Genomic DNA, 55,449 nt, shown 5'->3' with positions numbered 1-55,449 from the left:
ATCGGTGCCGACGAGACCTGGACGCCGTCGCGCTTCGAGTTCCGCGAAAAAGTGCGCTCGGCCAAGGGCCTCTCGGTCAATGGCGAGGTGCTGGTCGCCCTCGGTGCCATCGGCGAAGTCATCAAGGTGATCCGCGATGCACCGGGTGGCGTTGCTTACCACATCCACTTCGACAGCCTGCCGGGCCGCGTGCTGCAAATCCCGGAAGATGCACTGGACCCGACCGAACAAAAGGAATGACGCGATGTTGCACGGCTACCTCGAACTGAAACTCTCCTGGCAACTTTTCCAGAAGGCACCGGAAACGCTTTCCGAGCCGGAACGCAACCGACTGGTCGAAGTCGCCGAAAAACAGGACAGCATCGAGCAGCGCATCCTCGGCAGTTCGCCGGCGGCCAATGTCGTCATTCCCGCCGCGACGCTGACCACCCGGATCGCCGAGATCCGCAAGCGCTACGCTTCGGACGACGAGTTCGCCCAGGATCTGGAACGCAACGGCCTCAACGAGACGACGCTGGCTGCAGCGGTCGAGCGCGACGTTCGGGTCGAAAGCGTCCTCGAAAAAGTCGCCTCGGCCACCCCGGCGGTCAGCCTGATCGATGCCGAAATCTATTACCGGCTGCACCCGGAAGCCTTCGACCGCCCCGAAGCGCGCCGCCTCAGCCACATCCTGATCACCTTCGACAACCCCGGCGAACGCGCCAAAGCCGCAGCGCAACTCGCAACGCTGCGCTCGACACTGAAAACCGCCGAGCAATTCGGCCAGGCCGCCCATCAATACTCGCAGTGCCCGACCGCGATGGAAGGCGGCAAGCTCGGCATCGTCAAGCGCCAGCAGCTCTATGCCGAACTGGAGCCTGCGGCCTTTGCGCTGACCGAAGGCGACATCAGCGCCGTGCTGGAATCGCCGATCGGCCTGCACATCCTGCGCTGCGACGAAATTTTCCCGAGCGGCATGCTGCCCTTTGCCGAAGTCAGCCAACACATCGTCGAACGGCTGACCGACAAGCGCCGCCGCCAGGCCCAAAAAGACTGGATCAAGGCGCTGACCGCGCCGCGGACACAAGGCTCCGCAATGAAACCGTCGCGGTGACCGGGCACCAGGAATGGAACCCGCAGGCCAACGACAACGAGCTTTGGCGGCAATGCTGGCGCGATAGCGAAACCGCGGATTTTCATCAGCTGGCGGTCAATGCCAACCTGATCAAATTCTGGCCGGGTCTTGGGCTGTCGGCTAGCGACCGGGTTTTCGTCCCGCTCTGCGGCAAGAGTCTCGATCTGCTCTGGCTGGCCGGCCAGGGCCATCCGGTGGTCGGCGTCGAACTCAGCCCGATCGCCGTCGGCGCCTTCTTCGCGGAAAGCCGGCTGGCGGCGACCCGCCAGCCGGATGGCAAATTCACCCGCTGGCAAAGCGGCCGGATCGACATCCTGTGTGGCGATTTCTTCGACCTGACGGCGGCCGATCTCGGCGACATCACCGTCGTTTTCGACCGCGCTTCGCTGACCGCGCTGCCGGAAGAACTCCGCCACGCCTACCTGGCGCATCTGCGCAAGATCCTGCCCGAGCAGTGCCGGATGTTCCTGCTCACAACCGAGGAACCGGACGATGGCGAGACACCGGACCAGGACTTTGCCATCGCCGATGAAATCACCAGCCTGTACACGCTGGCCTTCGACATCCAGCTGCGCCACGTCGAAAGCATTTTCGAATCCGCGCCGGAGCAGTCCGACGAGCGGCCGGTTCGCGTCGAACACAAGGTCTATCTGCTGACCCCCAAAGCGGAAATCCTGCTCTGAAGGTTTCCCTCGCTGGTGGAACGAACCGTTTGCCGCGCCACTTGCCGAGCCCGGCTCCGCTTTAGGGCGCCGCGTGCGGGAATCCCTATATCGATTGTCATCGCAGCCGACAACGATCGTCTTAGCGCCCGACGTCGCTCCGCCTTGAACAATGGGAATATGCAGGCGTACAGCCAAACGCCGCGAAGCGGGGCGAGCTGCCTTTGGCGACGGTTTACAGGGGCACGCTGCCTCGATGTCGATTAGCCAATGGATTGAATCTGTCATAGCCATATGTTGGCTATCAAACAGACCGGGCAGCGGATCGCCATTAACTTGTCTAAACGAGGGCAAGCTTATCTTGGCAACAGGCCGACAAGAGCAACCGGAACACTGGGTTGAGGAACAAGATGAAAAACACGAGCATGGCCCAGGGCCCATTTGCCGAGCAAGCACAAACAGACGGGGCAGCCGACGAAGCCGACCCGCAAAGGCTGCTCCATGAGTTGCGGGTACATCAGATCGAGCTCGAATCGCAGAACGACGAACTGCACTGCGCGCAGGACGAACTGGAAGCCTCGCGGCAGCTCTATTTGGACCTCTACGAACTGGCCCCGGTCGGTTACTGCACGCTCAGCGATTCAGGGCTGATCCTGCAGGCCAACCTGACTGCCGCCACGCTGCTTGGCGTGGCGCGCGACGATCTGGTCAAGCAGCAGATCCGCCGCTTCATTCCCCCGAATGAACACGACACCTTCCTCCGCCATAGCCAGCAGCTGTTTGCCACCGGCGAACAGCATAGCTGCGATCTGCGCATGGTGAAAAAGGATGGTACGACCTTCTGGGCTCACCTGCTCTCACTCGGCATCCAGGGCACCGACGGCAAGCGCGTCTGCCGCATGGCGCTTACCGACATCAGCGAGCGCAAGCTGGCGGAAGAGGCATTGCGCGAGCAGAAGGAATTCTTTCATCTGATCGCCGACAATCTTTCCGACTTCATTGCCGTACTCGACCTCGATGGGCGGCGACTCTACAACAGCCCGTCGTACCAGCAGATTTTCGGCACAAAGAATCTGCACGACACCGATTCCTTCGCCGAAATCCACCCGGACGACCGCGAGCGCGTCCAACAGGCTTTCCGCAAAACCGTGCAGACCGGCGTCGGTAGCCAGATCGAATTTCGCTTCCTGATGACCGATGGCAGCATCCGCGACATGGAATCGCGCGGCAGCGTGATCCGCGACCGGCAGGGGAATGTCATCCGCGTGGTCGTCGTCTCGCAGGACATTACCGAGCGCAAGCAGTTGCAGGAACAGGTACGGCAAATGGCCTTCCATGACCTGCTCACCCGCCTGCCCAACCGGCGCTTGTTCAACGATCGCTTGAGCCAGGCGATGGCGGCCAGCGCGCGCAGTTTCTGCCACGGCGCGCTGATGTTTATCGATCTGGACAATTTCAAGCCGCTCAACGACGCCCACGGGCACGACGTCGGCGACCTGCTGTTGATCGAAGCCGCCGACCGGCTGAAACATAACGTCCGCGAAATGGACACCGTGGCCCGCTTCGGTGGCGACGAATTTGTCGTGATGCTCGGCCAGATGGACCAGGACAAGGCCGAGTCGATCGCCCAAGCTGGGGTCATTGCCGAAAAGTTGCGGGCCGCCATGGCCGAACCCTATCGCCTGACGATCTGCCACGAGGGAGAAGCCGAACGAACCATCTACCACGGCTGTGCCGCCAGCATCGGCGTGACCCTGTTCAACCAGCACGACGCCAGCCTGGGCAGCATCCTGAAGCGCGCCGATGCGGCAATGTATCGGGCCAAGCAGGCCGGCGGCAATCAGATCCGCTTTTCCGCCGCCCCGGCATGACCGATGGCCAACGCCGGTGATCCGGAGAGTCAAACCAGCGGCGCCGGCATCCTCGGCCCGCTTCCCAGCAAGCGGGAGAAATCCCCGGCCGGCAGCGGGTAGCTGAATAAGAACCCCTGCCCCTCGTCACACAGCTGACTTTGCAGAAAGGCCAGTTGCTCGGCGGTTTCGATGCCTTCGGCGACCACCCGCTGCTTGAGATTTTTGCCCATACCGATGACCGCGCTGACAATCGCGGCATCGTCGGCATTGCCCGGGACATCGCGGACGAAGGACTGGTCGATCTTCAGCGTATCGATGGGAAAACGATTGAGATAACTCAGGCTCGAATAGCCGGTTCCGAAGTCGTCGATCGCCAGTTGCACGCCCATCGCCTTGAGTTGCTCAAGAACCGAGGCCGAAGCCTCCGCCTCATGCATCAGGATACTTTCGGTCAGCTCCAGTTCGAGATAGCGCGGCGCCAGGCCGGTCTCATCAAGGATCAGGGCCAGCTCTTCGATGAAATCGACGTGCCTGAACTCGATCGCCGAAATATTGACGGCTACCGGCACGGCGCGTAGTCCGCCATCGAGCCAGGCCTGCACCTGACGGCAGGCTTCGCGCAGCACCCAGCGGCCGATCGGCACAATCAGGCCGCACTCTTCGGCGATCCGCACGAACTGTCCCGGATAGACAATGCCGAGTTCCGGATCCTGCCAGCGAATCAGCGCTTCGGCACCGGTGATCTGGCCGGAAGCGATATTGATCTTCGGCTGGTAATGCAGTTCAAACTCGCCCTGGAGCAAAGCCCGACGCAGACTGCTTTCGACGAAAAGGCGCTGGACAGCGCGGGTATTCATGTCGGCGGTGAAGAACTGGAAATTGTTGCGGCCTTTGGCCTTGGCGAAATACATCGCCGTATCGGCGTTCTGCATCACCGCGTCGGCCCCGATCCCGTCATCGGGAAAGATGCTGATGCCGATGCTCAAGGTGATATGGAGTTGATGCTCGTCGATGCTGTGCGGCACAACCAGCGCGGCCAGCAGCTTTTCCGCGACCTGGGCGGCATCCTGCTGGTTCTCGATTTCCGCCAGCAGGATCACGAACTCGTCACCGCCCTGGCGACAGACCGTATCGGTCGTCCGCACGCAGTCGACCAGGCGCTCGGCTATCGATTTAAGCAGGCGGTCGCCGATCTCGTGGCCCAGCGAATCGTTGATATTCTTGAAGTAATCGAGGTCGAGATAGAGCAGCGCGACCTGCTTGTGGTGGCGCTGGGCCCGGGCAATGGCCTGGCGAAAGCGCTCGGTGAGCAGCAGACGATTGGGCAGGCCGGTGAGGAAGTCATGCTGGGCCAGATGCGACATCTTCAAGGCCATGGCGCGCGATTCGCTGACATCGTGAAAGACAATGACGGCACCGCTGACCCGGCCGTCCCGGTTGTGGATCGGTGCTGAAGAGTCCTCGATCGGTGACTCGTAACCGTCGCGCCGGATCAATACGCTGTTCATCTCCAGTCCGACGATCCGGTTTTCGGCGATGGCCAGTTGTGCCGGATTGGCCATCGTTTCGCGGGTCGCCCCGTCGATGATCCGGAATACTTCGGCCAGCGGCTTGCCCTGCGCATCGTCGGCCGACCAGCCGGTCATCGCCTCGGCGATGCGGTTGAGGTAAGTCACATTGCCCGCCAGATTGGTCGACAGCACCGCGTCGCCGATCGAGTTGAGCGTCACCTGGGCCCGTTCCTTTTCCTCGAACAGGGCTTCGGTTGCCTGTTGCAATTCCTGTTCGGTCGCCTTGCGCTCAGTAATGTCTTCAACTATCTGTACCCGACCGCGCAAGGTCGAGCCATCGTGCATGGGCGCCGCATTCAGACGTGTCCAGACGATACTCCCGTCGCCCCGCATGAAGCGCACTTCGGTCTGATACGGCTCCTGGCCACGCACCGCATCGCGCCACTCGGCGACGATGCGCTGCCGGTCGGCCGCGTGAATCGCCGTGCTCCATTTGGTGCCGAGGGCCTGCTCGAAGTCCAACCCGGATATCTTGTGATACGCCGCATTGGTGTAGACGCAATCGCCCTGCGCATCGGAAACGAAAATGCCGAGCGGCGAGGCGTCGCTCATGGCGCGAAAACGCTCCTCGCTATCGAGCAAGGCATCGCGGCTCGCCTTGCGTTCCATGATGTAGCGCAGCGCATGCGGCAGCCAGTGGGCGTCGACATGGCCCTTGGTGAAATAGTCGTGAGCCCCGAGCTGAACCGCCTGGTGCGCCAGTTCTTCGTCGCTGGCGCCACTCAGCACCAGAATCAGGGCGCGCGGTGCCGCCTTGAAGACCTGATCGAAGACCGCGATGCCCTGGCCATCCGGCAAGGTCAGGTCAAGCAGGACAACGTCGATTGTCCCCTGGCCGAGCCGAGCGAGTGCGGCGGAAAGCAGCGTCACGCATTCGACCTGATAGCTACGGCCAACCGAACCGGCCAGTGCCTCCCTGATCAGTCTGGCATCGTCCGGATCGTCCTCGACCAGCAGAACGCTGGTCGGCGGAATGCTCACGGCCGGACTAGTCATGAAGAGACGGGATCGGGTTTGTCGGTAATCGGTTTGTCGCTAAACAGAAACGTCCTGAATTGCCGGGAAAACGTCGGGTCCTGGCGCTGGATCCACGCCAGCAACATCGCTGCGTGTTCCTTTTCCTCGTCCCGATTGTGTTCGAGGATGGCCTTCAATTCCGCATCGTCGCAGGCATCGCAGCGCTGGTTGTACCAATCGACGGCTTCCAGTTCCTCCATCAGGGAGACGATTGCCCGATGCATGTCGCGCGTTTTAGCGGAGAGCCTGTTTTCCGGCTCGTGATAACCAATACTGGCCATTCTTTACTCCTTCAGGGGGTGTCCTTTCGCAGCAGCCGGCCTCGACCTGTCGGCGGGCTGGGTGCGCTGTGCCGCACCCAGCGTGCTCTGATCAGGCAGGACTAGGGGCGAAAATCCTTGTTGGCATCTTCAAAGCTCTTGATCTGCTTTTCGGCTTCGTCCTTGGTGATGCCGTAGCTTTCCTGCAGCTTGCCGGCCAGTTGGTCGCGCTTGCCGGCAATCACGTCGAGATGGTCATCGGTGAGCTTGCCCCACTGCGTTTTGACCTTGCCCTTGAACTGTTTCCAGTTCCCTTCAACGATATCCCAATTCATGTCCAACTCCTTTTACCTGGGCTCCGACGGGCCGGATGGCCGATCGAGCACCCCTTGTCACATGTGAAGTAAACACAGGATGCAGCAGCTAGGTTATGTGGATCCCCGGGCTTGCTCTGTGCGCTCTCGTACATAGGACAAGCATTCAGCGCCGGCTGACCAGGGCACCGATGACGATCCCGGCAGCGGCGGCAATGCCGAGCACTGTCCACGGATTCTCCCGGACATAGCGATCGGTAGCATCGACCGTACATCTGGCGCTCTCGCTGACCGCCGTGCGCGCATCCAGCAAGCGGGATTTCGCCTGGTCCAGCCGGGCTTCGAGTTTGCTGCGGGCGAGCGTGAATTCGTCGGCGGTCGCCCCGGCAACATTGTTGAGCAAGTCTTCGGCATCGCCGACGACGCGTTTGAGGTCATTGACGAGGGCTTGTTTGCTGCCTTCGATAGTCCCTTGCGGGGTGATGGTTTCGATGGTCATGGGTATCTCCTGTGCGTTTCCGGGTGGCAATTGCCGTAGGTACCAAGGCATTCGGCATGCGGCCTTGCCCTGCTCCGCATCCTCGACCTCACCCCGGCGCATGTCTGTGTGCTGGCGAACAGACGCAGCCGCCAGGCTGCGTAGCCTTGTTTACAAGCGAGAAACGCTGTCGGCCGCAAGGTCGGCATACAACCCGGAACAAGGAGAGAGCAAATGTCATTAGGAACAATTCTGCTGATCGTGGTGGTTCTGCTGCTGGTCGGCGCCATTCCCAGCTGGCCGCACAGTCGCGGCTGGGGTTACGGCCCGAGCGGCGGGCTTGGGCTGGTCCTGGTCATCCTGCTGGTCCTGGTTCTGCTCGGCCGGATCTAACCCGGCAGATCGCCAGCCAGTCTGGTGGCGGTCTGCCGCCCCCCCTGAACCAGCAACACAGGGGCGATTACCAAAGGAAATGCCATGTTGCGTTACGCCGTCATATTCTTCATCGTTGCGCTGATCGCCGCGCTGTTCGGCTTTACCGGCATTGCCGCCGGGGCCGTCGAAATCGCCAAGATCCTGTTCTTCATTTTCATCCTGCTCTTTATCGTCTCGCTGGTCATGGGGCTGACGCGGGGCAAGTGACGCCGCTCGCGCTAGACGCTGCCGAGAATCTTCGCGTAGGCCTCGGCGAAGCACTGTATGGCGTCATGCTGCAAGGTTTCGCCGACCTCGTTGAGGTCGATGCCCTGAACCGACAGCGCGACAATGTGGTAGTGCGCCTTTTCGATGCCATCGGCCAGCAGGTCGAGGGCATCGCCGCGCAGCCGGAAAGCCGACAGCGTTGGCTCCGGCAGCGCATTGATGGTTTCCGGACCGATCAGCGCCTCGACGTAAAGCAACTCGTCGTATTCCGGATTCTGGTTGCCGGTACTGGCCCAGAGCAGCGTTTGCGGCCGCACGCCGGCCTCGCCAAGGGCAACGAAATCCGGGCCGTGAAACAGCTCGAGATAGCGGTGATAGCAGCGCTTGGCCAGGGAAATCCCGGTCCATCCCCGGAGCACACGGGCAAGCGGTGTCGCGATGATCTCCAGACGCTGATCGACCAGCGTATCGAGGTCGCTCAAAAAGACGCTCGCCACCGAGCGCAACTGCCCGCCATTCCCGCCATCGGCCAGCCAGCGCTGCGCCCCGCGCACATAGGCTTGCGCCACCGCTTCGTAGTGGGCGAACGAAAAGATCAGGCTGACGTTCACCCGGATGCCGGCGGCGGTCAACCGTTCAAAAGCACGGATTCCCGCCGCGCTGGCCGGCACCTTGATAAGCAGGTTGTCGCGGGCGACCGCCCGGTGCAGGCGCAACGCCGCCGCCTCGATTGCCGCCGCGTCGTGTGCCAGCGCCGGCGACACGTCCAGGCTGAGATAACCGGTCTCGCCGGAACTGGCGATGTAGGCGGGCCGGAGCAAGTCGCAGGCCGCCTGGATGTCGGGCATGACCAGCGATTCGTAGCGCTCTTCTGGATCGAGAGCGGAGGCGCGCAGCCGTTGCAGGTCGTCGGCATGCTGCGGACTGCCGGCCACGGCGTTGTGCCAGGTCGCGGGGATGGTGGTCACCCCGTCGATACCGTCCGCGTCGATCAGCCGCTGCAAGCTGCCGTCCCGGAGCTGGACCGGAGCCAGATCGTCGAGCCAGATGTGCTGACCGAGCGCCTTGAGCGCCCGCAGTGGATTTTTCTTCATGCTCAGAGGATGGCCGGCGTTTGGCCCGGCGTCGTCCGGTAATAGGCATGAATACCGGCTGCCCAGGTCGGGTCGGCCATATCCGGCCACTTGTTCTTGTCGAAGCCGGGCGCGCTGTCTAGTTGCTCCTTGGTCACGTCGAGGATGAAGCGCTTGTTCTCGGTATCGAGCGTCAGCGCCTGCCACGGCACGGCGAAAAACTTCTCGCCGACGCCCATGAAACCGCCGAACGACAACACGGCATAGCTCACCTGGCCGTTGCCGCGCATATCGAGCATGATCTCCTTGATTTCGCCGAGATCCTCGCCGGCCTTGTTGTATACATCGTTGCCGACGAGCGTGTTGGCGCCCATCAGATACGGCCCGGGGCCATGACTGGTATCCGGCCCGAAAGCATTGTCCGTAGTCGCCCTGTAGATGCCGTACAGATCGCGTTCTTCATAGTTCATCAGTGTCTCCGGTCGAGGTAATCGGGAATCGTTCGGACGGCGTGCCGTGCACGGCTCACCGTTGATCGAGACTAGCCGCCCCTCGTCGGATGGTCTGTTCGACAGGCCACAGAGCCGGGCAAGTGGCGCTCGGCCAAGCGAGCGGCGCCGGCCTGTCGCCGACGGCCGAGCTTCAAGCGGCGAATTGCCGTGCCGCGAAGACCCAGACCATGCGCGAGGCATCCGGCCCCATCCCGTCGCTGTACGGTTGACTGGCGGCGCCGCCGCTCCAGGCATGGCCCAGTCGGCTGACGACGACCAGCGTGGCGACCAATCGGCCCTGGCGCTTGTAGTCGGTCACCACCATCGGGTAGCGCTGACCGCGCTGCACCGTGCGCGCTTCACCGCTCCGCGCGCCAGCCGCGGCGGCCCAAGCGTGCACCGCGGCCAGGCCGTTGTGCGGCGAGACCACCGCATCGGCATCGCCGTGGATGACCAGCAGCGGCGGCCAGGAAATCGCCATGGTCAACGGGGTGGCGGCGAGCGGCCGCGTCGCCCGGTGGCCGTGCATCGCCCCCAGCGCCGACAGCGGCGAATGGGCGGTCCCCGGCGGAATGCCCGAGTGCATGACCACCGCCTTGAAGCGATCGGGATGCCGGGTGACCAGCAAGGCGGCCATGCTGGCCCCCGCCGACAACCCGGCGATTGCGACGCGCGTACTGTCGACCGGATGGAGCAGGCAGACCTGGTCGATGGCCTGCATGATCAGCGCCGCTTCGCCATAGGCCCGACCGGATGTCGTGTCGAACCAGTTCCAGCAGCCCTGGCCGTTGGCCAGACGATCCTGTTCCGGGTAGAGGACGAGAAATCGCTCGCGCCGGGCAAGGCCGTTCATCCGCGTGCTCGTCGCAAAGGCATTGGCATCCTGCCCGCAGCCATGCAGCATGACGATCAGCGGCAACCGCTCGCCAAACTTGACGCCGGGCGGCCGATAGAGGCGGAAACGGCGTGCCCCGCTGGCACCCAGCGCCAGGCCGAGACTCCAGCTGCCATCCCCGGTGGGCGGCTTGCTCTTGGCGACGACGGTATGCTTGAGCGCCTGCTTGAGCACCCGCACACCGGATTTGGTGGCACTACGGGTAGCCGTCGCCAGGCTGCGCTGGAAAATCTTCGCCCACGGCGAAGCGCGCAAGCGTTTTCTCATTGGCCAACGCCCGCCGCTGCCCCGGATTGCGCGGGCTTCAGCCCCCGGCCGTCAGCCGCGAAAGTCCGGGGCGGGCGGCGCGTCAGTGCCGATCCCCGGACCGGGCCGGCGCCTCGCCAGCGGCAACAGGCGTAGCGAGCGGATCGGTGGCGCTGCTGGGGTTGTCCGGTGCTGTATCAATTGCCGGGGGAATGATCGGCCGCCAGCAGCAACAGCCGGCTTCCTGAGCCCCGCGCATGACCGGCTGGCGGCGCGGCGTGGTTTCTTCTTTTGCCATGGATCGTTCCTCCCCGTTAAAGCTCAGTCGGCACGACCGCTTTTGACCAGCGCAGTCAGCGCCAGCAGGAGCTTCTGGATCTGTTTCCGGGTCGGCTCATCGGTCAGCTTGCCATCTTCGGTAAAGCGCCGTTCGGCATTGCCGATCATCACTTCCGGCTGATTGACGGTCGGCATGTTCAGCGCGACGAGGATTTGTCGCAGATGGTATTGCGCCCGCGCCGTTCCCAGACTGCCGATCGAAACGCCCATCACGGCCGCCGGCTTGCCCGCCCAGGCGCTTTCGCCGTAGGGCCGCGACGCCCAGTCGATGGCGTTCTTCAGACACCCGGGCACCGAGTAGTTGTATTCGGGGGTGGCGAACAGGATGGCGTCGGCCGACCGGATGCGCCGGCGGAACTCGACGACGGCCGGCGGCGGCGTCAGTTCGGTGCTCTGGTCATAAATCGGAATGCCATGCAGTTCGACCAAGCCGAGCATGGCGCCCTCCGGCAGCAGCTCATGCGCGGCCTTGAGGGCGAAGCGGTTGTACGAGTTCTTGCGCAGACTGCCGACGATGCCCAGAATTTTTATCTCGCCCATGTTCGCTGGCTCCTTGTTCAATTCAGCCAAGGATGCCTGCCCCCGCGCTCGGCCGCTGTGCGCCAGCGCACATTGAGAAAACGGCGATCTGTGTGCGCCAGCGAACGGAACGGAAATCAAGCGCGGCGCATCGTGGAAATCCGCGCCAAGTACCGGTGCGCTACCCGCCCCACTACCTGGTCACGGGAGATTTCGTTCCATTGCTTTTACCGCCGAGGACATGCCATGAAAAAACTTGCCGTACTACTGATCGCCGTCGCCACGCTGCTCACCGGCTGCGTTGTCTATGATGGCCCCTACCGCGACGGCGAGCGCCGTGGCGACCGGGATGGCCCGTCGCACCGTGGCGATCGGGATCGCGACTACGACCGCGATGGCGTGCCGGATCGTCAGGACCGGCGCCCGAACAACCCCGAGCGCTACTGAAACACCGCCCCCCGGTTTGCCGCGGCCACGCCGTTCCGCAAATTTGGAACCCCGCCGGCCAAGGGGTTTCCAACAGTCCCGGGCGGCGTTTGGGCGCCACCCCGCTCCATTCACCGACGGCGGCTGAACCGGCCACAATCAGCATTCCCGGTTGCAAAGCCGGCCTTCAATGGCGGAGACAGGCATGAGCAGAGCAGATATTGGCGTCATCGGCCTGGGCGTAATGGGTGCAAACCTGGCGCTCAATCTCAGCGATAAGGGCTTCCGGCTCGGCGTTTACAACCGCACGGCGACCGTCACCAGCGAATTCGTCGCCGCCCACGGCACCGGACGGGCGATCGCCGCGGCCGACAGCCCGCAGCAACTGGTCAGCCAACTGGCCAGGCCGCGCATCATCCTGCTGATGGTCACCGCCGGGCCGGCGGTCGAGGCGGTGATCGGACAACTGCAGCCGCTGCTCGAACCGGGCGACATCGTGATCGACGGCGGCAACTCCAATTACCGCGACAGCCAGCGCCGGTGCAGCGAGCTGGCCGGCAAAGGCATTCATTTCGTCGGCCTGGGCGTTTCCGGCGGCGAGGCCGGTGCCCGCCACGGTCCGTCACTGATGCCGGGCGGCGCGGCGGCGGCCTGGCCGACCATCCGCCCGATGCTTCAGGCGATTGCCGCAACGGTCGATGGCGAGCCCTGCTGCCAGTGGCTGGGCGACGGCGGCGCCGGCCATTACGTCAAGATGGTCCATAACGGCATCGAATACGGCGATATGCAGCTGATCGCCGAGGTCTGCCACCTGATGCAACACGCCCTCGGTATGAGCCATGCGGCGATGGCCGAGACGTTTGCCGAGTGGAACGCCGGCCGCCTCGAATCCTACCTGATCGAAATCACCAGCCACATCCTGCGCCAGCGCGATAGCGACGGCAGCCCGCTGGTCGACCATATCCTCGACCGGGCCGGGCAGAAAGGCACCGGTGTCTGGACGGCGCAGGACGCCCTCGACCGCGCCGTGCCGCTGACCCTGATCGGCGAGGCCGTGCAGGCCCGCATGCTGTCGGCCCGCAAGGCCGAACGGGTCGCCGCCGCGGCCCTGCTCGGCAGCCCCCCGGCGCGGCTCCCGGAAACGGTTCGCGCCGCCAGCCTGGCGGCGCTGCACGACGCGCTGTATGCGGCCAAGCTGGTCTCCTACACCCAGGGCTTTATGCTGCTCCAGGCCGCTGCCGAAGGCGAGGGCTGGGTGCTGCCCTATGGCGACATCGCGCAACTCTGGCGCGCCGGCTGCATCATCCGCAGCCGCTTTCTCGCCGACATCAAGACCAGCTTCGCGCGCCAGCCGGTGCCGCCCAGCCTGCTGCAGGACCCGTTTTTCGTCGCCGAGATCAAGGCCGTCGAAGCCGGCTGGCGGCAGGCCGTGATGCTTGCCGTCGGCAGCGGCGTCGCCGCCCCGGCCCTCGCCTCGGCCCTCGCCTTCTACGACGGCTACCGCTGCGCCAACGGCTCGGCCAACATCCTGCAGGCGCAGCGCGACCTCTTCGGCGCCCACGCCTATCAGCGCACCGACCGTGACGGCTCGGAAAACTTCCATACCCGCTGGCAGGGCGACGGCGGCGAGGAGAAGCTGCCATGAGCTGCACCACCGAGTCGCACGCCTACGTGATTTTCGGGGCGACCGGCAATCTGGCGACGGTCAAATTGCTGCCGGCGCTCTACCAGCTGCACTGCCTCGGCTACCTGGCACCCGACGTCAAGATCCTCGGCTGCGGCCGGACGCCGCATGACCGCGCCGGCTGGCGCGATGCCGTGCGGCAGTTGCTGGCGACGACCGCCAGCGTTGCGCCGAACTGCCTGGACGAGTTCATCATGCGCCTCGACTATCTGCCCGGTAGCCTGCAGGATGCCGCCTTCTACCAGACGCTGGCCGGCTGGGTGGGGAGCGGCGAATGCGCCCGCAACGTCATCTTCTACCTCTCGGTCAGCCCCGAGCTGTATGTCCCGGTGACCGTCGGGCTGGCCACGGCCGGCCTGCTCGCCGAAGACAACGGCTGGCGCCGGGTGGTCGTCGAAAAGCCCTTCGGCCACGACCTGCAATCGGCCCGCGACCTTCAGCACGAACTGAATACGCATCTCGGCGAAGAGCAGATTTACCGGATCGATCATTACGTCGGCAAGGAGTCGGTGCAGAACCTGCTGGTCCTGCGCTTCGCCAACATGATCCTGGAACCGCTGTGGAACCGCCATTACATCGACCACGTGCAAATCACCCATGCCGAAACCGTCGGCGTCGACGGACGCGCCAGCTATTACGACCGGCACGGCGGGGCGACGCGCGACATGATCCAGAGCCACCTGCTGCAGGTGCTCGCCCTGCTCGCCATGGAACCGCCGGTTTCGCTCGAAGCCGAGTCGCTGCGCGATGAAAAGGTCAAGGTGCTGCGCTCGATCCGCCCGGTGGACGTGACGCAACTGGCCAGCCACGCGGTGCGCGCCCAGTACGCCGGCTACCACCAGGAAGCCGGCATCACCCCGGGCAGCCATACCGAAACCTACGCGGCGCTCAAGCTCCATATCGACAACTGGCGCTGGCGCGACGTGCCCTTCTACCTGCGCACCGGCAAGTGCCTGAAAGAGCGCCGTTCGATGGTCGCCGTCCGTTTCCGCGAGCCGCCGATGCAGCTCTTTCAAGGCACCGGCGCGGCCAGCGTCCATCCCAACTGGTTGCTGATCGGCATTCAGCCGGACGATGTCGTGCAGATCGAAATTTCCGCCAAGGTGCCGGGCGCCGAAACACGTACCCGCCAGATCGTCATGGACGCCACCGTCGGCAACCCCGGCGAGCGCAAGGCCGACGCCTACGAGGATTTGCTGCTCGATGTCATCGAAGGCAACCGCTCGCTGTTCCTGCGCTACGACGAAGTCAAGGCGGCCTGGAATGTCGTCGATCCGGTGATGCGCGCCTGGGAGGAGGACGAGCAGCCGCCGCTGCAATACCCGGTGGGCAGCTGGGGGCCGAAGGCGGCCGGGCAGATCTTCGGCCGGGCCGACCAGGAATGGCGGCAAGACCTCGGCTGCAACGGCAAGGCCGACGGCGAAGCGTGATGCTGCCGGTCGACACCCGCATCCTCGCCGATCCCGAAGCGCTGGCCAGCACGGCCTGCCGGCTGATCGGCGACGCGGCGCAGGAGGCCATCCAGCAGCGCGGCGTCTTTCGCCTGGTGCTGGCCGGCGGCAACACGCCCAACCGGACCTATCGACGGCTGGCCACGACCCGGCAGCAGTGGGCCGCCTGGGAAATTTACTGGGGCGACGAACGCTGCCTGCCGGCCGACCATCCGCAGAGAAACTCCGGCCAGGCCCAACGCGCCTGGCTGGCCGAAGTGCCGATCCCGCCCGGGCAGATTCACCCGATTCCGGCCGAACGAGGGGGCGCTGCGGCGGCAGCGATCTATGCCCGGCTGATCGGCGACCGCCAGCCGTTCGATCTGGTGCTGCTCGGCATGGGCGAAGACGGCCATACCGCCGGCCTGTTTCCCGGCACCGCAGACGACGACGCGCCAGTGATTGCCGTGCACGAAGCGCCGAAACCGCCGGCCGAGCGCGTCAGCCTCAACTTTCACACCCTGCGCGCCAGCCGCCGGCAGCTGGTCCTGGTCAGCGGTAGCGAAAAAGCGGCGGCCGTGGCCGTTTGGCAGCAAGGCGAGCAACTGCCCATCGCCCGCGCGACAAGCAGCCATGCCTGTTTGCTGCTCGATGCCCCGGCCGCCCGCTCGGCCGGCCTCGCGACATCGCTGATCTGAAAGGCGGCGGCCCGGGCATTTGCCGAGCGGCGGCCCGAAAAAGTCGCCGGAGGAGGCGTTTCTACGGGCCGAAAAGGCGCGGACCAGGACCAGGCGTGCCGGTGGCGACCGGACGGTGCTGGTGCGCAGAGCCGGCCAGCGGCCGAGCCGATCGACCGCGCAATCCTGCCCTTGTGTGCGCTATCAGACAGAGCGAAATCGGGAAATGAGAGACGATGACGACAAGTATTCGTCCCCCCTGAAACGAATGCTCCCAGTACTTTGCCCGGCACGGCCAGCCCGTTTCGGGCATTTTTTTCGCTCCGCACCGCGCCTCGGCCCAACGAAAGAGAGATAGCGCGCAGCCCTGCCGATCGATCGGCGGATCGCGGCAGATGCCACCCTGCCGGATTGGCATTATCGGCCTGCTACAATCCAGACCATCTCAACACCGAAGTCGCATACCTGTCCGGTAACGGGCGACTTCCCGCATGGATCTAGCGCTGATTTTTCTCCTCATTCTCGTAAACGGCATATTTGCCATGTCCGAGATCGCCGTCGTTTCGTCCCGCAAGTCCAGACTGCAGAATCTGGCCGATGACGGCAGTTTGGGCGCCCAGGCGGCGCTCACCCTGCACCAGGAACCCGCCAGTTTCTTTTCGACCATCCAAGTCGGCATCACCTCGGTCGGCATCCTCAGCGGCGCCATCGGCGAAGCGGCGGTGGCCGATCCCCTGACCGCTTGGTTGGCCGGTCTGCCGATTCTCGCGCCCTACGCCAGAACCATCGCCTTGACGATCACCGTGGTCGGTCTGACCTACGTTTCCGTGGTGGTCGGCGAACTGGTGCCGAAACGCCTGGCGATGCTCGCCCCGGAAGGCATCGCCTCGCTGATCGCCCGACCGATGATCATGCTGGCCCGGCTTACCCATCCGCTGGTGGTGATCCTCTCCGGTTCCTGTACCGCCATCCTGCGCATCCTCGGCACCCGCCCGAAGGAAGAGCAGCCGGTCACCAACGACGAAATCAACGTGCTGATGGAACAGGGCGCCGAGGCCGGGGTCTTTCACGAGAGCGAGCAGGAACTGGTTTCCAACGTGCTGCGCCTCGACGAACAGCGGATCGCCGCGATCATGACGCCGCGTCGCGAGATGTTCGTGATCGACCTCGACGAAGACGCGGAAACCGTCCGCCAACGCATCGTCGGCACCGCATACTCCCGGCTGGTGGTCTGCCGCGACGGCCTGGACAACATCCTCGGCATCCTGCAAACCGGCGATCTGCTGAAGAAAGCCCTACCCGGCCACTGCATCACGACGGACGACATCGAATCGGTCCTGCATCCGCCGCTATACGTGCCGGAAACGGTCACCACCACGCAACTGCTGGAAAATTTCCGCGGCGCCCGCCTGCAGTTCGCCTTGATCGTCGATGAGTACGGCGACGTGCAAGGCCTGGTCACGCTGACCGACGTTCTCGCGTCGATCGTCGGCGAGCTGTCGGTGCCCGAAGCGCCGGAGGATCGCGACATGGTGCAGCGCGAGGATGGTTCCTGGCTGGTCGATGGCGACGTCGGCGTCGAGCGCCTGAAATCCGTCCTCGACATCGACGACGATCTGCCGGGCGAAGACGAGCGCGGCTTTCACACGCTGGGCGGTTTCATCATGCACACCCTGGGCCGCATTCCATCGCCGGCCGATCACTTCAGCGCCGAAGGCTGGCGCTTCGAGGTGATGGACATGGATGGCAACCGGGTCGACAAGGTGCTGGTCTCGGCGCTGCCCGATGCCCCGCCGACCTGATCGGCCGACCCGGCGAACGGCCTCAAACGTCGAACGGATCTTTGCCCAGTGCGTCGATCACGTGATCGACAAAACAGGTGATACGCGAAGCGAGCGCCGTATTGCGATAGTAAACGGCGTTGATCGGCTGGCGCACGTCAAGGGCCTGCCCGGCGAACAGGGGCAGCAATTGCCCGTCTTTTTGATCGTGGCGCGTCATGAAGTCCGACAGGCAGACGATGCCGAGGCCGGCCAGGGCGATCTGCCGGAGCGTCTCGCCGCTCGATGAGGCAATCGTCGGCTTGATGCGCAGGGTAGTGCCGTCGTCGTTGCGCAGCGGCCAGTCGTTCAGCGAATCGGGCTGGTTGAAGCCGAGCAGCACATGCCCGGCCAGTTCGGCCGGCGTCGTCGGGGCGCCGTGCCGTTGCAGGTAAGCCGGGCTGGCGAGCAGGCGCAAACGGCTGCTGCCGACCGGGCGGGCATGCAGCGTCGAATCCTTCAGCGCGCCGATGCGGAATGCGACGTCGGTGCGCTTTTCGAGCAAGTCGGTAAAGCCTTCGTTGGAGTTCAACTCCAGCTCGACTTGCGGGTAACGGGCGTAAAACCCGGCGAGCAGCGGAACGATCACATGCAGCATGAACGGCGTGGCGGCATCGACCCGCAGGCGCCCGACCGGGTGCATCCGGCGCGCCGCCAACTGTTCCTCGGCGGCGTCCACGGAGGCGAGGATGGCCCGGGCATTTTCCAGGAAGACCGCCCCCTCCTCGGTCAGTTCCAGGCGCCGCGTGGTGCGCCGCAGCAGCGTGGTCTGCAGCTTTTCTTCCAGCCGGCCCAGGGTGCGGCTGGTCGCCGAGACGGTCAGCCCGACCTCTTCCGCACCGGCGGTGATCGATCCCTGGTCGACAACGGCGACGAAGGCCTGCATTTCATCGAGGGTGGTTTTCATATTTGATTTTTAATCAATAATATTTTGTTTATACGCGGCTTTATCGACAAAAGTAAAGCCGGCACACTGCGCTTCATTCCTTAGCCCCTGGAGCGCCACCATGCCCCCCGCACTACTTGCCTTGACTCTGGCCGCCTTCGCCATCGGCACCACCGAGTTCGTCATCGTCGGCTTGATCCCGACCATCGCCGCCGACCTCGGCATCACCCTGCCCTCGGCCGGCCTGCTGGTCAGCCTGTATGCGCTGAGCGTCGCCGTCAGTGCGCCGCTGCTCACCGCGCTGACCGGCAAGGTGCCGCGCAAACCGTTGCTGCTCGGCCTGATGGCGCTGTTCACCGTGGGCAACCTGATCGCCTGGCAGGCGCCCGGCTACGGCACCTTGATCACGGCGCGCGTGCTGACCGGGCTGGCGCACGGCGTCTTTTTCTCGGTCGGCTCGATCATCGCGACCGGCCTGGTGCCGCGGGAAAAGGCGGCGAGCGCCATCGCCACGATGTTCAGCGGCATGACCGTGGCCTTCGTCACCAGCATTCCGCTCGGCACCTTCATCGGCCAGCGCTTCGGCTGGCCGGCCACCTTCCTCGCCGTATCGGCCTTCGGGCTGCTGGCCTTGCTCGGTGCCTGGGCCTTCGTCCCGAAGTCGATCGCCCATACGCCGCCGGCCCCGCTGCTGCGGCAAATGCGCGTACTGCTGCAACCGCGCCTGCTGTTGGTCTATGCGATGACCGCGGTGGGCTACGGCGGTTCGCTGATCGCCTTCACCTTCCTGGCGCCCATCCTGCAGGATATCGCCGGCTTCACGCCGGAGATGGTCGGCGTGGTGCTGCTCGCCTACGGCGTTTCGGTCGCCATCGGCAACGTCTGGGGCGGCCGCCTGGCCGACCGCCTGGGTGCGGTCGCCGCCCTGAAGACCATCTTCCTGCTGCTCGCCGCCGTGCTGCTGGTGCTGACCTTCACCGCGCCGCACCAGTGGCTGGTCGTGCTGACCGTGTTAGCCTGGGGTGCGGTGGCCTTTGGCAACGTGCCGGCCCTGCAGGTGTACGTGGTGCAGCAAGCCGAAAAGGTCGCGCCGGACGCTGTCGATGTCGCCGCGGGGTTCAACATCGCCGCCTTCAACATCGGCGTGGCGGGCGGTTCCTGGGTCGGTTCGCTGGTCGTCGGTCATCTTGGCCTGGGGCATACGTCGTGGATCGCCGCGCTGGTGACGCTCGGCGCCTTCGGCCTGACGGTGCTGAGCGGACGCCTGGACGACGGCGGCGTGCCCGTACTGCGGCCGGCCGAAGCCTGATCGCCCGATTTCTCTTCCTTACTTTTACAGGAGTCATCCCATGAACATTCCATCCTTCGGCGTCGGCACCTTCCGCCTGACTGGCCAGACCGTCATCGACTCGGTACGCAACGCGCTCGATCTCGGCTATCGCGCCGTCGATACCGCCCAGATCTACGGCAACGAAGCCGAGGTCGGCCAGGCCATTGCCGAGAGCAGCGTGGCGCGCGATCAACTGTTCATCACCACCAAGATCTGGCGGGACAACTACGCCAAAGACAAGCTGCTGCCGAGCCTGCGCGACAGCCTGCACAAGCTGCGTACCGACTACGTCGATCTGACCCTGATCCACTGGCCGGCGCCGGGCGGCCCGGTCGGACTGCCCGAGTACATGGCCGCGCTGGCCGAAGCCAAGGCGCTCGGCCTGACCCGCCAAATCGGCATTTCCAACTTCAATATCGAATTGACCCGGCAGGCCATCGCGGTGGTCGGCAGGGATGCCATCGCCACCAACCAGATCGAGCTCAGCCCTTACCTGCAAAACCGCAAACTGGCGGCCTTTCTCAAGGAACAGGGCATCGCCGTTACCTCGTACATGACCCTGGCCTATGGCAAGGTGCTCGAGGATCCGGTGCTCCACGCAATTGCCGCCAAGCACCAGGCCACCCCGGCGCAGGTTGCGCTGGCCTGGGCGCTGCAACTCGGCTACGCGGTGATCCCGTCGTCCACCAAGCGTCAAAACCTGGCCAGCAACCTGCTCGCCCGCGATCTGCAGCTCGACGCCGGCGATCTGGCGAAGATTGCCGCCCTTGAGCGCAACGGCCGCGAAATCGACCCCAAGGGCCTGGCCCCGGAATGGGACTGAGCGAACCGTTGCCTCAATTCACCGAACACCTGTTACCCCTTTTTCATTCCACCGGCGCCGCTGCGCCAGTTTCGGAGATCTGCCATGTCTGACGACCCGTTGTTTCAACCGCTGACGCTCGGCCGCCTGGCCCTGCCCAATCGTATCGTGATGCCGCCGATGACCCGCTCGCGCGCCGCCCAGCCGGGCGACGTGCCGACCGCGCTGATGGCCGAGTATTACGCACAGCGCGCCAGTGCCGGCCTGATCGTCAGCGAGGGCACCTGGATTTCGCCGCTCGGCAAGGGCTACGCCTGGACGCCGGGCATCCACACGCCGGCCCAGATCGCCGGCTGGCGCCAGGTGACCGACGCGGTGCACGCCGCCGGCGGGCGGATTTTTGCCCAGCTCTGGCACGTCGGCCGGCTGAGCCACTGCAGCCTGCTCGACGGCCAATCACCGGTTTCTTCGTCGGCGATCCAGGCGGCCGGTGTCAATGTCTTCATCGCCGAAGCGGATGGCCAACCGGCCTTCGTCCAGGCCTCGCAGCCACGGGCGCTGTCGGTCGCGGAAATCCAGGAAATCATCGGCCAGTTTCGCCAGGCGGCGCGCCAGGCGCTCGAAGCCGGTTTCGACGGCGTCGAGCTGCACGCGGCAAACGGCTATCTGGTCAACCAGTTCATCGACTCCAATGCCAACGCGCGGACCGATGAATACGGCGGTTCGCTGGAAAACCGCCTGCGCTTCCTCGGCGAAGTGGCCGGCGCGCTGGTTGAAGGGACCGGCGACAAGAGCCGCGTCGGGATTCGTCTCGCGCCATTGACCACGCTCAACGGCTGCGTCGATGCCGACCCGGAAAGCACCTACCTGGCCGCCGCCCGACTGCTCGGCGAAATCGGCGTGGCCTACATCCACATCGCCGAAGCCGACTGGGACGACGCGCCGCACATGCCGGTCGAATTCAAGCGGCAACTGCGTGCAGCCTTCCCCGGGACGTTGATCTACGCCGGCAAATACACCGCCGAACGGGCCCGCGCCGCACTAAGCGAAGGCTGGGCCGACCTGATCGCCTTCGGCCGCCCCTTCGTCGCCAACCCCGACCTGACCGAAAGGCTGCGTCATGGCGCGCCGCTCGCCGCGCCCGACCGCGCAACGCTGTTTGGTGGCGGCGCGCACGGCCTCACCGATTACCCGACGCTGGCCGCCGCCTGAGTAAGACGGCCCGGAAACGATCCTGTTCGGTGGCCGGTATATCGCATCTACCGGCCATTCCTTCGGGAGCAAGCAATGACGACTGTCGCCAAGATCAAGGAGTGAATTGATAGAGCATCGAGAGAAACAGCAACAGCGAGCCATGGGCAACCCGGTACCAGCTGGCCTTGTGCGAATACCAGCGCTGCAGGATCAGCTTGCCCAATAACCAGGACCATACCGCCCCCCCGAGGACGACGCATAGACGGATCCCCTCGGCCCAGAAAGCAATTGAAAAATCAGCCTCCTTGAGCAACAGGAAGGCATGCTCCAAGGCACCGAGAAACACCCCGCAACCGGCTAGCGGAATCAGGCTATAGGCCAGATGGCAGGCAACGATGGCGCGCCGCCCGCCGGACACCCAGAGCATCAAGGCAACGGTGCCGCCAATCAGCAAGGCGGTCAGCAAGCTGCCAAGAAGAGCAAGGCCATTACCGAACCACCCGGCCGGCTGCAAGATACCGGCAACCAGGCCATCGCTGCCGTGCGCCAAGCCGTAGCAAAGGCCAATCAATACCGCGCAAATGGCAAATGCATCAGCCAGACGAATATCGGCCGGATCAAGGCTGATGACTTCTCGGCCTGGCGCCCGACAAGACAGCACGACGGCGTTGCGATGCCCGCTGCAGCGGCCACACATGCTGCACTTTTCGTTGCTGCGCAGGCGCCGGACATCGAGCAGCGGCGGACAATCGACGGTGCGCGGCAAGGGTTTGGGCGCGGCATCCCACGCTTGCCGGTCGACCTTGAAGTGAAAGATTGCGCAACGGGCCAGTAGCGAAAAGATGCTGCTCACCGGGCATAGATAGCGACACCAGACCCGTTTGCCGCGCCCCAGGAAATAGCCGCAAAGCAGGGCCAGCAGGGAGGCCCCGCCGAGCGACAGGAGAATGGCCCGCGGCGCCTGATAGGCGTTGACCAGATGCTCGTAAGTCACGATCAGCGAAAAGCCGAGCAGAGGCCAGCCGCCCCAGCGAACCCAGGCGGGGATCTTGCCGCCTCGACCATGCCGGCTGACCAACTCGCTCAACGCGCCGTCCGGACAGAAAACGCCGCACCAGAATTGCCCGAACAGCATCGTGCCGAGAATGACGCCCGGCCACCAGACACCCCAAAAAATGATTTCGGCCCACCCGGCCAGAGAGGAAAAAACCTCGGCGCGACCGGTCGGCTGCGGCAGGACAGCCGGGACGACGAGCAGAAAATAATAGGCGCCGACAAACACCCACTGGATGCACCGGATCACATCCTGCCGCTGCTGCAAGGTGTTGCCGAGCCGTTGCAGCCAGCCCTCGGCCGAGTTCCCCGATTGCTGTCGAAATTCGGCTAGGGGAAAGGCTGGCGGGCGCGTCATCGGGGATTTATGACTGAAGCGCTTCCAGAGCCCGGCGGGCCGTTTTGCTCACATCGATATCGCGGTCTTCAGTTGCGGTTTTTTGCAGGGCCGGAATTGCCGCCCGGTCGCCAATCGCCCCCAGCGCGCCGGCAGCCTCCTTGCGCAGGTTGCTGACCGGATGCGCCAGCGCGCCAATCAGCGCCGGCAGCGCGGTGGTGGCTTTCAGCTTGCCGAGGACGTTGGCCGCTTTCAGCCTGACCTCCCAGGCCGGGTCGTCGAGCGCCGCAATCAGCATGGCGACGGACTCCGGCCGAAGCAGCTTGCCGAGCGTCACGGCCGCCTCCTGACGGACCTGCCAGTCGCTGTCCCGCAGTGCCCGCCCGAGGACGGGCAGCACCGCAGCATCGCCGGCAAACGACAGGGCACCGACGGCGATGCGACGGACTTCCGGATCGCCGTCGTTTTCAACACGCCGCTCCAGGGCCGGCAGGGCTGCCGGGTCTTTCAAATAAGCCAGCACGCCGACCGCTTCGCGGCGGACATTGCTCGAGGCGTCTTCGGATAAAGCCAGAGCCTGCGCCAACGCGCCGGGCTGGCGCAATTTGCGCAGGGCGGCAAGCAAGGCGGCCCTCGCCTCGCCGACGGCCTGGCCGAGCAAGTCGATCAGCACCGGCCCGGCGGCCGGATCGAGGATTTCGCCGAGCGATTCGGCGGCGGCAGCGACGACTTCCTGATCGGCGTCTGTCAACAATCCGGCCAGCGCCCGGACTGCCGCCGGATCGGCATTGCCTTCCAGCGCCCGGGCGGCGTCCAGACGGACGCCGGCATCGACATCGCCGGTCGCCGCCACGAACAGTTGCGGCGACTCGTCGGCAAAATCGGCGATCTGCAACAGGCCGACCCGGCGCACAGCCGGATCGGGATCATTGAGCAACGGCAAGACGGCTTCGACTTCGGGGTCGAGATCGATGGTGCTCATCTTCGCCTCAGCGCAACAGATAGGGGATTTCGACCTTGATCGCCTTGGTCGGGCAATCGTGCTCGCAAGGCAGGCAATACCAGCACTCGTCGTAGGCCATCTTGACCTTGCCGTCGCCGGCGTCGAGGATCAGGATATCGGTCGGGCAGACGTCGATGCAGATGCGGCAGCCCTTGTCGGCGATGCATTTGTCGTGATTGACGATGATCGAAACGGCGTGTTGTTTTTCAATGGTGGTGCTCATGTCGATTCCTCAGGCGGCCAGCGGCTCGGCTTCGACGCGCATGGCGTCGTAACCGTACAGCTCGCTCTTGGCGATGGGATAGATGTATTCGGGGACCGGACGCTTGAAGATTTCCGGCTGGCCGTCGGCGCCCTTCTTCACTTCGACGAAGGCAAACCACTCGGCATCGTTGCGGCCCTCGAAATCCGTCCGGTAGTGGTAGAGGCCCCAACGGCTTTCCTCGCGGTACAGCGAGGCGCGCGCCGCCAGTTCGGCGCAGTCGAGAATGGCGTAAACCTCCATCGCCCGCATCAGCTCGTGCGGATTGCGCGCCTTCAATTTATCCAGGTCGGCGCGGATTTCGGCGAAACGCTGCAGGCCGATCTCCATCTTGGCCGTCACCTTGGGCGGCTGCAGGTAGTCATTGACCATGCGCCGCAGCTTGTACTCGATCTGGGTCGGAGCGATGCCCTCCTCGCGCAGCAGCGGCGCGAAGATGCGTTCGCGTTCGGCCTCGATCTGCGCGGTATCGACCGCGGCCAGTTCCCGGCCTTCGATGAAGTCGACCGCATCCTCGCCGGCGATCTGGCCATAGACCATGGCGCCGAGCATGTAGTTGTGGGCGACGTTGCACAGGTCGCCGGCGGCGTAGAGGCCGGGCACCGTAGTCCGCGCATGTTCGTCGACCCAGACGCCGGAAGCGCTGTGGCCGCCGCACAGGCCGATTTCGGAAATGTGCATCTCGACCAGGTCGTGCCGATAATCGGTGCCCCGCCCTTCATGAAACAGGCCGCGCGACGGGCGTTCGGTGACGTGCAGCACATCCTCGACCTTCTGCACCGTTTCCTCGGCCAGATGGTCGAGCTTGAGGAAGACCGGGCCGTTGCCGCCCTCCAGCTCGCGCCAGAACTCGAGCATCATCTGGCCGCTCCAGTAGTCGCTGCGGATGAAGCGCTCGCCCTTGGCGTTGACCGTATAGCCACCGAGCGGCCCGGTGACGTAGGCGCAGGCCGGGCCGTTGTAGTCCTTGATCAGCGGGTTGATCTGGAAGCACTCCAGGCCGGACAACTCGGCCCCGGCGTGATAGGCCATGCTGTAGCCGTCGCCGGCGTTGGTCGGGTTCTCGTAGGTGCCGAACAGGTAGCCGGAGGACGGCAGGCCGAGCCGGCCGGCCGCGCCGGTGCACAACACGACGGCCTTGGCGCGGATGACGACGAAATCGCCGGTCCGCGATTCGAGGGCCATGGCCCCGGCAATCCGGCCATCCTCGCCGACCAGCAGGCGGGTGGTGGTCAGGCGGTTGCTGACCTCGACGCCGAGCTTCCTGATCTGCTTGAACAGCACCTTCTTGACGTTGTAGCCCTCGGGCATCGGCAGCACGTAGGAACCGAGGTGGTGCACCTTCTTCACCGCGTAATCGCCGGTCTCGTCCTTCTCGAACTTGACGCCCCAGGCGTCGAGCTCCTTGATCATGTCGAAGCTGCGCGTCGCGTAGGCATTGATCGCCGCCTGATTGATGATGCCGTCGTTGGCGATGGTGATTTCCTTGACGTACTGCTCCGGCGTTGCGTAACCGGGGATGATCGCGTTGTTGACGCTGTCCATGCCCTCGGCGATGGCGCCGGCCCGCTTGACGTTGGCCTTGTCGAGCAGCAGCACGCGCAGGTGCGGCGCCTTCTGCTTGGCCTTGATGGCGGCCAGCGGGCCGGCGGTACCGCCGCCGACGATCAGGATATCCACTTCGATATTTTGCGTTGCCATGACTTTCCTTTGAAATATTCGTTAATCGCGTTCGGCGCGAATCTGATAGCTGAAGCTGTCGCCCCGGTAATAGAGGTATTCGAAATCGATCGGCTGACCGGCCCGCGTCCAGGTCAGGCGCTCCATGCGCAGAATCGGCGCCCCGGCTTCGACGCCGAGCTGGCGGGCCAGCTGGGCATCGGCGGCGATGGCATCGATGCTCAGGTCGGCATGGCCAAGCGGGATGGCGTAGTCGTTCTCGATGATCACGAAGATGTCGCGCGTCGCGAGATCCTCGCGGGCCAGCCGCTCGCCCAGATCGCGCCGGACATAGGTGAGGTCGAAAGAGATCGGCTGGCGATCGGCATGGCGCACCCGGCGAATTTCGGTCAGCGGACTGCCTTCCGGCACCTGCAGACGGGCCGCCACGGCCGGATCGGCCGCCACTGTGCCAAGACTGATCAGGCGATTGAAGGTTTCCCGGCCCAGATTTGTCATCGCTTCGGCAAAACCCTGCAGGCGGGCCAACTGCTGGAAGGGCTTGGGCCGCGAGACGAAAGCACCCTTGCCGGGAACCTTGAAGATCAGTTGCTCGTTCTCCAGATCGCTCAATGCCTGGCGCACGGTAATGCGACTGACGCCGAAGGAGGACATCAGGTCGTTTTCTGACGGCAGCCGTTCGTGTTCGCCGTAGGTGCCGTCGAAAATCTGCCCGCGCAGCGAATCCTTGATCTGCACGTACAGAGGCAGCGGGCGATCGCTAAAGCTGGTTCTCGACTGGCTGATCATGGCTGGTCATGACAAGTAGGGAACGACTTCGCAAAGTCGGGGCGGTTAAATGAAGGCACCGGCAAACCCCGGTCCCGCAGCCGCCTCGCCGTAATTGCGGCGATGCTCCTCGCGCATCAAATCAAGGCAGTAGCGCTTGAGATGGATGAAATGGTCGGAAGTCACCCATTCCTCGCCCCGCGGACGGGCCGCCGGAATCGCGATGTCCTCGCGCAGGCGGCCGGGACGATGCGACATGACCAGCACGCGGTCGGCCAGGAAGAGCGCCTCGTCGATATCGTGCGTGACGAAAATCACCGTCGTGCGGACCTTCGACCAGATATCCAGCAACAACTGCTGCATCACCCAGCGCGTCTGGGCATCGAGGGCGCCAAACGGCTCGTCCATCAACAGCACTTCCGGCTGGTTGATCAGGACGCGGGCAATTTCAACCCGCTGCTGCATGCCGCCCGACAACTGCATCGGATACTTGTTTTCGAAACCGCCGAGGCCGACCAGCTTAAGCAGCTCGCCCGCCCTCGCCCGCCGTTCCTCCCTGGCAACGCCTTTCATCTTCAAACCGAAGGCGACGTTGTCGACGACGCGCTTCCACGGGAAAAGGGTGTGCTGCTGGAAAACCAGGCCGCGCTCCGAGGACGGCCCGACAATCGGCTTGCCGTTCAGGCTCAACGCGCCGCCAGTCAGCGGAATATGCCCGGCCAAGGCGCCCAGCAGGGTCGACTTGCCGCAACCGGACGGCCCGAGCAGGCAAATGAACTGGCCGGCCTCGATATTGAAGCTGACGCGGTCCACAGCCCGGAAACGCTCTTTCTTGCCACCCAGTTCGATGACGGCATCGCGAACCTCGATACGGCCCGGCTGAACTCCGGCACTAGTCATGCGTCTTGCCTCCCTTGATCTGATACCACGGGGTCAGCAGGTCGCCGAGCTTGCGTACCAGGACGCTGCTGCCCATGCCGAAGACCCCGATCAGCAGCATGCCGACGACGATGTCGGCGTAGCGCTGCAGGTTGTAGGATTCCCAGGTGTAATAGCCAATGCCGTACTGCCCGGCGATCATCTCGGCGGTCACCAGGCAGAACCATGACGTCCCCATGCCGATCGACAGTCCGGTCACCACGCTCGGCAAAGCGGCCGGCAGGATCACTTCGAGATACAAGCTGCCGCGCCCGGCCCCCAGGCTGCGCGCCGTCGAAATCAGCCGCTGATCGATGCCGCCGACGCCGTGAATGGTGTTGAGCAGGATCGGGAACAGCGCGCCCATGAAAGTGATGAAGATCATGCTCAGCTCGGACGACGGAAACATCAGGATGGCCAGCGGAATCCAGGCCACGCCGGGAATCGGCCGCAAGACCTCGAGCGGCGGCAACAGCAGGTCGGCCGCCCAGCGCGAGCGGCCGATCAGCAGGCCCAGCAGGATACCGATACCGGTCGCCCCGAGGAAGCCGCCGAACACCCGGTACAGGCTGTTCAGCACGTGGTCGAGGACCTTCGGCGACTGCAGCAGGTTGAGCAGTGCCGGCAGGACTTCGCTCGGCGCCGGCACGTTCTGGAAGGTGACGATGCCGAGATGCAGGCGATTTTGCGAAGCGAACTGCCAGAACAACACAAAAGCCAGCAATGATCCGACCCGCAGCAACAGGCGCCCGACATTGATGCCGGTGCGCGCCGTGCCAGAGGCAGCGGCGGCCGGCGATGCAACGTCTTCGTCCGCCACCGGCCCTGACTGCGGGGTGATTGCCAATTGCGCCACGCTCATCTCGCTTAGCGGGCCGCCAATTTGGCCGTGCTCGAAGCGAAGGTCGAGGCGAAGTTAACCACCGTCCCGCCACTCTTTTGCGCCGATTTCTCGGCTGCATCCTTTTCCAGGTAGGCGTCGATCTGGCCATTCGGGCTGCGCGCAAACCATGCCTGGTTGGCCAGCAGCTTCAGTCCGCTCTGCCGATCATGGACAAAGACGACCCGGATCTTCCTGCCGGCCTTTTCGGCCTCGCGCACCGCGAACAACGCGGATTCCGGCGACACGTAATTGCGCACCTTCGGTTCGCCCTCGACCCAGACCTGAGTCGCCCGGTTGAAATCCTTGATGGTGACCGCAGACTGCGCATCCTTGGCGACCAGCGGCAGCTTGCCGTAAGACTTCAACTGCTTGTCGTAATCGAGGCCGGACAGCTTGAAGGCTTCGCGGATATAGCGGTCGTCGATCACTTCGTCGGCGGTCAGCGGCACGTCGTTGCGCTTGAGCAGGGCCAGCGTCTCGATGGCGGTCTTCAGGGCAGTCCGGTATTCCGGCTTGAAGGTGAAATCGCGGGTCTGCAGGCCGAGCGGGCCATGGAACAGGTAATTCACTTCCGACTCGATACCGGTCACCTTGGCGATCAACTCGCTGTATTTCTCCGGCTCGGCGGCGATCAGGCGGTCGGCCTCGATCGCGGCGCGCAGGAAGGCGACGACGATTTCCGGATATTTTTTCGCGTATTCGGCGCTGACCAGGGTGCCGTGGAAGGTCGGCGCATTGGCTTGAGCACCGTCGTAAATCTTGCGGGCAAAGCCGCGGTAGGTGAACAACTCGGCAAACGGCACGAAGTCGGCATGGGCATCGATCTTGTGGCCCTGCAGCGCGCTGCCGCCGACTTCCGGCGATTGCGACACGAGGTTCACATCACGCTCCGGATCAAGCCCCTGGGCTTTCAGGGCGCGCAGCAGCATGCTGTGTGCGGTCGAACCGAAAGGCACCGAAATGCTCTTGCCCTTCAAGGCCGCCAGCGAGGTCACCGGCGAATCGATCGGCACGACCAAGCCGTTGCCGCTACCCTGCGGGCTACCGGACAGCGCCGTTATGAATACGCTTTTCTTGCCGGCCTTCTTGAAGGCCGCCGCATTCAGCGCCCCGGGGAAATCAGCCATGGTGCCGATGTCGAGCTTGTCGGCGACCATCTCGTTGGTCAGCGGCGGACCGGAGGTGAAGTTCTTCCAGGCGATGTCGTACTTGGCGTCCTTGTACTTGCCGTCTTTGGGCAGGTACTTGTCGAGCAGCTTCAATTCACGGATCAGCAAACCGCCGGTCGCGCAATTGATCGTCGTGTCCTGGGTACCGATCGCAATACGGATGGTTTCCGCCTGCAGGATGCCGCTACCGAACACCAATGCCAGCGCAGCCAGGGTTTTCTTGAAATGCATGTTGCCTCCGTGAATGGAAAATTCAGGAGTGCAGGTTAGCGAGACGACCTTCCGCTAAAAACGATCAAATTTTTATATTGATACAACCTGTCATAACAGGTCAGGTTGGATCGCGCTGGCTTTCAATCCCTGGCCATCATTACCCGCATCGGTCGGACGAGGCCGCGGCCGGGAACAACGGCTTTGACCTCGTCGTAGCCGAATACTCAGCGCGCCGGTTCGGGCGGTGCAGGCGGGACAACGATAACGGTGCTGCCCCCGGTCTTTCCCGTATCGCCGGTCGCGCCAGTTCCGCCTGTCGATCCGGTCGATCCGGTCGATCCGGTCGATCCGGTCGATCCGGTCGATCCGGTCGATCCGGTCGATCCGGTGGCACCGGTATCGCCGGCCGCCCCGGTGGAGCCGGTCGATCCTGGTGCACCGGTCGGACCAGCCGGGCCGGGGACCGGAACGGTGATGACGGTCGGAGTCGGCGACACCGGCGCCGGTTTCTCACATGCGCTCAAGGCCAGGGCGGCGATTACCGCTGAAAAAACGATCGAATAGTTCATCTGAATTCCTTCTGGTTGTTTAACGGAAAGTCCCTGCTCTTGCCTGTCGACCACGAGGAACCAGCGACTGAAAGTACGCCGACCGTCGATTGACTTCTGTTCGTTGCCGCACAGAGGGCGAGAAAGGGAGCAGCGCGATGCACGGCGGCCCGGCGTGAAATCCGCAAAAAACACTCTATGTACGCCGGCGTACAGAATGCCCTGACGGAGGGTGGTAAACCGCCATTACGACCGATGGACAGGCAACTGCCCCCGGTTCGTGCGGGAACCGTTTTTCAACGCAAGAGAAGAGGACAGATCATGAACAACAAACTCACCACCAGCTTTCTCGTCGCCGGCCTGTTACTGCTCCCCGTTGCCGGCCATACCGCCGATGCCGGCAAGGTGGCGACGGAATACGTCAAGGATTCGGTGATTACCACCAAGGTCAAGGCTGAACTGGCCGCCGAAAAGATGTCCAGCCTGGTAAAGATCAACGTCGAGACCGACAAGAATGGCGTCGTCACGCTAAGCGGCAGCGCCGCGAGCCACAAGGCAATAGACCGGGCTGTGGCGATCACCAAAGGGGTGACGGGCGTCACGGCCGTGAAGAACGAAATCAAGGTCGTCGCTGACAAGTAGGCAAACGCAGCGCGCCGACCCGCCACACGGGGCGTTCTGGTACCTGGCCTGGACAGGGCCATTTAGCGACAAGCATCTTGGGCGACCCATGACTCTGATTTCGGCAGCACCGGCGGCAATCGCCCGGACGACAGCGCAGGAACTCGTCCTTTCGGGTTACTGGACGGCGCGCGGCCTGGGCGGAATCGACGGGCAACTGGCGACGCTGTCGGCACCGTCCGGCGCGATGCTACTGATCGACGCATCGGGCATTGTGGCGTTCGATACGGCGGGCGCCTGGGTCGTGCAAAAACTGCTGCGCCGGCTGCGCGACGCGTCGGCTGTCGTCGAACTACGCGAATTGCCCGAGGAATTCGCCAAACTGCTGGCGGTCGTTGGCCAGCAAGTCGACCAGCACGACACCGACGCCAGGCCAGCTGCCGAGCCGCCGGCCAGCCAGCTTGAAAGCCTCGGCCACAGCACGGCCGCCGGCCTTGAACAGGGCCTTGCGCTGCTCGGCTTTATCGGCGAATGCACGTTCGCCTTCGCCGGCTGGCTGGCCCAGCCGCGCCGCATCCGCTGGCGTCCCATCCTCTACAACATCCGCAGCGCCGGCTTCGACGCGCTGCCGATCGTCGGCCTGCTTTCCTTCCTGCTCGGCATCGTCGTCGCCTATCAGGGCGCCGACCAGCTCAGGCAGTACGGTGCCAACATCTTCGTCGCCGATCTGGTCGGCCTGTCGATGTTGCGCGAGTTCGCCCCGCTGATCACCGCGATCATCGTCGCCGGCCGTTCCGGTTCGGCCTACGCGGCGCAGATCGGGACCATGGCGGTGACCGAGGAAATCGACGCGATGCGCACCATCGGCATCGCGCCGCTCGAATTGTTGGTCCTCCCGAAGATCATCGCGCTGCTCATCGCGCTCCCCCTGCTGACGGTGTTCGCCGACCTGCTCGGCGTCTTCGGCGGCATGATCATGGCGCGCGCCCAGCTGGCGGTCAGCTACGGCGAATTTCTCGACCGCTTCGTCAAGAGCGTCAGCGTCACGGCCTATCTGATTGGCATCGGCAAGGCCCCGGTCTTTGCCGCGATCATCGTCAGCATCGGCTGCTTCCAGGGGTTCCGCACGCATGGTGGGGCCGACAGCGTCGGGCGTCAGACGACGCGCAGCGTCGTTCAGTCGATCTTCCTGGTCATCGTCGCCGACGCCCTGTTCTCGGTCGCCTTCAGCGCGCTGGATCTGTGAGATGAGCGACCAGATTCGCGGCGCCGCGGTCATCGAGATCAAGCAGCTGATCACCCGCTTTGGCCCACATGTCGTCCATTCCGGTCTCGATCTGAGCGTCCGCCAGGCCGAGATATTCGCGCTGGTCGGCGGCTCGGGTTCGGGAAAATCGACGCTGCTGCGCGAAATCATCCTGCTCCAGCAGCCCGAATCGGGCTCGATCCGGGTTCTTGGCGTCGACCTCGAAAACATCACCGATGCCGCGGCCCTCGATTTGCGCCGGCGCTGGGGCGTGATGTTCCAGAGCGGCGGCCTGTTCGGTTCTCTGACCGTCAAGGAAAACGTCGGCCTGCCGCTGCGCGAACACACCGGGCTGGCCGACCGGCTGATCGACGAAATCGCCGACTGGAAGCTGGCGATGACCGGCTTGGACCCGGCAGTAGGCGCCCAATACCCGGCCGAATTGAGCGGCGGCATGATGAAACGCGCCTCGCTGGCCCGCGCCCTGGTCCTCGACCCGGAACTGCTCTTTCTCGACGAGCCGACGGCCGGCCTCGACCCCGAAAGTGCCGGCGAGATCGACCAGCTGATCTGCAAGCTGCGCGACCTGTTCGGCCTGAGCATCGTGATGATCACCCACGACCTCGACCTGCTCTGGCAGGTCGCCGACCGCGTCGCGGTGCTGGCCGACGGCAAGGTGCAAGGGGTCGGCTCGATGGCCGAACTGGCGCAGCTCGACCACCCGGCGATCGGCAAATTCTTCGCCGGTCAGCGCGGACTGGCGGCTCGTCAGCGCAGCACCGGGCAAACCGATCAACCAACCGGAATCAAATGATGGAAACAAAAGTCAATTACGCGGCAGTCGGCGCCTTCGTCCTGGTCCTGGTCGCCGTGCTGATTGGCGCGACGCTCTGGCTGGCCTCGGGCGGCGCCTTCCAGAAGAAATACGATCTCTATCTGGCCATCGAAGAGGAATCGGTCGCCGGCCTGAACCTCAATGCGCCGGTCAAATACAACGGGGTCGACGTCGGCAAGGTGCGGCAGATCGAGCTCGACCCGGGCAACCCGCAACGGGTCAATCTGCTGTTCGCCATCGAGCGCGGCACGCCGATCAAGGAAGACACGGTGGCGGTGCTGAAAACCCAGGGCCTGACCGGCATCGCCTACGTCGAACTGAGCGGCGGCGCCGATCAGGTGCCGCTGCTGCAAGCGACGGCGGGCAACGAGTACCCGCAGATCCGGACCAAGCCGTCGCTCGGCACCCGCCTGGAAAATGTGCTGACCAACGTGCTGGCCAAGCTCGACAACACCTCGACCAATCTCAACGCCATGCTCAGCGCCGAAAACCAGGCATCCTTCAAAAGCACCCTGGCCGACATCGCCAGCGTCGCCCACACTCTCGCGGCGCGCAAGGAGAGCATCGATAGCGGCCTGGTCGACGCCGCCCGTACCTTCGAAAACGCGGCGCGGGCAACGGCCAGCCTGGAGCCGGTGATCGAACGCCTCGGCCGGGGTGCCGACGCCGTCGAGAAAATGGGCAACGAAGTCACCCGGACGAGCGCCAGCGCCGGCAAGACCATCAATTCGGTGGGCAGCGATGTAAATCGCTTCACGGCGGAAACGATGCCGCAACTGGAGCGGCTGCTCAGCGAACTGAGTGTCTTGACGACTTCACTGCGCCGCCTCAGCGAACAGACCGAACGCAATCCATCCGGCCTGCTGTTCGGCCGCCAGCCGGTACCGAACGGACCGGGAGAAGCATCACGAGGAAGCCGCCAGCCATGACCCGCCCATCGTATTCACGCCTCTGCCAAGGCGCTGCCGCCGGCCTGTTGCTGGCCATGCTCGGCGCCTGCAGCATTCTTGACACCGCCGGCGACGCGCAACCGTCCTTCTACACGCTGGACGGTGCGCCACGCGCCAGCCCAGCCGCCGCGCCGCGCGCCACAACGGCCCCGACCCTGATCGTCAATCCGCCGCATGCCGCGGCGGGTTTTGACAGCCACCGCATCATCTATGTCCGCGAGCCGCATCAGCTGGAATACTTCGCCAACAGCGAATGGGCCGATACCCCGGCGCGGATGATCGCCCCGCTGATCGTCGCCGCCCTCGAACAGAGCGGCGCCTTCCGCGCCGTCGTCCCGACGCCCAGCACCGCTTCCGGCGACCTCCGCCTCGATGTCGAAATCGTCCGCCTGCAGCATGAGTTCGACGTCTCGCCGAGTCGGGTCCGCTTCACGCTGCGGGCCTACCTGGTCGATACCGTAAGCCGGCAGGTTCTAGCCTGGCGCGAATTCGACCAGTCCATAGCCGCCGCGCAAGACAATCCCTACGCCGGCATCATGGCGGCGAACGGTGCGGTGCAGAAGGTACTCGACCAACTGGCGGCCTTTTCTGCCGAAGCGGCGCGAAACTGGCAAAGGATTGAAGCACGGCCAATGACGGCAAATTAATGCTGTCCTTCCATGGGGATTGCGCGTACTTTCACCCGGTAATTTTCAGCCGATAAATCCCATGGTCAAGACACCCAAAGCCAGTCCCGCCCAACAATCGCTAGCGCCATCGTCCGAAGCGCAGCAGCCGGTTGACGACACTCCCCCGCCGGATTTCCCGATTGTCGGGATTGGCTGTTCGGCGGGCGGCCTTGAAGCGCTTGAGAAGTTCCTGACCAATGTGCCGGCCGGCTGCGGTTTCGCATTCGTTATCGTCCAGCACCTCGATCCAACGCATCTCAGCGCCTTGCCCGATCTGTTGCAGCGCTTCACCCCAATGCCCGTCACTGAGATCACCGATGGCCTGCGCCTGAAGCCCGACAGCGTCTATGTCATCCCGCCGAACAAGGACCTGTCGCTGCTGCACGGCAAACTTCACCTGCTCGAGCCGGTGGCGACGCGCGGCCTGAGGCTGCCGATCGATTTCTTCCTGCGCGCGCTGGCCGAGGATCTCAAGGAGAAAGCCATCGGCGTCATCCTTTCCGGCATGGGTTCCGATGGGGTCTTCGGCCTGCGCGCGATCAAGGAAAAAACCGGCCTGACAGTGGCCCAGGACCCGGCCAGCGCCAAGGCGGACAGCATGCCGCACACCGCCATCCAGGCCGGCGTGGTCGACATCGTCGCCCCGCCGGAAGCATTGCCCGGCCGGATTGCCGAGTATCTCCAGCATCCGGCCCATGCCCAGCTGTTCGAGATCAATCCCCGGGTGGCGATTCTGACGGCGCTCGACAAGATCATCATTCTGCTGCGCGACCGTTGCGGCAATGATTTCTCGCTGTACAAGACGAATACCCTGAACCGCCGCATCGAACGACGGATGGCGGTCAACCAGATTGCCGGCATTGACGATTACGTGCGTTACCTGCGGGACAACGAGCACGAGCTGGACATCCTGTTCAAGGAACTGCTGATCGGCGTGACCAACTTCTTTCGCGATGCCGAAGCCTGGGAATACCTGCGCCGCGAAGCCATCCCCGCCCTGCTCGCCCAGCATCCGGACGGCAAGTCGTTGCGGGCCTGGGTATCGGCCTGCTCGACCGGAGAAGAAGCTTATTCGCTGGCCATCGTCTTCAAGGAGGCGATCGCGGAAGCCAGGCCGGAACGCCGCTTCACGCTGCAGATCTACGCCACCGATCTCGATACGGACGCCATCGAACAGGCGCGCAAGGGTTTCTACCCGGACAATATCGCGGCGGACGTCTCGGCCGAACGGCTGGCCCGCCACTTCACCCATGAAGAGAGCGGAGGCTATCGGATCAACAAGGACATTCGCGAAATGGTGGTGTTCGCGCCGCAGAACATCATCTCCGACCCGCCTTTCACCAAGCTCGACATTCTCACCTGCCGCAATCTGCTGATCTACTTCGGCGCGCAGTTGCAGAGAAAGCTGCTGCCGCTCTTTTATTACGCCATTAACCCGGGCGGCATGCTGTTTCTCGGCAGCGCCGAGAGCATCGGCAATGCGGCCGGGCTGTTCGCACTGCTGACCAAGAAGGGGCGGCTGTTCCGCCGGTTGAACCAGCCGTTGCCGTTAACCGCCCTGGAGTTTCCCCGCAAACTGCCGAGTGAAACGTCGGAGACCGGCCGGTCGGTGCAAACCGAGCGCCCCGACAACCTCGGCCAACTGACCGATCAACTGATCCAGCAGACCTGGGCGCCAGCTGCGGTGGTGGTTAACAGCGATGGCGACATCCTTTATTTCAGCGGCCGCACCGGCAAGTACCTCGAACCGGCGGCCGGCAAGACCAATATCAACATTCATGCAATGGCCCGCGACGGCTTGCGCGAGGCGCTGACCGGGGTCATCCGCAACGCCCTGAACAATCCGCTGCCCATCCTCATCAACGGTCTGCGGGTCGGCACCAACGGCGGCACGCAAATCGTCGATCTGGTCGTCCAGGCGCTCGACAAGCCCGAGCCGCTGCGCGGGCGGGTGATCATCGTCTTCAAGGACGTGCGCAAGCCACCGCCCCGTCGCAAGTCGGGCAAGCATGACGAGGACGAATCGAACAGCACGCTGCTGCAGGAATTACGGCAAGCCCGCGAAGCGCTGCAGGTAACGCATGAAGAAATGCAGACCAGCGTCGAGGAACTGAAGTCGAGCAACGAGGAATTGCAGTCGACCAACGAAGAGCTGCAATCGACCAACGAAGAACTGACGACATCGAAGGAAGAACTGCAGTCGCTCAACGAAGAGTTGCAGACGGTGAATGCCGAACTGCAATCGAAACTCGACGACCTGACCTGGGTCCGCAACGACATGACGAACCTGCTCAACAGCACGGAAATCGCGACGATCTTCCTCGATAGCGCGATGAACCTGCGACGTTTCACGACGCATGCCACCAAGCTTTTCAAGCTGATTTCAGGCGATGTCGGGCGGCCGCTCTCGCACATCGTCACCGATCTCGACTATCCGAAATTGAAGGACGATGCACTCGAAGTGCTGAACACGCTGATTTTTCACGAAACGGTGACGGCCACCCATGACGGCCGTTGGTATCGCGTGCGGATCATGCCCTATCGCACCCAGGACAACGTGATCGACGGTGTGGTGATCACCTTCATCGACATCACGGAAATCAAGCTGCTCGAAGCCAAACTACGCACGCAAGGGGCGTAGCCCGCCGACCACCGGTCATCGCCCGCCAGCAGCGGGCCGATGACCGACCAGGGCTAATGCTGAAAAATCATTCGCCCTTGCCGACGAAGTTCACCCGGACCGGACGACCGGCCGGGCCGGCCTGGATTTGCCTGTTTTGCCAGGCTCCGTCGATTTTTACCGATACCTTGTAGGTTCCCGCCGGCAGCTTGATGTAGAGCAGCGGCCCTTCGCTGATCCCGGCCACGACTTCCTGGCCATTGCGCCCGGTGACGGTGAACGGAATGTCGGCCAGGTAGCTGCCCTGGCGGTCGCTGAACACAATCAGGACATTGTAGGAGGCGGCCGCTTTGCGCATTTCGTCACGCGCATCGTCGCCGATGCCGCCGCTCAGCCAGGGAATCGTGGCTTGCGGGGCGCTGCTGGCATTGTGTTTGGCGTTGTCATCGATTTCGACGGCGAGCAGCGGCGTGCACAGCAAGGCCGCAACGAGGGCGACGAGCGGACGCGAAATGGACCGACGAATGGCTTGATGCTGCTGAACTGCGAATAAGGGATTGCCCATGATCTGCTCCAGAAATAAACCGTGTGCTTGCACGAAAACATCCTTGCCAGCACCGACTCGGCGATCTGCCGAACCCCATGGTCGTCGGTTGATTGTCGTATCCCGCGCCGGAGCCGTATGTACGCTGGCACACACAGACTAGACGTGAATTTCCGGTCTGGCTAGCACGAATAAGGGGCCGTCTCGAAGTGCACCAGCTCCGCCCCCTTGGCCGCCGCGGGCGCGCCCAGACTGAGCAGGCCCCGCCCGGAGAGCAGCAGTTCACCGCGCCGGACAAAAACCTCGGCCTGCCCCTCAAGGGTCACGAAGCTGCCGTTGGTGCTCCGGTCGACCCAGACGAAACGCTCGAGGCGCCGCTCGATCCGGCCGTGCTCCCGCGAACAGCGGAGATCGCGGACGATCAGATCGCAATCCGCCTGACGGCCGATGCGGGCAAACGGCTGATTCTCGTCCAGCCACGTTTCGACGCCCCGGTAACGGACGCAGAGCCGCCCCACCCCAGCGCCGGGATCGGCCAGCGCCAGCCTCAATGTCTGTTGATCGGGCTGCTGCCATGCCACCTGAAAGACACCGAGACGCCGCTTGCCGCAATTGAGCTGCAGATCGGGCAGGCTGCTCGCCGCCAGCTGCAACAGGGGAAAGGCTGTCGCCCGTTGCGGCATGCTGAGCAGGATATGCCCCGGCGCGGCAACTGCGGATAGCCGGGCCGCCGGATTCACCCCGTCGCCGGGAAAATAGCGCTGCTCCCTGGCCCGATGGCCGGCACACAGGCCGACGCTGACCGCCAGCGGAAAACCGGCCGGTGGCGGCAGGTCGGCAATCCGGCGCTGCATCTCGATGGCCGAGTGCAGCGCATCCTGGCCATCGGCGAAGAAGGCCATCAGCCGGTTGCCGCTGTGGTGCACCAGACGCCCGCCATGGGTTTCGACCGAGCGCCGGATGCGTTTCTCGCAACGCGCCACGGCGTAGCGCGCTTCCGCCTGGTCGAGCGATTGCACCAGACTGGCATCAGCCGCGACATCGGCACATAGCACGGACAAGGCGCCGTCATTCGTCATCATGCCTGGCCCTCCGGCAACCGGGCGGCCTCAGCGGCCGCGGCCCCGCTCGTGATCGTTGCCGCGATGGTCATTCCCCCGATAGTCGTTGTCCCGATGGTCGTTGCCTGAATCGCCGCGCGGTCCGTCGCGCCGCTGGTCATGCCGATCGCCATGGCGATTCCGGTAGCGCGGCACATATTCGCGCTGGTACCAGTTGTCGCGGACGAAGTAGACCCGCTCGCCGCAAGCGTCGTAGCGGCCACAGTAGCGGCGCCAGTCTCTGGCGTGGCCGGGCGGAACCCGCAGATAGACCGGCGGCCGGGATACCGGAACCCGCCGTACCATCCGCGGCTGCTGGTAGATCACTTGGGGCGGCGGGTAGTCGCCGATATCGAGGCGGCCGTAAAAACCCGGCTGACCAATGCTCACCGAGACGCCGACATCGGCGGCGCCGGCCGGGGCGATGGCCGCCGCCAGTAACAAGGCAATCAGAAATAATCGCATGCTGTACTCCTGTCATTCAGTAATGCGTTTGACAAGCCAACGAATAGCCTCGCCAAAACCAAAAATTCCCGCTGCCGATGAACCGGGGCGAGAATTTTCCTGCTCAACCGCTGCGGCGGATGCGCTTAGCGCGCCGGAACGATGACCACGGTGCCATCGGTCGTTGTTGCGCCGCGCGCCCCGGTGCTGCCCTTGGCGCCGGTATTACCAGTATTGCCAGTGGCGCCGGTACTGCCCGTCGCGCCCGTATCGCCGGTCGCCCCAGCCGTGCCGGTGGCCCCGGTGTAACCGGTCGCGCCGGTTGCGCCCGCGCCGCCGGTTGCCCCGGTATAGCCGGTGCTGCCCTTGGCGCCGGTGTTACCGGTATTGCCAGTGGCACCGGTCGCGCCTTGTGGTCCGGGCGGGCCGGCGGGTGCCGTAATACAGGCGCTCAGGGCAAAAGACATCAGCGCGACGACGGTCAGTTTCGAATAATTCATGGTGTTTCCTTCTCAATGCCGCTGGAGAGAATCACTCGCCGGATGGCGAGCGATCTTTTCAGCGCCGGGCCTGGTTTTTCTCAAGCCGCTTGTTTCCGGTAGACGAAGGCTGCCGGGATACGACCTATTACTTGTTGAAGTTCAGCTTGGCTTTGGCCAGACAACTATCCTTGGCTGCGCCGGCATAGGTGTCACACTTTTCCTTGGCCACCGCGTACTGGGCGTCGGTCTTGTCGGCCGTTGCGTCCTGGCGGGCAGCGACGCCCTTCTTGCTGGCATCGCTGCGCGCTTCGGCGGTTTTCTCACCGGCCGTCGCGTTGGCTTCAGCGGTCTTCATCTGCGCCTTGGCATCTGCCTTGGCGGCGGTTTCCGCAGCCTTGACTTCCTTCAGGCAGACATCCTTGCCATTGCCGGCCTGGTCGTCACACTTTTCCTTGGCCACGTCATAGACGGCATCCGCCTTGGCCAGGCGGGCTTCGTAATGGGCTTTCTCGCTCGGCTTGTAACGGGCCTGGAGTTCAGCCAGGGCGACCTTCTCGTTACCCTTGGCTTCGGCCGCACAGATGTCGCTTGCATTGCCCAACAAGGAGTCGCAACTCGCCCGGGCCGTCTTGAAATCGGCGGAAATCTTGTTCTTGCCGGCCTTGTACTCGGTTTTTGACATGCCTTCGGCCATTGCCCCGGCACTGAAAGCCAGCGTGAAGGCAAGAGCGAGCGTATTGATGGTGAGTTTTTTCATTTTGTTCCTTGTGCGTTTGATCCTGAAACCGCGGCCCTGGCAAACGCTGCCCGGCATACGGTTTTCCTGGCGAAGACCCTGCGCTGGATAGGCATCACGCATTGCCACAGTACAGAAATTGCACCGCTTGTTGGCTCCGATAGACCGAGCGTATTGGCGAATTCGTTTCCGTTCTGTCCGCTGCCGCACATAACCGGAGATCGCTGTCGCCCGAGTCGCCTTGACGACGGGCGGTGGCGGCGGACTGCGCATTTGGCGAGTCGGGGCCAAACCATGCCGGCGTTTTATCGCCAAAATTCGCCCGGATCGGCTGTGTGCGCTATCGAACGGAGGCCGGGCAATATGCCGCCTAAGCTGAATGGCCGATATGACAAGGATGCATCGCTGTCCTTGCTCTCCGGTTGCATATTGCAGCACTACTTAAAAGGATATCGAAATGACCCAAATACAACGCTCCCTGCACCGTCTCCTGCTCGTCACGGCGGCCGCTCTTTCGCTGGCGACCCTTGGCAACCAGGCCTATGCCGCTTCCGCCGAAGACCTCAATGCCGATGCCGCACAGGCGCTGCAAACCTTGTACAAGAGTAATCCGGCGGCCGAAGCCATCGGCAGGAAGGCCAAGGCCATCCTGATTTTCCCGAAAATCATCAAGGCCGGTCTGGTCTTTGGCGGAAGCTACGGTGAAGGGGTTCTGAGCAAGAATTCCCAGTACGCCGGCTACTACAACTCGGTTTCCGCCTCCTGGGGCTGGCAGGCCGGCGCCGAATCCTATGGCTACGTGGTGTTCCTGATGAGCAACAAGGCCATCAAGTATCTCGACGCGTCGAAGGGCTGGGAAATCGGCGTCGGTCCGACACTGGTCGTGGTCAATGAGGGCATTGCCAAGAACCTGTCGTCATCGACCCTGAAGGACGATGCCTATGCGTTCATTTTCGACCAGCAGGGTTTGATGGCCAGCCTCAGCATCGAAGGCACCAAGATCACCCGCATCAAGCGTTAAGCGAGCAAAGCTCAGGATCGTCCCGGTCCGGTCGAGCGAAAGCCCGATCCGAGGACTGATCACCGATGCGGCGGCAATCGCCGCATCGGGTTCGCGGAATCTCGATAGACGACAGCCGCACCGAGTCCGTAACCGGGTTTTACCCCGGCTGAAAAAACATTACATGTTACCGATAGACCAGCACCGGAATCGTCGAGTGGGTCAGCACCTTGTGCGTTTCGCTGCCGAGCAGCAGCCCGCTGATGCCCCGCCGGCCATGCGAAGCCATGAATATCAGGTCGCAAGCCTGGCGCTCGGCGGCGGCGATGATCGCTGCGTAGGGCTGGTCGCTGGTCAGCGCCAGCGTGGTGCATTCGACCCTGGCCTCCCCGGCGAGCTTCGCGGCGGCGGCGAGAATGTCATGCGCGACACGGGCGACTTCTTCGTGAAAGCGGGCCGGGGTATGCGCATCGAAAATGGCGCCGACACCGTAATACATCGTCGGAAAGGCCGGCTCGGCACAGAAGAACGTCAGCCGGGCGCCGGTTTCCCGGGCAAAGGCGATGGCCCGGCTGACGGCGGCCAGGGACAGTGGCGAACCGTCGGTCGGCACCAGAATATGTTTGAACATGCTCGCTCTCGCTAGGTTTAATGGCCGCCGGCACCGGGCTCGACGACGCGGGTGGGTTTCGGGGCCAGCCAGATGACCGAGGCGGCGACCAGGAAGGCGACGCCGATCACCGTCATCAGCTGGTTGGTGGCGAGCATCACGGCCTGGCTGGTGATCAGGTAGTCGAGCGCCTGATTGACCGCATCGGCCGCCATGCCGCCCTGCTCCAGCAAGCTCCGGACACTGCCGTCGCTGTCCGAGATGCCGACCAGCTCGGCGTGCTGGCGGGTGATCTGGTTGTCCCAGCTGGTCGTCACCAGCGAAGTGGCAAAGGCGCCGGACAGCGTGCGCAGGAAGTTCATCAGGCCGGCCGCCGAATCCATCTCGCGTTCCTCGACGCTGGACAGCGCCAGGCCGGTGGTCGGAATGAAGAAGAACGGCAAGGCGAAGCCCATCACCATCAGCGGCACGGCGATGTCCCAGAAGCCCATGTCGGTATTGGCCACCGTCCGCCACAGCGTAACCAGGCCCATCCAGATGACGCCGGCAAAGACCAGCTTGCGCGGGTCCACCTTGCTCGCCGCCTGAGCCACCATGGGTGCGATGAAGAAGGCGGTGACGCCGGTCCACGCCGTGGCCAGACCGGCCTGGGTCGCCGTGTAGCCCATGAAGTTCTGCAGCCAGAGCGGGGTCAGCACATTGACCCCGAAGAAGGCGGCAAAGGCCAGGCTGATGGTCAGCACGCTGACCGTGAAGCCGCGGTGGCGGAAGACCTTGAGATCGACCACCGGGTTTTCCTCGTGCCACTCCCAGATGATGAAGGCGGCAAAACAGGCGCTGGCGACGACGGCCAGGCCGGTGATGAAGTTCGAGGAGAACCAGTCGAGGTTCTTGCCTTCGTCGAGCAGTAGCTGCAGGGAGCCGACCCAGAGGATGAGCAGAACGAGGCCGACCGTGTCGATGCCGGCCCGGCTCAGCGTATCGCGGTAGCACTTGAGCAGGTTCCAGCCGAAGAAGGAGCAGACGAAGGCGATCGGCGCATTGAGGATGAATACCCAGGACCAGCTGTATTCATCGCACAGGTAGCCGCCGAGAATCGGTCCGACGACCGGCGCGACCAGCGTCGTCATCGACCACAGGCCGATCGCCGCGGCCGCCTTTTCCTTGGGAAAGATGCGCATCAGCAGGGTCTGCGACAAGGGCATCAGCGGCCCGCCGCACAGGCCCTGGAAAATGCGGGCGACGACCAGGATGCCGATCGAACCGGAGAGGCCGCAGATCACCGAGAAGATGCCGAACAGGATCATCGAGCCGATGAAGACGCGCACCGAACCGAAACGTGCCGACAGCCAGCCAGTCAGCGGCACGGTGATGGCCTCGCCGACCGCGTAAGCGGTGATCACCCAGGTGCCCTGGCTGGTCGCCGCGCCGAGCGCGCCGGCGATGTTGGGCACGGCAACGTTGGCGATGGTCATGTTGAGCACCGCGATGAAATTGGCGGCGGCCAGCATGATCGCGGCAAACCACAGCATGCCGCCGGTCAGGGGTTGGACTTCGCCGGCCGGGGTGGGCGCTTGCGCTTGGCTCATTCGATGACCCCGGCTCAGTTCTGGCTGCGCGTATCGATTTCGGCCTGCATCGACAGGCCGACCTTGAGCGGATTGGCCTCAAGCTCCTTGGGATCGAGCTTGACGCGCACCGGCAGGCGCTGCACGACCTTGATCCAGTTGCCGGTGGCGTTCTGCGCCGGGATCGCCGAGAAGGCGGCCCCGGAACCGCCGGAGAAACCTTCGACGGTACCGTGATAGGTCACGCCGCTACCGTAGATGTCGGCGTGCAGCTTGACCGGCTGGCCGACCCGGACCTTTTCGAGCTGCACTTCCTTGAAATTGGCATCGACGTGCATCTGCTGGATCGGCACGATGGCGAGCAGCGGCATGCCGGCCTGAACGCGCTGGCCGAGCTGGACCTGGCGCTTGGCGACGACGCCGTCGACCGGCGCCCGCACCACGGTGCGCTCGAGATCGATTGCCGCCTGGTCGCGGCGGGCCCGGGCCAGCGCGATTTCCGGGTTGCTCTCTTCGGCGCCGGCGATCAGCACGGCATTGGCTTCGCGCGTGCTCAGCGCCGTGCTGCGATTGGCCCTGGCCTGCTCGGCGGCGGCGCGGGCGGCGGCCAGGTTGCCCTGGGCCGAGGCGAAGGCATTCTGGGCGCGGGTCAGTTCGTCGCCGGAAACCGAGCCGGAAGCGGCCAAGGCTTCGCGGCGCTTGAGGTCGATCCCGGCCCGCTCGAAATCGGCCTCGGCCGAACCGAGCTGGGCGGCGGCGCGCTTCTCGTCGGCATCGCGCGCCGCGATCTGGGCCCCCAGGCTGCCGTCGTTGGCGACGAAGCCCTTGACCCGACGGGTCGCCCGGCCCAGGTCGGCTTCGGCCTGGGCGAGCGCCAGCCGGGCGTCGGTCGGGTCGATCCGAACCAGGACATCGCCCGCCTTGACGGCCTGGGTATCGGTAACCAGCACTTCGCCGATGGTGCCGCCGACCGAGGGCGTCACCTGGGCGATCTCGACCGCCGCATAGGCATTGTCGGTCGCCACGAAATGCGAGCTGTAGAGCAACCAGTAAGCGGCCGCACTGACGCCGGCCAGACCGACGATACCGGCCAGGCCGATCAGCAGCTTCTTGCGGCGCTGTTCTTTATTTAAAGCGGAAGAAATGGGCAGATTGTTTTCAGACATGCTGGAATCCTTTGCAATTAAATGTGCTTGGCCTGGTAGCCGCCGCCCAGAGCGCGCTGCAGCGCGACATCCAGCACGAAGGCCCGGGACTGAAGATTGGCGAGGTTGCGCTGGGCGTTGAGCAGCCCGTCCTCGGCGTAAAGCACCTCGAGATAGCTGGCCAGCCCGCCTTCGTAGCGGTTGCGGGCGACGCGATGCGCTTCGCCCGCCGCTTCGACGGCTTCTTCGCCCTTGCGCAGCTGGGCGGTCAGCGCCTTCTGGCTGAGTCCGGCATTGGCTACGTCTTCCAGGGCCTGGGTGACGGTGCGGTTGTAGTTGGCCACCGCCTCGTCGTAGCTGGCCACCGTGCCGCGCAGTTCGCCTTGCAGGCGGCCGGCGGTGAAGATCGGCAGAGAGAAGGCCGGGCCGATGCCGCCGATGTTCGAACCGCCCTTGTTGAGCATGTTGAGGCCGAGCGCCTGAACGCCGATGAAGGCGGACAGGTTGATGTTGGGATAGAACTCGGCCTTCTTCTGGTCGATGCGCTGCGCCTGGGCTTCGGCCTGCAGGCGGGCGGCGACCACGTCGGGACGGCGGCCGAGCAGGTTGACGGCCAGTTCGCCCGGCAGCGCGAAATGGCTTTTCAGATTGACGACCGGCCGCTCGATCGCCAGGCCGCGGTCCGGACCAGCCCCGAGCAATGCCGCCAGGCGATAGCGCTGCAGGCCGATCTGCTCGTCGATCACCAGCAGTTCGCCTTGCGCCCCGGCCAGACGGGCCTTGGCCTCGCTCAGGCTGCCGCGGGTTTCCATGCCGTTGGCGAAGCGTTGATCGAACAGATCGACTGTCTTGCGGCGCACATCAACCGAGCGGGCAGCCGTATCGCGAGCCGCGAAGAGACGGGCCAGTTCGGCATAGTTGGTGGCGACCGCGGCGCCGATGCTGAGCCGGGCCTGGGCGAGTTCGGCATGGCTGGCCTCAAGTTGCGAGGTGGCCGCCGCCAGCCCTGCCCGGTTCTTGCCCCAGAAGTCGAGTTCCCAATTGAAATCGAGCGTCGCCCGACCGTAATCCTGCCAGCCGTCCGGCGTCATGCTGCGCGGCGTCAGGTAGTTGTAGCTCATCTTCTGATCGCTGGCCGAGGCATTGGCACTGACTTGCGGCATCAGCGGCGCGCCGGAAACCTGGCGGAAGGCTTCGGCCCGGCGCAGGCGGGCGGAAGCCGCGGCCATATCCGGCGAATCGCGCAGCGCCTCGTCAATCAGCGCATCGAGTTGCGGGTCGCCGTAAGTCTGCCACCAGCGCTCGGCCGGCCAGTTGCCGGCTGGTGCGGCAAGCGCCGCGCTGGTCTGGTAGTCAACCGCCGGCTTCAACCGCGCCAGCTGATCAAGCGATGGAAACTGGGCGCAGCCGCCAAGAGCGAGTGCCAGGGCGACAACCAGCGTGGCGGTTTTGGCCGGCGGCAACGCGGCAAGGGATAGGGTTTGATGACGCATGGAAAGTTCTCACCTGCCTAAAAACTGTACCGTACAGTACGATAAGTTGATTATATCAACCCTTGCGCTAAAGTGAACCATCCGGTACAGTTTTTTTATTGTGGAGACCAAGCAAGAATGAAAAAGAAAACCGAAGCAAAGCGCCAAACCATTCTCGATGTAGCGGCACAGGCGTTCCGGGAACTGGGCTTCGAGGGAACCTCGATGTCGGAGATCTGCACCCGCGTCGGCGGCTCCAAGGCGACGCTGTACAACTACTTTCCGTCGAAGGAAGAGTTGTTTTCCGAAGTGATGTTTCTGTCGAGCGAAGCCGAGTTCGCGGCGGCCCACGACGCCATCGACCCGACAACCGAAGATATCGCCGACTCGCTGCGCCATTTCGGCGAGAAATTCCTGACCTTCCTTTATTCGCCGAACATTCGCGCCCAGCGTCACCTGGCCATTTCCCAGTCGGGGCGTACCGAACTCGGACGCCTCGTCTACGAGCGCGGCGTGCTACGCAGCGAGAACCTGATGGCCGAATTCCTGCAAACCGCGATGAATCGCGGCAAGCTGCGCCAGGCCGCCCCCAAGGTGGCGACCCGGCATCTCTACAGCCTGCTCGAGTCCGAATTGCTCGAACGTTTCCTGTTTCAGATTCTCGGCGAAGTCGGCGCGGACGAGATCAAGGCCGTAACCGCCCGCGCCATCGAGGTCTTCATGGCCGCCTACGGCCCGCCGCCAGCCGAGGATAGCCAGCCGGAGCCTGTTCGGCAGCCTCCGGCCGGTGCGACGCCGCAATAAACGGCAGCGTTAATCAGCCGGCGGCAAGCGCGCTGGCCGCCGGCGCGCCGAGGCCCGGCGCGACGGAGAAGCGGCAAGCGGTTTTCGCCCTGACCTCGTCCACCGAAACGCCGGGCTGCAGCTCGCGCAAGGTCAGGCCACCGCCCGGATTGACGGTGAATACGGCGAGGTCGGTGATGATCATCTCCACCACGCCCTTGCCGGTCAGCGGCAAACTGCAGTTGGCCAGGATCTTCGGCGCGCCATCCTTGGCGGTGTGTTCCATCAGCACGATCACCCGACCGACGCCGGAGACCAGATCCATCGCCCCGCCCGGCCCCTTGACCATCTTGCCGGGCACCATCCAGTTGGCCAGGTCGCCGTTCTCCGACACCTCCAGCCCGCCGAGGATGGAAAGATCGACGTGGCCGCCGCGGATCATCGCGAAGGAATCGGCGCTGGAAAAGAAGCTGCTGCCCGGCAGGCTGGTGATGGTCTGCTTGCCGGCATTGATCAGGTCGGCATCGACATCTTCGCTGCCAGGAAAGGGGCCGATGCCGAGCAGGCCGTTCTCCGATTGCAGCGTGACGTGCATGCCCTCGGGAATGTAATTGGCGACCAGCGTCGGAATGCCGATGCCGAGATTGACGTAGTAGCCGTTGCGCAACTCCTGGGCGGCCCGCCGCGCCATCCGCTCGCGTAGCGGATCCTGCTTGCCCGGCGTGGCGCCGCCGGCCGTGGTGCGGAACTCGATGCGTTTCTCGTAGCCGGCGCCCTGGACGATGCGGTCCACGTAGATGCCCGGCGTGTGGATCTGGTCGGGATCGAGTTCGCCCGGCTCGACCAGCTCCTCGACCTCGGCGACGGTGACCCGGCCGCAGGTGGCGATCATCGGATTGAAATTGCGCGCCGTCTTGCGGAAAACCAGGTTGCCCGTGCTGTCCCCCTTCCAGGCCTTGACGATGGCGACGTCGGCGCGGATGGCCGGCTCCAGTACATAGTCCTGGCCGTCGAACTGGCGGGTTTCCTTGCCTTCGGCCAGCCGGGTGCCGAACGCGGTGCGCGTGTAGAAGCCGGGAATGCCCGCCCCGCCGGCGCGCAGCCGTTCGGCCAGCGTGCCTTGCGGCACCAGTTCGAGTTCCAGTTCGCCGGCCAGCACCTGGCGCTCGAATTCCTTGTTCTCACCGACATAGGAGGCGACCACCTTCTTGACCTGCCGCGTTTTCAACAGCGGCCCCATGCCGAAGTCGTCGACACCGGCGTTGTTGCCGACGATGGTCAGGTCGCTGGTGCCGGCCTGCAGCAGGCCGGCGATCAGGTTTTCCGGAATGCCGCACAGGCCGAAGCCGCCGGCGGCGACGGTCATGCCGTCGAAAAGCAGGCCGTCGAGTGCGGCCTGGCTTGTTGCATACACCTTGTTCATGTTGGGTTGTTCCCTGTTGGTTTCTCTGGTCTGCCGGGTAGAGCAGGCGGGGAACGGCATAGCGTTCCCCGCCTGGTTCAAGGCCTAATCAACCCGTTCCGGTACCGGCAGATGCACCCATTCCTTGTAGAAAGCCTCGATGTCCGGCTCGAAGTCATGGATCACCGGGTACCACGGGGTCGGCGCCTCGACGTCGTGCAGCGTGCCGCAGCTCGGGCAGTAGTACTCGCGGTAGACCTGCCACTGGGTATCCGGCGCCATCAGTTGCGGATAAACCTCGGTCATCGCCTCTTCGGTGTCGCGCACGTAGATCGCGGCGTGCAGCTTCCAGTTGTCCTTGTAGTCGCAGAACTCGTGGCCGCAGTCGCACTTGATCAGCCACTGCTTGGTCTTCGCCGACTGCACGATGTACATGTGCGGCGCCAGCGGCAGCACGATACGATCCTTGAAGCTGACCTTGGCCTGCAGCGCCGCGACGTACTGCTCGAAACGGCTGTTGTCCTTGGGCATCGACAGCATGCGGAAGGTGGTTTCCCAGTCCAGCGTGCCTTCGACCAGATGTGAAACCTGTTCATTGGTATATGACATTTTTGTCTCCTTGATTCAGATGGTGGCTGGCGCGGCTTACTCTTCGACCTGGACGACGGTGGTCACGTCGGGCATCAGCGAGAGGTCCATGCGGTGCTTGGAACCGTAGGTCGGTACGCCCAGCTCGTCCTCGAGCAGTTGCCAGTCGGCCGGCAGGTTCCAGAAGTCCTTGAACTCCTTGGTGAACTTCTCGGACAGCCCAAAGCTGGTGGCGAACATGTGCTGGACCTGCACCGCGGCGTGCTTGTTGATGATCCGTTCGCGCTCTTCCTTCATCCACTCGCGGGTCGGCAGGGCGCGGGCCAGGCGTTCCTTGCGGATTTCGGCGCGGCGGGTGGCAGTTTTCGCGGCATCGATGGAGAACACGCCCTTGGCATTCTGGGTGAATACCGCGCCATAAACCTTTTCGGCGAATTCCGGCAGCAGGAACTTCTGGTTGAGGTCGTTCTCGATGGCCTTGACCTCGCGGTCGATCGGATCGCCAAAGCCCGGGCCGCCACGCAGGTAGTTCAGGTAGAGGTCATGGTTGTCGTAGCAGTCCTCGGTCGTCATGCACTGCTTGTCGCGCTTGACCACGGCGGTTGCATCGAGGTGACGCTCGTAGTCGGGCGCCGTCGGGTCGAGGTCGCCACCGAGCGGCAGCGAGTCGCCGATGGCGATGCGCTCCTTGAGGCCGGTCTTGTGCGCTTCGAAACGGTAGCCGGTGGCCGACGGGTAGCCGCCCATCATGCCCCAGTCGCTGTTCATGTAGCCGTTGCCCATGAAGAACATCGTCCAGTCCTGGGCGTTCCAGACCATGCGCAGGGTTTCGAAACCACAGCCGCCACGGTACTTGCCGTAGCCGCCGGAGTTGGATTTGACGTTGCGCCCGAGGTAGAGCAACGGCTCGGCCATTTCCCATATCTCGATGTCGCCCATGTCGCCTTCCGGATTCCAGATGGCGGCGGCGTGGTTCAGGCCATCCTTGACGGCGCAGGCACCGGTGCCGCACGACGAAGCCTCGAAGCTGTTGACCGCGTGGATCTCGCCGTCCTGGTTGATGCCGCCGCCCTGCAGCCAGTTGGAGGTATTGGCGTTGCCGGCATTGACCTCTTCCAGATAGCCGCGACTGAAGTAGGACTGGCTGAGGCCGCGCCACAATGCCGCCCAGCCGGAGACCAGGAAGTGCCAGGCATAGGCGTGGCCGGTCCGGCGGTCGTCCGGGTTGCACCAGGTACCCTTGGGCAGGTGGAACTCGGTGGCAAAGTAGGCCCCGTCGTTGATCCGTTGCGTCGGCACCAGCGTCTGCGACATCATCACCCAGATGCCCGAGGTGAAGGCCACCTGGTGGGCATTGAAGGTATGCCAGCCCCAGCGGCTGGCGCCTTCGAAGTCGAGACGCCACTTGCCGTCCGGCTTGATGGTCATCTCGACCGGCGAGTGCATGATCGAGTCGAGCTTGGCGAAGGCGTTGGAAACCTGGATGTCCTCGTGCTTGAACGGCACATCGACAAAGGAGACCTTGCGATATTTGCCCGGCAGGGTCATCGCCTTGATCCGGCTCATCAGGCCGCGGCGGCCTTCTTCGATCACTTCTCCCGAGAACTTCTCGTAAGCCTCCAGGCCGTCGGCCCGGATCACTTCCTCGACCAGTTCGCGGATCATGTGGCAACCGGCGATCCGGGTCTTTTCGTCGAGAATCCAGTACTTCGGCGTCCGGACCGAACGCTGCGACTCGTGCAGCCAGTCGCGCAGCGGTTCGTCGTTGATCCCGGTCTTGCGGCAGGTGATCATGTAACCGTCGCCGAAACGCTGGGTCTGGCCGGTAGACATCGAGCCCGGCGTCACGGCACCGGTGTCGATGACGTGGGTGACGCCGCCGACCCAGCCGATCAGCTTGCCGGCCCAGAAGATCGGCACGATGGTGGCGATGTCGCAGGGATGCACGTTGCCGATGGCGCAGTCATTGGTCGTGAACATGTCGCCGGGGTTGATCGTCGGGTTGGCTTCCCAGTTGTTCTCGATCATGTACTTGATCGCCGCGCCCATGGTGCCGACGTGGATGATGATCCCGGTCGAGGTCAGGATGCAGTCGCCAGCGGCGTTGTAGAGCGTGAAGCAGAGTTCGCCTTCCTGCTCGACGATGGGGCTGGCGGCGATTTTTTTCGCCGTTTCCCGGGCATGGACCAGGCCGCCGCGCAGCTTGGAGAACAGCTTTTCGTAGCCGATCGGATCGGAGTCGCGGAATTCGAGATTTTCCAGGCCGTTGTAGTAGCCGGTGGTCTTGGTCCGCTCGAGGATCGCGTCGCGATGCTGCTTCAGTGTCAGGCCGCTCTCGAGCAGGTTGCCGATACCGATTTCTTTGGTGCTCATCATATTCATGATTTATCTCCTCACTTGACTTCTTTGAGATGGAACAGGCGATGCTTGTCGATCGTGGTTTCGAAGCCGTCGGGCACGACGAAGGTCGTCGCGTCGGATTCGATGATGGCCGGGCCGACGACGTGGTTGCCGGCCTTCAGCGACTCCATCTTCCACAGCGCCGCCTCGACCCATTTCTTGTGGCGGTAGAACGGCCGGGTGCCGAGATAGGCCTCCTTGGGCGGCGTCGGTCCTGCATCGGCGTCTTCCGGCAGCACCGGTTTCTGGGTGACGACCATGCCACGCAAGATGGCGCCGGTGACCGAAAAGCCCAATTCCGGCGAGCGCGCCGAATTGGCGTAGACGCGGCCATAGGTGTTCTCGAAGGACTCGATGATCTGCTGCCAGTCAGCGGCGGTGGCGGCGCTGGTGACCGGCGAGACGATTTCGAGGTCGTTCAACTGGCCCATGTACTGCATCTTGTAGCCGGGGATCAGCAGCACGTCTTCCGCCTTGTAGCCATTGATCACGAACTCGTCGATGACCTTGACCGCCAGCTCGCCCCAGGCTTCCTGCAGCGTGGCGCAGGCCGCCGCCTTCTTGTCGTCGCTGGCGAACTGGGCGACGCCGAGGTCGACCGACTTGTCGTAGCGGTACTCGAAGTCGGCACAGGCGCAGCCGAAAGCCGAGAAGCCGGCCGCCCAGGCTGGCACGACGACATCCTTAAAGCCGACGCCCTCGGTATAGCCGTAGGTGTGCACCGGGCCGGCACCGCCGTAGGAGAAACAGGTGAATTCGGCCGGGTTGTAACCCTTGGCGCTGATGTTGGCGCGCAGGTACTCGGAGAGTGTCAGGTCGAGCAGCTCGATGACGCCAGCCGCCGCATCTTCGACCGACAGGCCGAGCGGATCGGCGATCTGCGCCTTGATGTGGTCGTGGGCGCGCTGGACGTCGAGCTTGATGGCGCCGCCGAGGAAGTTCTGCGGATTGAGGTAGCCGAGCACGACGTGGCAGTCGGAGACCGACACCGTATCGAGCCCGCTTTCCGGCCAGCAGGTGCCGACCCGGTAGCCGGCGGAATCCGGGCCGAGCTTGATCGACTTGCTGTACGGGTCGAGGCGGACGAAGCTGCCGGCGCCGGCGCCAACCGAATCCATGGCGACCAGCGGCAACGAGAGGACCAGGCGGGCCATGTCGGGGTCGGACTTGATGGCGAAATTGCCCTTGGTGATCAGCGCCACGTCGAAACTGGTGCCGCCGATGTCGGAGCAGGCGATGTTCTCGTCACCGAGGTATTCGCCGAGCAATTTGGAACCGATGACCCCGCCGATCGGGCCGGAGACGATGGTGCGGGCCAGTTCCTTGGCTTTCCAGCTGATCGTGCCGCCATGCGTCGCCATCACCCGCAGGTCGAACTTGGCGCCATGCTTCTTGAAGCGGTCGCTGACCTTCTTCAGCGTCTGGCGCGACGGTTCGGCGCCGTAAGCTTCGAGGATGGTGGTGTTCATCCGGTGGCTTTCCTTGCGCGACGGGTAGTAATCGACCGAGGCGAAGACCGGGATGTCGGATTTCAACTTTTTCAGCTCCTCGCGGACGATATCGCGCGCCCGCTGCTCGCTGATTTCGTTCTTGTGCGATTGCAGCAGGCAGATGACGATGGCCTGGGAACCGGCCTCGACCAGTTCGCGGGTGGCCTGGCGTACTTCGTCTTCGCGCAGCGGGATAACGATCTTGCCCTGGACATCGGTCCGTTCGGTAACGCCGCGGGTCCGTGAAACCGGCACCAGCGGCTCGTCGTAGCGATGAGTATTGAGGTGGATGCGATCTTCCAGCGCGTAGCCCAGGTAGCTCTGCAGGGCGCGGCCCATCGAGTGAATCTGCTCGAAGCCCTTGTTGCAGATCAGGCCAACATCGAGGCCCTTGCGCATCAGGATGCGGTTGAGCATGGCGGTACCGGAATAGACGCAGGTCACCAGTTCCGGGTAAACGTCATCGACGTTGCGGCCCCAGTGTTCGAGGGCATCGACCGACGAGTTGTAGATGGCGAGCGATTCGTCGCCGGGATTGCTTTGGGCCTTGCCGACGACGAAACGGCCGTCGGCCCGGACGAAGAAGGTATCGGTCATCGTGCCGCCGGCATCGATTCCCATTACCTGGACGTTTGACTGCTGGATCTGCATATTGCCTCCTGTTTTTGGTGTGTTCGTGGTGAGTGATCCCACGCCGACTTAATGGCAAGGCCCGGGCCAGCCCCGGAAACATTCGCCACCATTCGAAATTCAATCGAAGAATCATCGACTTGGCGAAAACATGCAGAAATCGGGAGCTGTCCGACAAAAGGCCGGAAAACGTCCTGAATCACGACGCTAATTTTCGACTGTCCGGAATCCGGACACTTCGTCGACGCTTTGCTGCGCCGCACAACACATTGATATATAAGGATTTTATTGACTTACAAATCGCCAGGCGCTACGGTTACGATTAGGTTGATTAATTGATCCGCCGTAATGGTTCCGGAGCCCGTCACGAGCCCAATGTGAGTCCCAACAGCAATCCCCTCATTCCGCGAATCGGCGACGAGTCAGTCGTCGCCAGCTCGTGGGAACGGTTCCTTCAGGACCGGCCGCTGCCCGGGGCCGGGGTGCGTAATGTCGTGCTTGATTCGTGGCGGCGCAGCCGTTCGGAAGCCGTCGATCCGAGCATCGGCAGCGCCCCGACGGCCGATGGCGACAAGATCAACCAGTTGCGGGCGCGTTCCCGCGATTTGTACGAGGCGGCCAAGCCGGTGCTCGAAACCCTGCGCGAGATCCTGCGCGAGTCCGGCACCCTGATCATGCTCAGCGACCCGAGCGGCACCATCCTCGACCTCAACGGCGAATCGCGGGCGCGCGATGCCGGCGAGCAGATCAACCTGGCGCCGGGCGGCTGCTGGAGCGAAGAACTGATCGGCACCAACGCCATCGGCACGACCATAGCCACCCATCAGGCGGTGCAGATCTACGCCAGCGAACACTACTGCATCGACGTCAAGCACTGGACCTGCGCCGCCGCGCCCATCCTCGACCCGCTGGGCAAGAACCTCCTGGGCGTCGTCGATGTTTCCGGCGTCAAGGAAACCTTCCACGGCCATACGCTCGGGCTGGTCATCTCGGCCGCCAAGCAGATCGAAGGCATTCTCGCCCAGCGCGATGCCGAAATGCATGGCCGCCTGCTCGAACACGCCATGGCTGGCTTCAGCCGCTACGGCAACGATTGCCTCGTGCTCTTCGACCAGCGCGGCCGCATCGTCAAGACCAGCGGCAGCATGCAGCAGGCGCGGGAAATGTATGGCGTGCGCTTGCCTTTCGAGGTCGGCGGCCAGGTCCCCGCCCTCGATTTCGCCATCCATCCGACCGAGCGCCTGCGCCTGACCCCGCCCTGGTTGCGCCCGGAATGGCTGCACCCGGTGCGCTCCCGCGACGGCGACCTGGGCACCCTGCTGGTCATCCCGATAGGCACCGCGCAGCGCCAGAGGAGCAGCAGCCAGGCGGTGGCCGATAAAGCGACTGACGATGCATTCGATGAAATCATCGGCACCAGCCAAGCCATTGCGACGGCCAAAGCCCGGGCCCGTCGCATCGCCCCCCTCGATTTGCCGGTGCTGTTGCTTGGCGAAACCGGCGCCGGCAAGGAAATTTTCGCGCGCGCCATCCACAAGGCGAGCGGCAAGCCGGACGG

55 protein-coding genes and 1 pseudogene (2 of these 56 only partly in view) are annotated in these 55,449 nt (G+C 63.9%); 24 read left to right on the top strand and 32 right to left on the bottom strand.

The features are described from left to right. From KI611_RS07975 to KI611_RS07960, 4 genes are all read left to right on the top strand, one after another. On the top strand, positions 1 to 240 hold the 3' portion of the coding sequence (locus KI611_RS07975; RefSeq protein ID WP_226419290.1) for a nitrogen fixation protein NifZ. It extends 219 nt beyond the left edge of the window; 240 of the gene's 459 nt are visible here — the last part of the coding sequence; the start codon falls outside the window, past its left edge; the stop codon is at positions 238 to 240. A 4-nt stretch (positions 241 to 244) separates the two neighbouring features. Next, on the top strand, positions 245 to 1,093 hold the full coding sequence (gene nifM / locus KI611_RS07970; protein ID WP_226419289.1) for a nitrogen fixation protein NifM: 849 nt from the start codon (positions 245 to 247) through the stop codon (positions 1,091 to 1,093). Beyond that, entirely contained in the window at positions 1,090 to 1,797 is a 708-nt protein-coding gene (locus tag KI611_RS07965; protein WP_226419288.1) for a thiopurine S-methyltransferase, read from the top strand. The genes nifM and KI611_RS07965 overlap by 4 nt, the downstream gene beginning before the upstream one ends. A 389-nt stretch (positions 1,798 to 2,186) precedes the next feature. Next, positions 2,187 to 3,647, top strand: coding sequence for a diguanylate cyclase (locus tag KI611_RS07960; protein ID WP_226419287.1), 1,461 nt, complete (start codon positions 2,187 to 2,189; stop codon positions 3,645 to 3,647). 29 nt (positions 3,648 to 3,676) lie between these two features. On the opposite strand, the gene KI611_RS07955 is transcribed toward KI611_RS07960, so the two are convergent. The 4 genes from KI611_RS07955 to KI611_RS07940 form a co-directional block, all read right to left on the bottom strand. After that, on the bottom strand, positions 3,677 to 6,196 hold the full coding sequence (locus KI611_RS07955) for an EAL domain-containing protein (protein WP_226419286.1): 2,520 nt from the start codon (positions 6,194 to 6,196) through the stop codon (positions 3,677 to 3,679). Further along, the gene (locus tag KI611_RS07950) at positions 6,193 to 6,498 is read right to left on the bottom strand and encodes a ferritin-like domain-containing protein (RefSeq protein WP_226419285.1); all 306 of its coding nucleotides are present in this window, start codon (positions 6,496 to 6,498) and stop codon (positions 6,193 to 6,195) included. Before KI611_RS07950 ends, KI611_RS07955 begins: the two co-directional genes overlap by 4 nt. A gap of 101 nt (positions 6,499 to 6,599) precedes the next feature. Beyond that, on the bottom strand, positions 6,600 to 6,812 hold the full coding sequence (locus KI611_RS07945; protein ID WP_226419284.1) for a CsbD family protein: 213 nt from the start codon (positions 6,810 to 6,812) through the stop codon (positions 6,600 to 6,602). A gap of 145 nt (positions 6,813 to 6,957) precedes the next feature. Continuing rightward, positions 6,958 to 7,290: a DUF883 family protein gene (locus tag KI611_RS07940; RefSeq protein WP_226419283.1), complete on the bottom strand. Its 333-nt coding sequence runs from the start codon at positions 7,288 to 7,290 to the stop codon at positions 6,958 to 6,960. Between the two features lie 213 nt (positions 7,291 to 7,503). Between KI611_RS07940 and KI611_RS07935 the strand changes: the two genes are divergently transcribed. Together KI611_RS07935 and KI611_RS07930 are read left to right on the top strand one after the other, a co-directional pair. Next, positions 7,504 to 7,662 carry a DUF3309 family protein gene (locus KI611_RS07935; RefSeq protein ID WP_226419282.1) on the top strand — a complete coding sequence of 53 codons (159 nt, stop codon included), beginning with the start codon at positions 7,504 to 7,506 and terminating at the stop codon, positions 7,660 to 7,662. An 84-nt stretch (positions 7,663 to 7,746) separates the two neighbouring features. Then, on the top strand, positions 7,747 to 7,911 hold the full coding sequence (locus tag KI611_RS07930) for a DUF1328 domain-containing protein (protein ID WP_226419281.1): 165 nt from the start codon (positions 7,747 to 7,749) through the stop codon (positions 7,909 to 7,911). 11 nt (positions 7,912 to 7,922) lie between these two features. On the opposite strand, the gene tal is transcribed toward KI611_RS07930, so the two are convergent. The 5 genes from tal to KI611_RS07905 form a co-directional block, all read right to left on the bottom strand. Next, the gene (gene tal, locus KI611_RS07925; RefSeq protein WP_226419280.1) at positions 7,923 to 9,005 is read right to left on the bottom strand and encodes a transaldolase; all 1,083 of its coding nucleotides are present in this window, start codon (positions 9,003 to 9,005) and stop codon (positions 7,923 to 7,925) included. 2 nt (positions 9,006 to 9,007) lie between these two features. Then, positions 9,008 to 9,454 (bottom strand): PRC-barrel domain-containing protein, encoded by a 447-nt coding sequence (locus tag KI611_RS07920; RefSeq protein WP_226419279.1) that lies wholly within the window; start codon positions 9,452 to 9,454, stop codon positions 9,008 to 9,010. Between the two features lie 172 nt (positions 9,455 to 9,626). Continuing rightward, positions 9,627 to 10,637 (bottom strand): alpha/beta hydrolase family esterase, encoded by a 1,011-nt coding sequence (locus KI611_RS07915; protein ID WP_226419278.1) that lies wholly within the window; start codon positions 10,635 to 10,637, stop codon positions 9,627 to 9,629. An 82-nt stretch (positions 10,638 to 10,719) separates the two neighbouring features. Continuing rightward, positions 10,720 to 10,914, bottom strand: a complete 195-nt coding sequence (locus tag KI611_RS07910) for a hypothetical protein (RefSeq protein ID WP_226419277.1) — start codon at positions 10,912 to 10,914, stop codon at positions 10,720 to 10,722. 23 nt (positions 10,915 to 10,937) lie between these two features. Further along, entirely contained in the window at positions 10,938 to 11,495 is a 558-nt protein-coding gene (locus tag KI611_RS07905; RefSeq protein WP_226419276.1) for an NADPH-dependent FMN reductase, read from the bottom strand. Between the two features lie 225 nt (positions 11,496 to 11,720). On the opposite strand from KI611_RS07905, the gene KI611_RS07900 reads away from it, so the two are divergent. The 5 genes from KI611_RS07900 (at position 11,721) to KI611_RS07880 (ending at position 17,493) form a co-directional block, all read left to right on the top strand. Beyond that, positions 11,721 to 11,921 (top strand): hypothetical protein, encoded by a 201-nt coding sequence (locus KI611_RS07900; RefSeq protein WP_226419275.1) that lies wholly within the window; start codon positions 11,721 to 11,723, stop codon positions 11,919 to 11,921. 184 nt (positions 11,922 to 12,105) lie between these two features. Then, entirely contained in the window at positions 12,106 to 13,545 is a 1,440-nt protein-coding gene (gene gnd, locus KI611_RS07895) for a decarboxylating NADP(+)-dependent phosphogluconate dehydrogenase (protein WP_226419274.1), read from the top strand. Then, entirely contained in the window at positions 13,542 to 15,014 is a 1,473-nt protein-coding gene (zwf, locus tag KI611_RS07890; RefSeq protein ID WP_226419273.1) for a glucose-6-phosphate dehydrogenase, read from the top strand. Before gnd ends, zwf begins: the two co-directional genes overlap by 4 nt. Continuing rightward, positions 15,014 to 15,712 (top strand): 6-phosphogluconolactonase, encoded by a 699-nt coding sequence (gene pgl / locus KI611_RS07885; protein ID WP_226419272.1) that lies wholly within the window; start codon positions 15,014 to 15,016, stop codon positions 15,710 to 15,712. Before zwf ends, pgl begins: the two co-directional genes overlap by 1 nt. 470 nt (positions 15,713 to 16,182) lie before the next feature. Beyond that, a complete protein-coding gene (locus tag KI611_RS07880; RefSeq protein ID WP_226419271.1) occupies positions 16,183 to 17,493 on the top strand; it encodes a hemolysin family protein in 1,311 nt (436 codons plus the stop codon). A gap of 22 nt (positions 17,494 to 17,515) precedes the next feature. On the opposite strand, the gene KI611_RS07875 is transcribed toward KI611_RS07880, so the two are convergent. Further along, positions 17,516 to 18,418, bottom strand: coding sequence for a LysR family transcriptional regulator (locus tag KI611_RS07875; RefSeq protein ID WP_226419270.1), 903 nt, complete (start codon positions 18,416 to 18,418; stop codon positions 17,516 to 17,518). A 100-nt stretch (positions 18,419 to 18,518) separates the two neighbouring features. On the opposite strand from KI611_RS07875, the gene KI611_RS07870 reads away from it, so the two are divergent. The 3 genes from KI611_RS07870 (at position 18,519) to KI611_RS07860 (ending at position 21,741) form a co-directional block, all read left to right on the top strand. Next, complete coding sequence (locus KI611_RS07870; protein WP_226419269.1) at positions 18,519 to 19,706, top strand: MFS transporter; 1,188 nt, start codon at positions 18,519 to 18,521, stop codon at positions 19,704 to 19,706. A gap of 40 nt (positions 19,707 to 19,746) precedes the next feature. Then, complete coding sequence (dkgB, locus tag KI611_RS07865) at positions 19,747 to 20,550, top strand: 2,5-didehydrogluconate reductase DkgB (RefSeq protein WP_226419268.1); 804 nt, start codon at positions 19,747 to 19,749, stop codon at positions 20,548 to 20,550. Positions 20,551 to 20,634: 84 nt separating this feature from the next. Then, positions 20,635 to 21,741, top strand: a complete 1,107-nt coding sequence (locus KI611_RS07860) for an alkene reductase (RefSeq protein WP_226419267.1) — start codon at positions 20,635 to 20,637, stop codon at positions 21,739 to 21,741. A 94-nt stretch (positions 21,742 to 21,835) separates the two neighbouring features. Here the strand turns inward: KI611_RS07860 and KI611_RS07855 are convergent, their stop codons facing one another. Genes KI611_RS07855 through KI611_RS07820 form a run of 8 tightly spaced genes read right to left on the bottom strand, consistent with a single transcriptional unit; the run spans position 21,836 to position 30,027 of the window. After that, positions 21,836 to 23,134 carry a 4Fe-4S binding protein gene (locus tag KI611_RS07855; RefSeq protein ID WP_226419266.1) on the bottom strand — a complete coding sequence of 433 codons (1,299 nt, stop codon included), beginning with the start codon at positions 23,132 to 23,134 and terminating at the stop codon, positions 21,836 to 21,838. A 7-nt stretch (positions 23,135 to 23,141) separates the two neighbouring features. Then, positions 23,142 to 24,095 carry a HEAT repeat domain-containing protein gene (locus tag KI611_RS07850; protein WP_226419265.1) on the bottom strand — a complete coding sequence of 318 codons (954 nt, stop codon included), beginning with the start codon at positions 24,093 to 24,095 and terminating at the stop codon, positions 23,142 to 23,144. A gap of 7 nt (positions 24,096 to 24,102) precedes the next feature. After that, positions 24,103 to 24,339 carry a ferredoxin family protein gene (locus KI611_RS07845; protein WP_226419264.1) on the bottom strand — a complete coding sequence of 79 codons (237 nt, stop codon included), beginning with the start codon at positions 24,337 to 24,339 and terminating at the stop codon, positions 24,103 to 24,105. Between the two features lie 9 nt (positions 24,340 to 24,348). Next, positions 24,349 to 26,079 carry a fumarate reductase/succinate dehydrogenase flavoprotein subunit gene (locus KI611_RS07840; protein WP_226419263.1) on the bottom strand — a complete coding sequence of 577 codons (1,731 nt, stop codon included), beginning with the start codon at positions 26,077 to 26,079 and terminating at the stop codon, positions 24,349 to 24,351. Between the two features lie 21 nt (positions 26,080 to 26,100). Next, positions 26,101 to 26,847 carry a GntR family transcriptional regulator gene (locus tag KI611_RS07835; RefSeq protein WP_226419262.1) on the bottom strand — a complete coding sequence of 249 codons (747 nt, stop codon included), beginning with the start codon at positions 26,845 to 26,847 and terminating at the stop codon, positions 26,101 to 26,103. 45 nt (positions 26,848 to 26,892) lie between these two features. Continuing rightward, the gene (locus KI611_RS07830; protein ID WP_226419261.1) at positions 26,893 to 27,726 is read right to left on the bottom strand and encodes an ABC transporter ATP-binding protein; all 834 of its coding nucleotides are present in this window, start codon (positions 27,724 to 27,726) and stop codon (positions 26,893 to 26,895) included. After that, positions 27,719 to 28,606, bottom strand: coding sequence for an ABC transporter permease (locus KI611_RS07825; protein WP_413464010.1), 888 nt, complete (start codon positions 28,604 to 28,606; stop codon positions 27,719 to 27,721). Before KI611_RS07825 ends, KI611_RS07830 begins: the two co-directional genes overlap by 8 nt. A gap of 5 nt (positions 28,607 to 28,611) precedes the next feature. Then, positions 28,612 to 30,027, bottom strand: a complete 1,416-nt coding sequence (locus KI611_RS07820) for an ABC transporter substrate-binding protein (protein ID WP_226419259.1) — start codon at positions 30,025 to 30,027, stop codon at positions 28,612 to 28,614. A 249-nt stretch (positions 30,028 to 30,276) separates the two neighbouring features. Between KI611_RS07820 and KI611_RS07815 the strand changes: the two genes are divergently transcribed. From KI611_RS07815 to KI611_RS07785, 7 genes are all read left to right on the top strand, one after another. Beyond that, positions 30,277 to 30,573 carry a hypothetical protein gene (locus tag KI611_RS07815; RefSeq protein WP_226419258.1) on the top strand — a complete coding sequence of 99 codons (297 nt, stop codon included), beginning with the start codon at positions 30,277 to 30,279 and terminating at the stop codon, positions 30,571 to 30,573. Positions 30,574 to 30,878: 305 nt separating this feature from the next. Further along, positions 30,879 to 31,199, top strand: coding sequence for a BON domain-containing protein (locus KI611_RS07810; protein WP_226419257.1), 321 nt, complete (start codon positions 30,879 to 30,881; stop codon positions 31,197 to 31,199). A gap of 88 nt (positions 31,200 to 31,287) precedes the next feature. Next, complete coding sequence (locus tag KI611_RS07805) at positions 31,288 to 32,424, top strand: ABC transporter permease (protein WP_226419256.1); 1,137 nt, start codon at positions 31,288 to 31,290, stop codon at positions 32,422 to 32,424. 1 nt (position 32,425) lies between these two features. Then, positions 32,426 to 33,238 (top strand): ABC transporter ATP-binding protein, encoded by an 813-nt coding sequence (locus KI611_RS07800; protein ID WP_226419255.1) that lies wholly within the window; start codon positions 32,426 to 32,428, stop codon positions 33,236 to 33,238. After that, positions 33,235 to 34,188: an MlaD family protein gene (locus KI611_RS07795; protein ID WP_226419254.1), complete on the top strand. Its 954-nt coding sequence runs from the start codon at positions 33,235 to 33,237 to the stop codon at positions 34,186 to 34,188. Before KI611_RS07800 ends, KI611_RS07795 begins: the two co-directional genes overlap by 4 nt. Next, positions 34,185 to 34,856, top strand: a complete 672-nt coding sequence (locus KI611_RS07790) for an ABC-type transport auxiliary lipoprotein family protein (RefSeq protein WP_226419253.1) — start codon at positions 34,185 to 34,187, stop codon at positions 34,854 to 34,856. The genes KI611_RS07795 and KI611_RS07790 overlap by 4 nt, the downstream gene beginning before the upstream one ends. A gap of 61 nt (positions 34,857 to 34,917) precedes the next feature. Next, a complete protein-coding gene (locus KI611_RS07785; RefSeq protein WP_226419252.1) occupies positions 34,918 to 37,518 on the top strand; it encodes a chemotaxis protein CheB in 2,601 nt (866 codons plus the stop codon). Between the two features lie 67 nt (positions 37,519 to 37,585). On the opposite strand, the gene KI611_RS07780 is transcribed toward KI611_RS07785, so the two are convergent. From KI611_RS07780 to KI611_RS07760, 5 genes are all read right to left on the bottom strand, one after another. Further along, positions 37,586 to 38,062 (bottom strand): hypothetical protein, encoded by a 477-nt coding sequence (locus KI611_RS07780; protein WP_226419251.1) that lies wholly within the window; start codon positions 38,060 to 38,062, stop codon positions 37,586 to 37,588. Between the two features lie 161 nt (positions 38,063 to 38,223). Further along, a complete protein-coding gene (locus tag KI611_RS07775; protein WP_226419250.1) occupies positions 38,224 to 39,123 on the bottom strand; it encodes an FHA domain-containing protein in 900 nt (299 codons plus the stop codon). Positions 39,124 to 39,150: 27 nt separating this feature from the next. Next, on the bottom strand, positions 39,151 to 39,606 hold the full coding sequence (locus KI611_RS07770; protein WP_226419249.1) for a hypothetical protein: 456 nt from the start codon (positions 39,604 to 39,606) through the stop codon (positions 39,151 to 39,153). Between the two features lie 125 nt (positions 39,607 to 39,731). Continuing rightward, positions 39,732 to 40,085 (bottom strand): hypothetical protein, encoded by a 354-nt coding sequence (locus tag KI611_RS07765; protein ID WP_226419248.1) that lies wholly within the window; start codon positions 40,083 to 40,085, stop codon positions 39,732 to 39,734. 127 nt (positions 40,086 to 40,212) lie between these two features. Further along, positions 40,213 to 40,824 carry a hypothetical protein gene (locus KI611_RS07760; RefSeq protein WP_226419247.1) on the bottom strand — a complete coding sequence of 204 codons (612 nt, stop codon included), beginning with the start codon at positions 40,822 to 40,824 and terminating at the stop codon, positions 40,213 to 40,215. A gap of 436 nt (positions 40,825 to 41,260) precedes the next feature. Here KI611_RS07760 and KI611_RS07755 point away from each other — a divergent pair, with 436 nt between their 5' ends. Continuing rightward, positions 41,261 to 41,824, top strand: a complete 564-nt coding sequence (locus KI611_RS07755; RefSeq protein ID WP_226419246.1) for a YSC84-related protein — start codon at positions 41,261 to 41,263, stop codon at positions 41,822 to 41,824. Positions 41,825 to 41,990: 166 nt separating this feature from the next. On the opposite strand, the gene KI611_RS07750 is transcribed toward KI611_RS07755, so the two are convergent. The 4 genes from KI611_RS07750 to KI611_RS07735 are packed head-to-tail and all read right to left on the bottom strand — an operon-like array spanning position 41,991 to position 46,619. Continuing rightward, entirely contained in the window at positions 41,991 to 42,434 is a 444-nt protein-coding gene (locus KI611_RS07750) for a universal stress protein (RefSeq protein WP_226419245.1), read from the bottom strand. Between the two features lie 17 nt (positions 42,435 to 42,451). Beyond that, a complete protein-coding gene (locus KI611_RS07745; protein ID WP_226419244.1) occupies positions 42,452 to 44,002 on the bottom strand; it encodes a DHA2 family efflux MFS transporter permease subunit in 1,551 nt (516 codons plus the stop codon). A 14-nt stretch (positions 44,003 to 44,016) separates the two neighbouring features. Next, entirely contained in the window at positions 44,017 to 45,147 is a 1,131-nt protein-coding gene (locus KI611_RS07740; protein ID WP_226419243.1) for an HlyD family secretion protein, read from the bottom strand. Positions 45,148 to 45,164: 17 nt separating this feature from the next. Next, positions 45,165 to 46,619, bottom strand: a complete 1,455-nt coding sequence (locus tag KI611_RS07735; RefSeq protein ID WP_226419242.1) for an efflux transporter outer membrane subunit — start codon at positions 46,617 to 46,619, stop codon at positions 45,165 to 45,167. A gap of 117 nt (positions 46,620 to 46,736) precedes the next feature. Here KI611_RS07735 and KI611_RS07730 point away from each other — a divergent pair, with 117 nt between their 5' ends. Further along, positions 46,737 to 47,402: a TetR/AcrR family transcriptional regulator gene (locus KI611_RS07730; protein WP_226419241.1), complete on the top strand. Its 666-nt coding sequence runs from the start codon at positions 46,737 to 46,739 to the stop codon at positions 47,400 to 47,402. Positions 47,403 to 47,415: 13 nt separating this feature from the next. On the opposite strand, the gene KI611_RS07725 is transcribed toward KI611_RS07730, so the two are convergent. The 5 genes and pseudogenes from KI611_RS07725 to KI611_RS07705 all read right to left on the bottom strand — a co-directional run bounded on the left by KI611_RS07725 (position 47,416) and on the right by KI611_RS07705 (position 53,912). After that, positions 47,416 to 48,072 (bottom strand): 3-oxoacid CoA-transferase subunit B, encoded by a 657-nt coding sequence (locus KI611_RS07725; RefSeq protein WP_226419885.1) that lies wholly within the window; start codon positions 48,070 to 48,072, stop codon positions 47,416 to 47,418. A gap of 48 nt (positions 48,073 to 48,120) precedes the next feature. After that, a pseudogene (locus KI611_RS07720) lies at positions 48,121 to 48,804 on the bottom strand (CoA transferase subunit A); the annotation flags it as partial. A gap of 84 nt (positions 48,805 to 48,888) precedes the next feature. Further along, positions 48,889 to 49,392, bottom strand: a complete 504-nt coding sequence (locus KI611_RS07715; RefSeq protein ID WP_226419240.1) for an acetone carboxylase subunit gamma — start codon at positions 49,390 to 49,392, stop codon at positions 48,889 to 48,891. A 36-nt stretch (positions 49,393 to 49,428) separates the two neighbouring features. Next, positions 49,429 to 51,753: a hydantoinase B/oxoprolinase family protein gene (locus KI611_RS07710; protein WP_226419239.1), complete on the bottom strand. Its 2,325-nt coding sequence runs from the start codon at positions 51,751 to 51,753 to the stop codon at positions 49,429 to 49,431. An 11-nt stretch (positions 51,754 to 51,764) separates the two neighbouring features. Then, a complete protein-coding gene (locus tag KI611_RS07705; protein ID WP_226419238.1) occupies positions 51,765 to 53,912 on the bottom strand; it encodes a hydantoinase/oxoprolinase family protein in 2,148 nt (715 codons plus the stop codon). Between the two features lie 356 nt (positions 53,913 to 54,268). On the opposite strand from KI611_RS07705, the gene KI611_RS07700 reads away from it, so the two are divergent. After that, on the top strand, positions 54,269 to 55,449 hold the 5' portion of the coding sequence (locus KI611_RS07700) for a sigma-54-dependent Fis family transcriptional regulator (RefSeq protein ID WP_226419237.1). 787 nt of this gene lie beyond the right edge of the window; the window shows 1,181 of its 1,968 coding nt (coding positions 1-1,181); it begins with the start codon at positions 54,269 to 54,271; the stop codon falls past the right edge of the window.

The organism is Dechloromonas denitrificans, assembly GCF_020510685.1.
In the GTDB taxonomy this organism is placed as follows: Bacteria; Pseudomonadota; Gammaproteobacteria; order Burkholderiales; family Rhodocyclaceae; genus Azonexus; species Azonexus denitrificans_A.
This window is presented reverse-complemented; position numbering and strand designations above follow the sequence as displayed.

Excerpts from the sequence above, each read along its gene's own strand:
- tal (WP_226419280.1), bottom strand. The coding sequence starts at position 9,005 with ATGAAGAAAAATCCACTGCGGGCGCTCAAGGCGCTCGGTCAGCACATC.
- KI611_RS07740 (WP_226419243.1), bottom strand. The coding sequence starts at position 45,147 with ATGTCTGAAAACAATCTGCCCATTTCTTCCGCTTTAAATAAAGAACAG.
- KI611_RS07790 (WP_226419253.1), top strand. The coding sequence starts at position 34,185 with ATGACCCGCCCATCGTATTCACGCCTCTGCCAAGGCGCTGCCGCCGGC.
- nifM (WP_226419289.1), top strand. The coding sequence starts at position 245 with ATGTTGCACGGCTACCTCGAACTGAAACTCTCCTGGCAACTTTTCCAG.
- KI611_RS07755 (WP_226419246.1), top strand. The coding sequence starts at position 41,261 with ATGACCCAAATACAACGCTCCCTGCACCGTCTCCTGCTCGTCACGGCG.
- KI611_RS07960 (WP_226419287.1), top strand. The coding sequence starts at position 2,187 with ATGAAAAACACGAGCATGGCCCAGGGCCCATTTGCCGAGCAAGCACAA.
- KI611_RS07775 (WP_226419250.1), bottom strand. The coding sequence starts at position 39,123 with ATGATGACGAATGACGGCGCCTTGTCCGTGCTATGTGCCGATGTCGCG.
- KI611_RS07950 (WP_226419285.1), bottom strand. The coding sequence starts at position 6,498 with ATGGCCAGTATTGGTTATCACGAGCCGGAAAACAGGCTCTCCGCTAAA.
- KI611_RS07710 (WP_226419239.1), bottom strand. The coding sequence starts at position 51,753 with ATGAATATGATGAGCACCAAAGAAATCGGTATCGGCAACCTGCTCGAG.
- KI611_RS07875 (WP_226419270.1), bottom strand. The coding sequence starts at position 18,418 with ATGAAAACCACCCTCGATGAAATGCAGGCCTTCGTCGCCGTTGTCGAC.
- KI611_RS07915 (WP_226419278.1), bottom strand. The coding sequence starts at position 10,637 with ATGAGAAAACGCTTGCGCGCTTCGCCGTGGGCGAAGATTTTCCAGCGC.
- KI611_RS07880 (WP_226419271.1), top strand. The coding sequence starts at position 16,183 with ATGGATCTAGCGCTGATTTTTCTCCTCATTCTCGTAAACGGCATATTT.
- KI611_RS07955 (WP_226419286.1), bottom strand. The coding sequence starts at position 6,196 with ATGACTAGTCCGGCCGTGAGCATTCCGCCGACCAGCGTTCTGCTGGTC.
- KI611_RS07910 (WP_226419277.1), bottom strand. The coding sequence starts at position 10,914 with ATGGCAAAAGAAGAAACCACGCCGCGCCGCCAGCCGGTCATGCGCGGG.
- KI611_RS07715 (WP_226419240.1), bottom strand. The coding sequence starts at position 49,392 with ATGTCATATACCAATGAACAGGTTTCACATCTGGTCGAAGGCACGCTG.
- KI611_RS07905 (WP_226419276.1), bottom strand. The coding sequence starts at position 11,495 with ATGGGCGAGATAAAAATTCTGGGCATCGTCGGCAGTCTGCGCAAGAAC.
- KI611_RS07795 (WP_226419254.1), top strand. The coding sequence starts at position 33,235 with ATGATGGAAACAAAAGTCAATTACGCGGCAGTCGGCGCCTTCGTCCTG.
- KI611_RS07760 (WP_226419247.1), bottom strand. The coding sequence starts at position 40,824 with ATGAAAAAACTCACCATCAATACGCTCGCTCTTGCCTTCACGCTGGCT.
- KI611_RS07765 (WP_226419248.1), bottom strand. The coding sequence starts at position 40,085 with ATGAATTATTCGAAACTGACCGTCGTCGCGCTGATGTCTTTTGCCCTG.
- KI611_RS07785 (WP_226419252.1), top strand. The coding sequence starts at position 34,918 with ATGGTCAAGACACCCAAAGCCAGTCCCGCCCAACAATCGCTAGCGCCA.
- KI611_RS07805 (WP_226419256.1), top strand. The coding sequence starts at position 31,288 with ATGACTCTGATTTCGGCAGCACCGGCGGCAATCGCCCGGACGACAGCG.
- dkgB (WP_226419268.1), top strand. The coding sequence starts at position 19,747 with ATGAACATTCCATCCTTCGGCGTCGGCACCTTCCGCCTGACTGGCCAG.
- KI611_RS07830 (WP_226419261.1), bottom strand. The coding sequence starts at position 27,726 with ATGACTAGTGCCGGAGTTCAGCCGGGCCGTATCGAGGTTCGCGATGCC.
- KI611_RS07730 (WP_226419241.1), top strand. The coding sequence starts at position 46,737 with ATGAAAAAGAAAACCGAAGCAAAGCGCCAAACCATTCTCGATGTAGCG.
- KI611_RS07770 (WP_226419249.1), bottom strand. The coding sequence starts at position 39,606 with ATGCGATTATTTCTGATTGCCTTGTTACTGGCGGCGGCCATCGCCCCG.
- KI611_RS07855 (WP_226419266.1), bottom strand. The coding sequence starts at position 23,134 with ATGACGCGCCCGCCAGCCTTTCCCCTAGCCGAATTTCGACAGCAATCG.
- KI611_RS07840 (WP_226419263.1), bottom strand. The coding sequence starts at position 26,079 with ATGGCAACGCAAAATATCGAAGTGGATATCCTGATCGTCGGCGGCGGT.
- KI611_RS07825 (WP_413464010.1), bottom strand. The coding sequence starts at position 28,606 with ATGAGCGTGGCGCAATTGGCAATCACCCCGCAGTCAGGGCCGGTGGCG.
- gnd (WP_226419274.1), top strand. The coding sequence starts at position 12,106 with ATGAGCAGAGCAGATATTGGCGTCATCGGCCTGGGCGTAATGGGTGCA.
- KI611_RS07750 (WP_226419245.1), bottom strand. The coding sequence starts at position 42,434 with ATGTTCAAACATATTCTGGTGCCGACCGACGGTTCGCCACTGTCCCTG.
- KI611_RS07705 (WP_226419238.1), bottom strand. The coding sequence starts at position 53,912 with ATGCAGATCCAGCAGTCAAACGTCCAGGTAATGGGAATCGATGCCGGC.
- KI611_RS07735 (WP_226419242.1), bottom strand. The coding sequence starts at position 46,619 with ATGCGTCATCAAACCCTATCCCTTGCCGCGTTGCCGCCGGCCAAAACC.
- KI611_RS07935 (WP_226419282.1), top strand. The coding sequence starts at position 7,504 with ATGTCATTAGGAACAATTCTGCTGATCGTGGTGGTTCTGCTGCTGGTC.
- KI611_RS07845 (WP_226419264.1), bottom strand. The coding sequence starts at position 24,339 with ATGAGCACCACCATTGAAAAACAACACGCCGTTTCGATCATCGTCAAT.
- KI611_RS07860 (WP_226419267.1), top strand. The coding sequence starts at position 20,635 with ATGTCTGACGACCCGTTGTTTCAACCGCTGACGCTCGGCCGCCTGGCC.
- zwf (WP_226419273.1), top strand. The coding sequence starts at position 13,542 with ATGAGCTGCACCACCGAGTCGCACGCCTACGTGATTTTCGGGGCGACC.
- KI611_RS07870 (WP_226419269.1), top strand. The coding sequence starts at position 18,519 with ATGCCCCCCGCACTACTTGCCTTGACTCTGGCCGCCTTCGCCATCGGC.
- KI611_RS07930 (WP_226419281.1), top strand. The coding sequence starts at position 7,747 with ATGTTGCGTTACGCCGTCATATTCTTCATCGTTGCGCTGATCGCCGCG.
- KI611_RS07810 (WP_226419257.1), top strand. The coding sequence starts at position 30,879 with ATGAACAACAAACTCACCACCAGCTTTCTCGTCGCCGGCCTGTTACTG.
- KI611_RS07940 (WP_226419283.1), bottom strand. The coding sequence starts at position 7,290 with ATGACCATCGAAACCATCACCCCGCAAGGGACTATCGAAGGCAGCAAA.
- KI611_RS07900 (WP_226419275.1), top strand. The coding sequence starts at position 11,721 with ATGAAAAAACTTGCCGTACTACTGATCGCCGTCGCCACGCTGCTCACC.
- KI611_RS07800 (WP_226419255.1), top strand. The coding sequence starts at position 32,426 with ATGAGCGACCAGATTCGCGGCGCCGCGGTCATCGAGATCAAGCAGCTG.
- KI611_RS07850 (WP_226419265.1), bottom strand. The coding sequence starts at position 24,095 with ATGAGCACCATCGATCTCGACCCCGAAGTCGAAGCCGTCTTGCCGTTG.
- KI611_RS07745 (WP_226419244.1), bottom strand. The coding sequence starts at position 44,002 with ATGAGCCAAGCGCAAGCGCCCACCCCGGCCGGCGAAGTCCAACCCCTG.
- KI611_RS07920 (WP_226419279.1), bottom strand. The coding sequence starts at position 9,454 with ATGAACTATGAAGAACGCGATCTGTACGGCATCTACAGGGCGACTACG.
- KI611_RS07780 (WP_226419251.1), bottom strand. The coding sequence starts at position 38,062 with ATGGGCAATCCCTTATTCGCAGTTCAGCAGCATCAAGCCATTCGTCGG.
- KI611_RS07725 (WP_226419885.1), bottom strand. The coding sequence starts at position 48,072 with ATGGCGCGGCGGGCCGCCCAGGAGTTGCGCAACGGCTACTACGTCAAT.
- KI611_RS07820 (WP_226419259.1), bottom strand. The coding sequence starts at position 30,027 with ATGCATTTCAAGAAAACCCTGGCTGCGCTGGCATTGGTGTTCGGTAGC.
- KI611_RS07835 (WP_226419262.1), bottom strand. The coding sequence starts at position 26,847 with ATGATCAGCCAGTCGAGAACCAGCTTTAGCGATCGCCCGCTGCCTCTG.
- KI611_RS07945 (WP_226419284.1), bottom strand. The coding sequence starts at position 6,812 with ATGAATTGGGATATCGTTGAAGGGAACTGGAAACAGTTCAAGGGCAAG.
- pgl (WP_226419272.1), top strand. The coding sequence starts at position 15,014 with ATGCTGCCGGTCGACACCCGCATCCTCGCCGATCCCGAAGCGCTGGCC.